Origin of the sequence: uncultured Spongiibacter sp. (genome assembly GCF_964011655.1) — a bacterium.
GTDB lineage: Bacteria > Pseudomonadota > Gammaproteobacteria > Pseudomonadales > Spongiibacteraceae > Spongiibacter > Spongiibacter marinus.
This window is the reverse complement of the sequence record NZ_CAXGPO010000024.1, coordinates 1-44,856: the sequence shown is the minus strand read 5'-3', so window position 1 is coordinate 44,856 and position 44,856 is coordinate 1. Positions and strand designations below refer to the sequence as shown.

Genomic DNA, 44,856 nt, shown 5'->3' with positions numbered 1-44,856 from the left:
TTGCCGCCGAATATGTGGTGAATGCGATTGATCAAATTGCCGACTCCGGGCGCAAGGTATCCATTGTTGGCCATAGTCAGGGCGGTATGGGGCCGCGCTGGGCAGTGCGTTGGTGGCCGAGCCTGCGCGACAAGATTGAGGACATGATTCTTCTGGCAACGCCTAACCACGGCCTGGAATTTGCGCAATTAACAGCGCTTGGCCTGCCTATGCCGGCAGTATTTTTTCAGTTCGGACAAGAGTCGAACTATATGCAGGCGCTGAATAGCGACGATGAAACGCCGGGTGATATTGATTACACCAATATCTACACCCAGTTTGACGAGCTGGTGCAGCCGGTGTCACCAGTGCCAACGGCGGCGTTGGATTGGCAGCAGGACAACCCCAGGGTTGCCAATATCCTGATTCAAGATGTTTGCCCGGGACGCATCGTCGAGCATGCGACGATCGGTTTGACCGACCGTGCGACCTACGAGCTGGTACTCGACGCGCTGGCCAACGGTGGGCCAGCCAGTCCAGAGCGGGCCGGCGGCGAGATATGTGGTTTACTGCCATTTTTGCCCGAGCCGGCGCTATCGCCAAGCCTGCTTACCGATTTTATCGATGTGTTTGCCAGCGAAGGCGGTCAGGGCTTCCCCGACCTATCACTGGTGACCGAAGAGCCGCCCTTGAAACCCTATGCGCAGTCGGCAGTGCAGCCTGAGTAGATGGCTGCAATCGCCCTAGCTGTTCCGCGCCACTCGGCGCTTCGCCAATTTGCGTTCGCCGATCATGTGCTTGGCGGCGCGGCGCAGCAGGCCGGTGTCTTCGACTGGCGGTTTGCCCTCGGCGAGGTTGATGATTTGTTGGTAGTACCACTGGGTCGCCAGGCCAAAATTCAGGGTGCGAAGGGTGCGGTTGGGGCTGTTGGGGCCGAGCCAACCGGGGCCGATGCGCAGCTCTTTTTCCCAGGCGCGAAAACCGAGTTTTTCGCCACGCAACAGGGGTTTTACATCGGGCTCCATGCACAGTGGCCGCGCAATGCCCACCACGTCCATCGCGCCACTATCCAGTGCGGCTTGCATGGCGTTATAGCTGCGGAAGCCGCCGGTCACTGCGAGAGGTATTGAGGTGACGTCGCGAATGCCTTTGGCGTAGTCCAAAAAATAGGCCTCCCGCGCTTGGCTGGCGGCGGCGCCTTCTTCCTGGTCGCCCATCAGTGCCAGTTTTTCGTAGGTGCCTCCGGAAATCTCCAGCAAGTCGATGCCGGCTTCCGACACCCAGGCCGCGACTTGCAGACTTTCGTCGTGGCTAAAGCCACCCTTGGAAAAATCGGCGGAGTTGAGTTTCAGGGCTATCGGGAAGTCGGGGCCGACCGCCTCGCGACTGCGGCGAATGACCTCCAGTAGGAAGTGAGCGCGATTCTCGAGACTACCGCCCCACTGATCCTGGCGGCGGTTTGCCAGCGGCGACAGAAATTGGCTGATCAAGTAGCCGTGGGCAGCGTGAATCTGCACGCCGCTAAAGCCGGTTTCCTTGGCGATGCCGGCAACGCGCGCATAGCCACTGATTGCACGCTCGATGTCGTCTTCGGTCATGGGGCGGGGTTTGCCGAACATGCCGGCCAGATCAATGCCCACATCTGAGGGGGCCAGTGGCTGGTGCGATACGACCTTTTGGCACTGTCGCCCCGGATGGTTGATTTGCATCCACAACTGGTTACCGGCGACCTGTCCGGCTTTTGCCCAGTGTTTCAGCTGCTCTTCGCCGCCGTTGTGGTCGATCACCACGTTGCCTGGGCGCTCTAAAAAACGGTGGTCGACCATCACGTTGCCGGTTACCAGGGTGCCTGTGCCGCCCTCTGACCATGCTTGGTAAAGTCTGGCGAGCCGAGGGGTGGCGTGATCGTGCTCGTCGGCGAGGCCCTCTGTCATCGCAGATTTCAGCAAGCGGTTGGGCAGTGTTGCGCCGCAGGGAAGCGTAAGGGGGTCGCTGAGTTTTGGCATAGCCGGGGTCCTGTGTTTATTGTTGTGGCGATCGATGGCGAGGCCCAGTGTAGTCGGCTGGCGGATAAAAATAAATTAACAAGTGTTCATTAGCGGCGATCCAAAGGACAGGCGCCATTTGCCCCCGTCAGCTGCAGTGCGATGAGGGTGAGCCAGCCCTAGTATTGCCACAAAAATGCGCTGCTGAGTTCGCCCATGACCTCGTCAAAAAATACCCGTTGAGCGGGGCCTCGGGCCATGCCTGCGCAGACCTGCAGTGGCATTAAATGCTCCGCGCGAGGGTGGCAGTGAAGTGCCCCCGGCGCGCGCTGCCAGTGGGCAAGCGCAGTTTGTCGGGTATCGTCGGAGAGCGTTTCGTCGCAGCACTGTTGCGCCAGCCAGTTTTCAAACTGGTGGTGGGCGTCGCGGTCCATCGTGCCGGCAAAATAGGCTTGCAGGTTGTGATAGGTGGCGCCGCTGCCTAACACCAATAGTCGGCGGTCACGCAATACCCGTAAGGCGCGTCCCATGGCGATATGCTCGGCGCCATCGAGGCTGCTCAACAGCGAAAGCTGCACAACGGGAATATCGGCATTGGGGTACATCAGCGTTAGCGGCACAAACATACCGTGGTCGAAGCCGCGCGTTGCATCAAGATGAGCGATTAGCCCTTCGTTGCTGAGGGCGCGCTGCAGCTCACAAGCCAGCGTCGCATGGCCTGAGGCGGGATACATCAGTTGATAAGATTCCGGCGGAAAGCCGCTGTAGTCGTAAATCAGCTCAGGGCGAGCGGCGCTGGTGATCCGGGCTTGCTCGGCCTTCCAGTGCGCGCTGATCAGTACAATCGCTTGCGGCCTTGGCAGGCTTTGCCCCATTTGCGTTAGAAAGGCGCACAGCCGGGCATGGCCGGGGTCGCCCAGCAGGGGCAGCGGGCCGCCGCCGTGGGGAATAAACAAAATGCTCGCGCCAGCTGTGGTACTCATTGACTGCTCCGTTACGGGTAATACCGCCATAGTACGGAATTCCCGTGGGGCTGTCTGGCGCAAAAAATCGTCTAAAAGGGGCAGAAAAGCCAATACATCGCTTGTGCAGTTGTATTGAATCGGGCGGTAAAATGGCGATAATGGGGCGCAAAAATGCAAAAGCATAGCCAAAAAAGTAGAAGCAACGCCGTTCCGCTGTGGCCTGTAACAGGCGTCAGTGACCACTCTAAATTTTGTCACGCTGGCAGAATGGCCTGTCCCGAATAAACTCGCTCATCGTGTTCGATGAGAACTCGCACTAGGATTCTATGCCCAAGGCCGCCGCGCACGCCCCGCCGACACCTTCGCGACTGGCCCATACCCTCAATGCCTTGGGTGTGGCGGCGAGTGCTGCGCCGCGCGCGGGTTTTGCCGACAAATTGGCCGAATTGATTGACCTCTCCGGAGCGATTGCCCTGTCGGAGTCACTGCGCGGCTTGCGACGCGTGAAAGCGACCGGCGAAGCCGCTGGCGATGATGCCCAAGCCCTTTTTATGGCGCGCCGCGCCGACATGATTGAGGCGATCTCCGCGAGTTTCACCCTCGACTCGGAGGCGATGGCGAGCAGTCCGGCGGGATTTATTCTACCCTCGCCAAACGCTGACACTTTTGGCAGCGATGCCGCTGGGTACGCGCCTTATCAACGCTTTTATGCCCTGCATCAAAGTGAAATTGACCATCGGGTCATCAGCTTGCGCGGCGAGTTACGCAAGCTGTTGGCGGGTCGCTCCGAGGCGCTGGCCCAGCTGGCCGCGCTGGATACCATGATGGAGGGCACGCTGGCGGTATACAGCCGTCGTGCACTTTCTGCCTTACCTAAATTACTGGCGCAGCATTTTTTCGCGCTGCGCAGTGAGCAACAAAACATCGATGCCGATACCGAGCAGCCAACTACCAGTGAGCAGTGGCTCGCGGAAGGGGGCTGGCTCTGGCAATTTCATACCGACATGCAGAGTTTGCTACTTGCTGAACTCGCGCTGCGCCTGCAGCCGCTACAGGGTCTATTGGAAGCCCTGGACTCCGAACACGAGGACACTCCATGACACGATTGCTTTCCCTGGCTGCCTTTATTCTTGGCGCGCTGGTTATTCTGTGGATGGGGGTGGCTGTTGCCGCCGGCCACTTGCTGGCATCGGTAGTGATGTTACTCATTGCGCTGGCCTACTTTACCGGCGGGGCTGAATTGCTGCGCTATCAGCAGGCCACTGGCGCGCTGCACGCGGCCCTAGAGCAGGGCGGCGATGTGGAGCTGAATAGTTGGTTGGATGCCTTGCCCGCGTCGCTGCGCAACCCGGTGCGTCAGCGTATCGAAGGGGAATGCGTAGGGCTGCCGGTACCTGTGCTCACGCCCTATCTGGTTGGCCTGCTGGTCATGCTGGGTTTGATGGGCACCTTCGTCGGTATGGTCGAAACCCTGAGCGGCGCCGTACAGGCGCTGGAGGGTAGCACCGAGCTAAGCGCTATTCGCGACGGCTTGACCACACCGATCAAGGGTCTGGGCATGGCCTTTGGTACCTCTGTGGCCGGTGTGGCGGCATCGGCGATGCTGGGTTTTATCGCTACGCTCAGCCGCCGGGAGCGTATTGACGTATCCCGCGAGTTGGATCAACAGCGCGACAGCCGCTTCCGTAATTACTCTCTCAGTCATCAGCGCCAACAAACCTATTCCGCCCTGCAACAACAAGCCGATGCGCTGCCCACCGTTGCCAGCCAGCTCACGGCACTGAGTGAGCGCCTCGGTGCGATGGGCGAGCAGCTCAGCCAGCAATTGCTCGACAACCAGCAGCAGTTTCAGCAGAGCGTGCAACAGGATTTTCAATCACTGGCCAATGCGGTGGCCGAGTCACTCAATCGCAGTTTGGCGGACAGCGGTCGTCAGGCTGGCGAAACTATCAAGCCGGTTGTAGAGGCGCTGCTGGCAGGGTTGGAGCGCGACCTACAGCAGCGCCACCAACAGTTTGACGAGGCCGCCAATGCGCGCCTTGAAGCGATGTCTAGCCAGCTTGAACAAAGCGCGGCCACCATTGATAGCACCTGGCAAAAGGGCCTGGAAAATCAGCAGCGCGCCAATCGCGAATTGGCCGATGCGGTGGGTCAAAGCCTCAGCAGTAGCGCCGAGCAGATGGCCCGCGACAGTCGCCAGCTGCTGGACGATGCCGCCCAGCGCAGTGCCGAGGCGCTGCAGGCCCAGCGCGATGCCGAAGCCGAGCGCTTACAGCAGTGGCAGGCGGCCTTTGCCAATGCCGAAACCATGTTGTCGGCGGTGGCCCGCTCCTTGGGCGAGGATGCCGAAACCCGCAATGCGGCGTTGAACAGCGTCAACCAACAGTTATTGGAGCAGCAGCGCCAGCAACTTGAAGAACAGCAAGCGGCTGAGCAGCGCTGGCAGGAAAGTGTGGCGGCGCGAAGCACGCAGCTGATCGATGCCCTGCAGGGCCAGTTGCAACAGCTGCGTGATGAAGAAGGGCAGCGCGGCGACGCTGCGGTGAGCCGTTTGGAAACGCTGCAGGCAGCCATTGCCGAGCAACTGAGCCAGCAACAGGCCGCGGAGCAGCGCTGGCAAGAAAATGTGGCAGAGCGCAGCAGTGCACTGATCGATGCCCTGCAAGGTCAATTGCAACAGCTACGCGACGAGGAAGCGCAGCGCGGCGATGCCGCCGTGAGCCGACTGGAAACCTTGCAAGCCGCCGTGGCGACGCAATTGGCTGAACTGGGCAATTCATTAGAGGCGCCGCTGGCCAATCTGATCGAATCCGCGTCGGAGGCGCCCCGCGTTGCGGCTGAGTTGATGGAGCAATTGCGCGGCGAAATTACCAAGAACATTGAACGCGATAACAGCCTGCTCGATGAGCGCCGTGAGTTAATGTCGGAGCTGGCCAGTTTGACCGATGGCCTGCGCGACAACAGTCAGGCGCAGCGCGAAGCGGTTGAGCAGTTGCTCGCTAACAGCGGCGATACTCTCAAGCAGTTGGGTGAGCGTTTGGGTGACAGCATTGAGCAGCGCGCCGGTCAGCTGGCCGAGCTTGGCGATCAACTGGCGGGTAGCGCGCTGGAATTGTCCGGCGTGGGCGACACCTTTGCCGCCGCGGTGCAGCAGTTTGGTGACAGTAACGGCGAACTGCTGGCGGCGCTGGCCAGTGTCGAACAAACCCTCAAGGAAAGCGGCGAGCGCAGCGATGAGCAAATGAGTTACTACGTTGCCCAGGCGCGGGAGATTATCGACCACAACCTGCTCACCCATCAGGATATTTTGGCGCGCCTGCAAGCCCTTACCGACAGTGCCGAGCAGCTTGAACTGAATATGAACGCCGAAGGGGCCGAGGCGTGAGTCGCGAACTTGATGACGGCTTGAGCCAGGAGCCGCCAATCTGGGCGATCTTTGGCGACCTGATGACCGGCATGGTGGGCGTGTTCGTGCTGCTGCTCATTTGGGCGCTGGGTTTTCAGCTGGAGCTGGCGAAAAGCCTGGAAAAAGAAGTCGCTCAACGGGAGGTGGAGCAACAGCGCCGCGCCGTGCTGGAAGAGGCGCTTGCTGCGCCCTTGGCCAGTGGTCGGGTGACCCTGCGCGATGGCCGCATTGGCATAAGCGGCAGTGTGTTGTTTTCGCTGAACTCGGCGGAACTCCAGCAAGAAGGCCGAGAACTGCTGCGCAGCCTGATCCCGCCGCTCAAATTGTTTGTGCAGGAAAATGATCAACTGCTGATGGTGAGCGGCTTCACCGACGACCTGCCCATTCAGCAGGGCAACTTACAGTTCTCTGACAACTGGGAGCTGTCTGCGCAGCGAGCGCTAACGGTTACCCGCGCGTTGATCGACGAAGGCATGCCCGCCGACAGCGTGTTTGCCGCCGCCTTTGGCGACCAGCAACCGGTGGCTGCCAATAATAGCGAAGATGGTCGCGCCCAAAACCGCCGCGTGGAAATGGCGCCCGTCCCCCGCGTGAAGCAGGAGGCGAAGTGACTCCCGCTCCCGGTACGCCACTGGCTGAATTGCAGGCAACGCTGGCGACGCTGCAAGGGCAGTGCCCTCAGTTCGACCCACCGCGCCTGCGCGGCGTGGAAAGTCTGTTGGAGAAGGCGCAACAGCAGCGACCGTCAGTGCAGGCGCCACTATTGCGCCGCGCGGCATCAATGCTTGCCGATTACCGGCGCGACTGTGAGCAATTCAGCGAGCAGCCGAGCCGACTGGCTGGTGTGCTGGCGACTCACCGCCAGCAATTGGCGACTCGTCGCAGTGGCGCTGCTTCAGCTCTGCGGGCTCTGCAAGCACAGCTAAACCGAGACACCCCGGATGACGCCGCCAGCGACGAAGCAAGTTCGCCGATCAGTGCCTTGCTCCGCCAGCAGGAATTTTCGCTGTTGGGCGCTTCCCAGAGCCATGCATCCGATAAGGCGACCAGCGAGCCACCAAAAGAGCTGCGCGCATTGCGCCAATTGCGCAGCCGCCAGCGCCATCAGGATATCGAGCAGCGCATCGATCAGGCCATTCAAAACGCCCCTCAAGACCCCGGCCCTCTCAACCCGCAAATGCTGGCTATTCGCTCGTTGACCAATATGCGCGAACGCTCGCCGGCCTACCTGAAGCAGTTTGTTGGCTACCTCGATACCTTATTGTGGTTAGAGGCGCAGTTGCCGGGTGAAGAAAGCGGTAAAGCCGGTAAGGGCAAGCGTCGCAAAGCGCGTTAGTTGTGTCGCCTTCCTGTAGGCATTCTGTGCTAGGGTAGCGGGCAAATTTTATGAGGAAGCCGTCATGAAAGCGCTCGATATCGCGACATCTGTTTTTGCCAGTTCCAGTCGTGCCTGGCGCGGCACCGCCGCCTTTGCATCGACCCCGGGCAAGCCGGAAAAATTACTTGAGCTCTACGATTATGAGGGCTGTCCATTCTGTCGGCTCGTTCGGGAAGTACTGTGTGAGCTGGACCTGGATGCGATGATCTACCCTTGCCCGAAAGGCGGCATGCGCTTTCGTGGCACCGCGATCGACTTGAGCGGTGCCAGCCAGTTCCCGCTGCTGGTCGACCCCAACAATGATGTGGTGCTACTGGAGTCTGCAGAGATCATCGACTATCTCTACCATCAGTATGGTGGTGGTCGCCGCCGCGCCTCGCGGGGAGTATTGCGTCAGGTGGATATGTTGTCGTCGCTGGCGGCAACGGCATTGCGATCATCGCCAAAACCACGCGGTATGTATGCGGCGGAGTCCACAGCGCCCGCTGAGCCGCTGGAGTTGTATAGCTTTGAGTCCAGCCCCTACGCGCGTTTGGTCAGGGAGCGTTTAAGCGAGTTGGAGATCCCTTACCGCCTGCGTAATTTCGCCAAGTCCCGTTGGCAGGAAATGGGGCCGCCGATCGTGCGCGAAAAATTCTTCCCCGATGCGCCAATAACCAGTGACAACCGGCTGCGTTTGCGGGGGCTAACCGGTCGCAGTCAGGTGCCGTACCTGGTTGACCCCAACACGGGGGTAGCGATGTTTGAGTCGGCAGACATTATCGACTATCTCAATGAGACCTACGCCGAGTAACCAGTTGGCTGGGAGTTGAAAAAGGCGGCTGCATCGCAGCCGCAAAGACCACAGCGGAGAGATCCGCGTGCATCGGGTGGGACTAAGACATTGGCCGGGGTTGTGTCTTTAGAATGACAGCGCCAAGCCCACGCTTACGGCTTGGTTTTCCATCTCTTCAGAGCGGTGGTTGTCTGCGGTGAGTTCGGAGTATTCACCAGCAAGCACCAGCCCCGGCAGCAGGGTGTGGTAAACGCCGAGAGTGAGTTTTGCCTGCGTGTCGAGCTGGGTGTCCGTGTCGGCGGGTGCCAGCTCTACACTGGATTCACCGTAGTTAATGCCGAGTTTGGTGTCGCCGATCTGGTGGCTGAGCTGCACAAACCAGCCCTGGGTATCTCGCGCTTCACCATTGATGTCCGCGGCGTCGATAAACAGCCCGTAGTAGCCCACGCCAGTCGCGTCGAATGCCGATGCCATGAGACGGGTATTCCCCAGGCTGATGGCGGCGGTGAGGTCGACGGCCAGTGCTTCGTAGTCGTTGCCATTTGCAACATCCACGCTTTGACGAAGGAAAGTGGTTGAGACAAAACCCCACTGGTGGTCAAAGCGCAGTTTGCCGTGCAGGCCTGGTTCCTGGCTGCCGGTATCGCCAACATAGCCATTGCCGCCGAAAGAAACTAAATCCAGTGGCTGGTATAAACCGATGGCGGTACTCACGCCGTTACTGGCTTTATAGTCATAGGTGATTTGCGAGAGGCGGTCGGCAAAAATATAGCCGTAACCGGCGCCGCCCAGGCTGGTATTAAGCGGGCTCTTTACGGCGAGTGGTGCCCCCACCGAGGCGAGAGACATGTCTTCTACCAGCACGTCTATGCCGTACACGCCATAGGCGCGGCCTACCGTTAATGTGCCAACTTCATCGTTACCAACGGTGAAAAAAGCGCGCCAGGCTTCACCGTCGCCGTTGCCATTGAAGGCGGCGTTGTCGGTGGTTCCCGGTTCAATGGCCACCGTCGCGCGAATGTCGAAGCCGTTGCGTTGGGTGCTGGCACTGAGTTGAAAGCTTGCCGGGCTGTAACCGTTGGAAACGGCGCTGGCGTCTTCGCCGGTGCACAGCAAGGCGTTACCCGCCACCGTTGGGGCGTTGTCGTCGCATTTGGCATACACCAGGTGGGTGTTGATATAGCCGCCGAAGCTTAGGGTCCAGTCGTCGGCGTTAATTTCCAGGGCCTGCGAGGCTGGCGCCGCTATCAGAAGGCTGCTGCCTAAGCAGCTGAGTAGGGTATGTTTGTTCATGTGAATGTCCTTGTTATTTTGCCGTTATTCGGCGGTTATCTCGATATCGTGCTGACCTTTCCCGCAGGCATTTTTCGGCCAAAAGCAAAATTCTGGCGCAGCCGTTCCCCAGAGCAGTGGCCGAGGCCATTGCCCGAAGGGGAGCCCGCACAGGCGGGCACTAGGGAAGGGTGGTGTTACTTAATAACGATGGGGTTAACGGGAGAGCCGGAGCCGCCTTTCATTTTCAGTGGCGCAGCATTGAAGAAGAAGCTGTAGCGACCGTCTTTCGCGCTGGACTCTGCCAGGTCGTCCAGCCAGTAGATTTCTGACAGCACAATACCCAGGTCGCGGATCAGCGCGCCGTGCAGGGGAATGACATAGTTGTCGCCATCGATGACTTGGTTGGCGCGTTCAATGGCCAGGTTGTCGGCGGCGATCACGGGGATCTCCATCTTGTCTAACCATTTGATCAAGGCGGTGCTGTAGCACAGGCCGGGTTCGGTTTGCGCATTCCAGTTTTGCTTGTCGTTTTCGTCGTAGAAGCGGCCCATAGAGCCAGTGCGGATCAACAGAATGTCACGCTTCTCAATATCGACCTTCTGGCGCTTGGCGGTTGCCTTGATATCGTCGAGATTAATGCAGGCATTGGGTGCCAGGCGGTGGTTCTTATCACCCATTGCGCGGCCAACATCGAGCAGTACACCGCGCCCGGCAATACCGGCTTCACCCAGCGTGCCAATATCCACAAAGCTGTGGCCGTGAGTGGTGGTGTCGGCAGACTTACCGTTGTACACCTTGTCGCCATACCACGCGTGGCCAAGGGCATCGACGTGAGTAGTGCCTTGCAGGTACATAAATACAGCGTCGTCAGAATACTTCACGCCGCCGGGCAGTTCGTTAATTTTATTGGATGAGTAGATGCTTTCATCCTGAGACATAAAGTGCATAACCGGTACGCGGCCGGGGAAGACCGGGCCAACACCGTGGGTCATGGGCAGCTGCAGGGTGAAGCGTTCGCCGGTTTTTATCTCGGCAACCCCGCGCAATACTTGTTTGCCATCGAGGTAGTTGAGGCCGCCGATCTGGTCTTCCTTGCCCCATTTGCCCCAGTTGTTGGGGGACTTTTTCTGCAGCGCTTCGATGTCGCCGGCCGCATGACTAGCGGCGGCGCCGAACAAACCGATACAACTCGCCAGTGCCATACCAGCGAAACGTTTGCGTGTGTTGTGCAGAGAGCTGATCATACTATGCTTCCTTTTGCTGTTTATTGTCGTCATTCAATGACCTATCTATGCGGTGCGGTGTGCACCGCCTTCCTCGTTGCAGGCGGCTTACCGCGCAGCAATGTGGTAACACCGGTATTTCAGTTCGGTGTAATCCTCGATACCAAAGTGCGAGCCCTCGCGGCCGAAACCGCTGGACTTAATGCCGCCGAAGGGGGCTACAGCGGTGGAGATCATGCCGGTGTTGATGCCGACCATGCCGTACTCCAGCTCTTCGGTGGTGCGCTCAATGGTGTGTATGTTGTTTGAAAATAGGTAGGCGGCCAGACCAAACTCGGTAGCGTTTGCCGCCGCGATCACCTCGGCCTCGTCGCTAAAGGGGAACAGGGGGATGAGTGGCCCGAAAGTTTCTTCGCGGGCGCAGAGCATGTCGCGATTGGCATTGCCGATAACGCTCGGTTGAAACCAGTTGTCTCCCCGCTCGTGACGTTGGCCGCCACAAAGCAGCTCTGCGCCTTTGCCAAGGGCATCGTCGATCTGCGCCTTCACTTTGTCGGCGGCGTCGCGACTGATTAACGGGCCGATATCGGTGTCGGGCTCCGAGCCCGGGCCAACACGCAGGTTGGCGACCTTCGCTTGCAGGCGTTCGCTGAATTCGGCGTAGACGCCGCGCTGCACATATACCCGGTTGGGGCAGACACAGGTTTGCCCAGCGTTGCGGAATTTACCCTTAATCAACTCGTCGGTGGCATGCTCGATGTCGGCGTCGTCAAATACGATGAACGGTGCATTGCCGCCAAGTTCGAGTGACAGTTTTTTCAGGTTGGCGGCGCTGTCGGCCATCAGTTTTGCGCCGACCGCCGTCGAGCCGGTAAAGCTGAGCTTGCGCACAACAGGGCTGGCGGTAAGGACATTGCCGATATCCGGCGCGTGGCCGCTAATCACGTTAAACACCCCTGCGGGCAGGCCGGCTTGCTCGGCCAGGGCCGCGAGAGCAAATGCCGACAACGGGGTTTCCAGAGCGGGCTTTACGATAATTGAACAACCCGCTGCCAATGCCGGAGCCACTTTGCGGGCGATCATTGCTGCGGGAAAATTCCACGGTGTGATGGCCGCGCAAACGCCGACGGCTTCGCGGGTGACCACAATGCGTTTGTCAGCCTGATGGCCGGGGATGGTTTCGCCATACAGGCGCCGCGCTTCCTCAGCGAACCATTCGATGTAGCTGGCGGCGTACAGGACTTCACCTTCGGCTTCCGCGACGGGTTTGCCCTGCTCCAGTGACATCAGTTCGCCAAGACCACGGCTGTTTTCCACCACAAGCTGGTGCCAGCGCTTTAGCAAGGTCGCTCGCTCGTCTGCACTGCGCTGACGCCATTCGCGCTGCGCGCGCTCGGCTGCCTGAATGGCGCGCTCAGTGTCTGCCGCACCCATCATTGGTACGTGAGTAATGACCTCGCCGTTTGCCGGGTTGTGAACAGCGGCGGTATCGCTGCTGGACAGCCATTGACCGTCGATAAAACACTGATTTTTGAAAAAGGGCGTATTGGCTAAATTCACGTTCACATCCTGAGTTATTGGTTCACGTCGGTCTTCCAGCGCTGGGATTTCTTCACCAGCGTGGATTGGTCTATACCCAAAGAGGCCGCTGCTGCACGGGTGGTGCGATGCTGTTGCAGTGCGGTGGTGATCAGGCGTTTTTCCAGTGCGGCAACTTGTTCTTTCAGAGTGCCGGCAATGCCTGGCTCGCCAGGTTGAAGCGTGGGTTGCACCTCAGCGGGCAGGTCGTTGGGGCCGATGGTCTCGCCCGTGGCACTGAGCAATAGCCGCTCGGTAAGGTTCATCAATTCGCGAACATTGCCGGGCCAGGAGTAATTGATCAGTCGCTCAACGGCTTCCGGGTCCAGTTGTTTGGTGACCTGGTATTGCTCGGCAAAAAATTGCAGGTAGTGGTTGAGCAGTGGAATGATCTCGTCTTTGCGCTGGCGCAGCGGCGGCAAGGTAATGGGCACAACACACAGGCGGTAATAGAGGTCTTCGCGGAATCGGCCGCGGGCAACGGCCTCTTTCAAGTCGTGATGCGTCGCGGTGATCAGCCGAATATTGGTATCTTTAAAGCGGGTGGCGCCCAGCGGCAGGAAGCGATTTTCCTCAACAACTTTCAGCAGCTTTGCCTGCAGTGCCAGCGGCAGGTCGCCAATCTCGTCGAGGAACAGCGTGCCGCCGTGGGCAACATCCAGCAGCCCGTCCTTGCCGCGATTACTGGCGCCGGTAAAGGCACCGGCCACATAGCCAAACAGCTCGGCTTCAATCAAACCTTCTGGCATGGCGGCGCAGTTCAATGAGATGAACGGCCCGTCGCTGCGTTCGCTGTGTTGATGGATAAACTGTGCCAGCAGTGTTTTGCCGGTACCGGTCTCACCTTGTATCAGCACTTTTACCAGCGTTGGTGCAATGCGTTCGGCAAGCTCATAGCACGCCTGGGAACGGTTGCTGAGAATAATGCTGCTATCCAAGGCCGTGTCCGGCGCTTTTAGGCTGTATTCCTGACGGGTGTTAATAATTTGCTCAAGCTGCTCCTGGGCATGCTTGGCATTCAGTAGTTCGGTGATATCGCGAACATTGGTAATCACATATTGCAGCTCGCCCTGTTCATTGAACATAGGGTTGCCACTCACCACAATTTTGCGGCTGTCGTGAATGGTTTGCACCAGCGTTACCGGCTCCTGCTCGCGGATTACTTCCAGCGAAACGGACTTGGAGATGTAGCCCGCTTTGACGAGCTCGGTCATATGTTTGCCAACGACTTTGTGCCGCTGGATGCCGGTAATTCGTTCGTAGGCGCGGTTTATGGTGAGCGTCAGGCCATTTTCGTCGGTGATGTACACGCCGTCTTGCAGGGTGTCGAGCACTGGCTGCAGCAGCGCTAACTCAAGCTTATCCATTGTTCACCTCGTTTTGGTCTTTGGTGAACGTGGTGTCGACGTCGCCTTTGAAAAAGTTGCGGCCGTAGATCAGCGCGGTGAGTAAGATGCCAGCGGCAAACGCCCAGGTGGCGCCTTTAATGGTTAAGATGGCGGCAATGACGCCGGCAATGCCGAGGTCGCGCTGGCTGCGTGCTTCCATCACACCAATGCGTACGCTGACAAAGCCCTGTATCAATAAGGTGAGCGCCAGTGCGATACCGAGAATGGGTTGCACAAGGCTGACAATTGGCAGCAGCAAAAGGCCGGTGTTGGTTCCCCAGCGGAAGGAGCCCGAACCGCCGAAGATGGAGTTCATTGACGCTTTGCCCTGTTTGTAGCGCTCAACAATAACCACGTGCATTGCCGCCCACAGCGGGCCGCACATCACCACATCGGGGCCGAGTATGCTCATAAGAAAATTGCGCCCGCCAAAAATCATGTGCGCCCGGTTGGGGTCGTAGTCGATTTTTTCGTCTTGGCGAACCGCATCGGCCTCGGCGAGAATTGCCTTGCTTTGCAGTACATCGCCGAACAACACGATATAGGCAGCGAGAACGGTGGGCAGGGCAGTGACGAACATGGCTAGCGGTGGCAGGCCAAGGCCAAACACGGTGTAGTCACTGAACATCAGTGCGAAGTTGGGTTGGGTAAAGCCCCAGGTGATATCGGGCCACGGCGCTTCGCCGGCCAGCGGCGCAACAACGACGGCCAGGGCAATGATGGGGAAAATCCCCAGCTTGGCGAGGTTGGCCCAGCCGCGGCTGCGTTGGCGAAGCGTGGCAAAGTGCTTGGAAAAAATCAGATAAAACGCAATGCCCACCGCAATGCTAATGGTGATGGGGTATTGGTCAAAACGGCCGCCTTCTTTAAAGACAATAGCGATGGCGGCAATGCCCGCCCCCATGATAATGCCCGACTTGATTGCCGCGGGGATCATGTGAACAACCTTTGCCGCTAGCCGGGTTCTTCCCAGCGTTAGTGCGAATATCCCCAGCATCATCTGAAAGGCGATCAAGGCGTGAACGCGGTCGCTGCCCGGCGCAAAGGTTTCCACATAGGCGATCAGCAAGGGAATGGCAGGCGTGATCCAGCCGGGGATTACTGGGTCGCCAAGCAGGTGGTGAAGCAGATAGAACAGGCCGTTGAGCATCACGATGGCGATTGCTGCTTCAAAGGGCATGCCCAGCAGCTCGACCATCAGCGGGATGGCCGCGAGGTCTACCGCGCACATCAGCAGGCCCTGCAGGTAGTCGGGCAGCTCAAAGCGGTAGTGGATAAATGGCAGCCTTAGCTTGAAAGGGCCAAGGGGAATGTACGGCGATTCATCGCCGTCGCGTCGTTGTTGCCATGCAGTCATGGTGAGTCCCTTTATTGTTTTATTGGATCGTGGTGAGGCGCTTAGTACGCGGCTTGGTAAATGCCGAGGATCTCACTGACGCTCAGGTCTCGGGGGTTGTTGCGCAGCAGGCGCTTTACGCCGAAGGCCTCCTCTGCCAGCTGGGGTAAGTCGGCTTCAGGAATGTTCAGGTCGCGCAGGCGGGCGGGAATGTTCACATCGCTGCACAGCGTGTAAAGACGCTCTAGCACATAGTCAGCGGCTTGCTGGTGGCTGAGTTGATGAACCGGCGCGCCGAAGGCTGCGGCGATATCGCTAAAGCGTTCAATGCAGGCCATTTTGTTCACCTCCATCACGTGGGGTAGCAGCAGGGCGTTACTGACGCCGTGGGAGATGTGGTAGCGGCCACCCAGGGGGTAGGCGAGGGCGTGTACTGCGCCCACACCCGCATTACCAAAGGCCAGGCCTGCCAGCAGACTGCCGGTGGCCATTGCTTCGCGGGCGCTGAGGTTATCGGCCTGGGCATAGGCCTTGGGCAGGGCGTTAATGATCAGCGTCATCGCTTTAATGGCGAGGGCGTCGGTGATATCGCTGGCAAAATTCGAAAGGTAGGCTTCCAGGGCATGCACCAGCGCATCAACGCCGCTGGCGGCGGTTACCGGTGGCGGGCAGCTCAGGGTCATTTCCGGGGAGACTATCGCCAAGTCGGGCAGTAGGTGGTCGCTGACAATGCCTTTTTTAAGTTGGGCTTCGGGGTCCGACAAAATAGCGATGTTGGTCACTTCTGATCCCGTGCCTGCGGTGGTGGGAATCGCGATCAAGGGAACACGGCGCTGGCGTACCTGGTCTTCGCCGAATAAGTCTTCCAGCTCACCGTCGTGGTCTACATACACCGCGGTGCACTTGGCAATGTCCATCGCGCTGCCGCCGCCCACTGCCAGGATGCCATCGTGCTGGCCGTGTTTAAAAGCGGCTGCACAGGCCTTCACAATGTCCACCTCTGGTTCTGGCGGCACTTGGTCAAAAATACTGAAGCTACCCTCGGCCAGGTGTTGGCTGATTAGTGTCAGGCTGCCGGAGTCGCGCACACCTTTGTCAGTCACCAGCAAGGGGGAGTGGATATTCAGCGCGCTGAGGTGTTGGGGTAATTGTTCGGTTGCGCCTTCGCCAGTGAGTAGTTGGCGGGCAGAGCGGAAGCGAGAAACCTTCATGGTACAAACCTTAGACTGAATTAATCTTATCGTTAGAGCGGTAATAGCAATAGCTATGCCAAACTCGTTATTTTCTTAACCTATTGATTTTTATGTTTATTTTTAATTCATGCTATCTGTCCTTTTGTTGTGTTGATTCTTTATTTCATCAATAGTGATGCTAATGATGAAAAAAGTCATCGGATTCTCGGTGTGGCCTGTTCGTTTCTTGCGCTAAGAATGGCGCGTCAGATGACGGAAGCGGGGGCGGGTGGATAGGGGGTGGAGGCTGCCGTTGGCGATGGGCGTAGGCGGCATGCCATCATCGTTAGTTGTCTTTGTGCTTCAGAGGCCTTGCGCCGACGGAAGCCGCTGGCATATAGTGATGGCGTTGCTAACGAATATAGTATGTAAATTATGTATCAGTGGTGTTTCGCCAAATTTCTCGCTGCCATGCGCCGTATTGTGCGTGTGGCGCGATGGTGTGCGGCGGAGAATTGATACAAGGTTAGAAAATACCCAATTCCAAAAGGCCGCAGACATTTCATCTGCGGCCTTTTTCGTTGTGGGCCTCGGGGACATGTCTCGGCAAATACGTGAGTAAAGCGCCATGCTTGTACGGTTTGTCTATCTACTGGTTATTCTTATCTGGGCGACGACGCCACTGTCGATAAAACTCGGTGGCGATTCGTTGGCCCCCATCGCAGCGTTGAGCCTGCGTATTCTTATCGCGTTTTTTGTCGGCAGTGCGCTGTGCACACTGTTTGGCGTGGCGGGTTTAAATATTCGCCGCCACTGGAAGCTTTACTTCGCCGCATCCATCAGCTTGTTTCCCAATATGGCGTTGGTGTACTTGGCTGCGCAATATATTCCTTCGGGACTGATCGCGCTGATGTTTGGCTTGTCGCCGTTTTTCACGGCGGCGCTGGCGTGGCCGGTGTTGGGGGAGCGTATGTTGGTGCCGCGCAAGCTGTTTGCCATTGCGCTGGCAGCGCTGGGCTTACTGTGTATTCTGGCCGACGATGTGGTGATCACCGGCGACAGCTACACCGGTATCGCGCTAATGCTGCTGTCTAATTTACTGTTCTCGGGCAGCGCGGTGTGGGTGAAAAAGCTCAACGCCACCATCGTTGTGTCGCCGGTGGAGCAGGCGCTGGGTGCAATGGCCTTCGCGTTGCCCGGTATGTTGTTGAGCTGGTGGCTTTGGGTTGGCTTTGAGCCACTGGTGTTCAGTGCTGTATCGCTGGCATCCCTGCTGTACCTTGCCCTGTTTGCGTCGCTGGTGGGCTTTGTTGCCTATTACTACATTCTGAAAGTCATGCCAGTGGAAACCGTGTCGTTGATCCCTCTGGTGTCGCCGGTGCTGGCGCTGGCCATTGGCAGTGTGGTTGTCGACGAGCCGATCACGCCAGCGATGCTACTGGGCGCGGGCATGATTATTACCGCCTTGGCCGTTCACCAGGGCTTGTGGCGTCAGCGCTCGCCGATGAACACGGTCATGGACACGCGGTCATAGCAGAAAGCCGGAGTACGAGAGATGTAACAAGCTATGTACTCTTGCATCTATTGTGGCAAGGTAGGATCACCGCGAGGTGCTGCGGTGAGCCATTACTACAACAACGTGGAGAATGTGTGTATGTCGGAATCCAAGCCCTATGTCCCCCCCAAAGTCTGGACATGGAACAGTGAAAGTGGCGGCAAGTTTGCCAATATTAACCGGCCGATCTCCGGTGCGACGCACGAAAAAGCCCTGCCCAGCGGCAACCACGATTTGCAGCTTTACTCGCTGGCAACCCCCAATGGCGTGAAAGTGACGGTGATGCTCGAAGAGCTACTTGAGCTGGGTATCAGTAAGGCTGAATACAACGCCTATCTGGTGAATATTATGGAGGGCGACCAGTTCTCCAGTGGCTTTGTCGACATCAATCCTAACTCAAAAATACCGGCTCTGTTGGACCGCGGCACAACGCCGCCAACGCGGGTGTTTGAATCCGGCGCGATTCTGCTTTACCTCGCTGAAAAGTTTGACGCTTTTTACCCGAAAGATGTGGCGACGCGCGCCGAGTGTCAGTCCTGGTTGATGTGGCAAATGGGCAGTGCGCCTTTCCTGGGGGGTGGCTTTGGTCACTTCTACGCCTATGCTCCGGAGAAACTGGAATACCCCATTGAACGCTACACCATGGAGGTGAAGCGCCAGTTGGATGTGCTGGATAAGCGCCTGGCTGAGAATACCTACCTGTGCGGCGACGAGTACACGATTGCTGATATTGCCACCTTCCCATGGTACGGCGCCCTGGTGCTGGGCCACCTCTACGATGCGGCAGAGTTTCTCGATGTCACCTCATATACCCATGTTGTGCGTTGGGCCGAGCAAATTTCTGAGCGCCCGGCGGTGCAGCGCGGTCGCCGCGTAAACCGCGTGTGGGGGCCGGAAGAGGAGCAAATGGCAGAACGTCACAGCGCCGTGGACTTTGACTAGCGCTTATCGCGCCCCGACAGCTGCCTTTGAATGAAGGCATCTACCGCGCTTGTGTAGGCGTTTGCCTGGCCCAGGCGCGCATTGATTCCCGTGTGTGTATATGGCTGAGGGCTGACCTCGGCGTGGCTGCCGGCCGCCTCTGCTGCGGTAGCGAAGCGCTGCGCGGCGGGGCAGGCATTGTCGCGACGCTGCGAACAGATCAGTAAAAAGTCGCTGGCGTTAGGCTGTAATTGGCGAAGCGGTGACAGACGCTGCCAATGCTTGGGCTCATCGCCAAAAGCGGCGTCGTAGAGTTTGGCATGCGGTGCGCCCATTAGCGTTTCCAGGTCGACGGCGGCACTGTCGAGGACGATGGTCGCTCGCCACGGCGTGGCGCCAGCGGCATAGGCAATATCGGGGCGCGCGGCGAGTAAAGCGGCAAGATGGCCGCCGGCAGAATGCCCCATCAATATCAGGCGTTCGGCGTCGCCGCCCAATTGACCAACGGTGGTTTGCAAGTGAGCGAGGGCGCGGGCGATATCGTCGCGCTGAACGCCTGGATCGGCATCCGGCAAAAGCCGGTAATTGATCGACGCAAAAATAAAGCCCTTTGATGACCAGTGAGCCAGCTTGTGCTTAACCACGGCGCGGTGACGTTTGTCGCCGAAACGCCACGCGCCGCCGTGCACCATTGCGATCACTGGTGCGCCCTGAGTCACACTGGGTAAATAGATATCCATGCGCTGACGAGGGTGGTCGCCGTAGGGTAGGTCTGGCAGCCAATACAAGCCATTGCGGTAGGCTTGCGGGCTTGGTGTTGGCGGTTCAGCGAGCGCGCTGAGTGCGGCCATCAGGGCGATTATGAAAGCGGCAAGGCCGCGCGATACATAGCGCATAGCAACTCCCTTGCTTACGTTTTGGCTGCGTTAGCTTCCTATGATCATCCTTGAATACCTGCCGAGCAAGCGTTTTAACATTGCGCTGGCGCCCAGGGTCAATGCCGTACTGCCCAACATGACCAATAGCCCCCCGGCGAACATCCAGCCGCTGTGCAGATGCGCTCGCAGTGGCTCGACGAGCAGTTGTGCCAGTAAAAAGATAAACACTAAGTGCAAAAAATAAATCGCGAACGCGTAGTCGCCCAGCGTGTGCAACAGCTTTGGTAGCCCACCCTCCAGGCAAAGGAAGGTATGCAGAATCAGCACGGTGATCGCCAGCTTTTGTATATAGAACAGGCTTTCGGTGTACGACAGCCAGCCACTGCTTTTATAGCCGTTGGCATAAAGAACGAATAGTGCCGCCGAGCTTGCCAATACCAGTAAGAATAGATTGAGAGTGTTGCGGGTGATAGCAGCCTGAACGGCCTCATAGTGTTGGCCCATCAACATGCCGCAGAGGTAGGCACCGCTAAAATAGATAATCGTCTGCACACTGACTGAATTCGCCATGCCCGTGCGCGAGATAAACAAAGGCAGAATAACCAGCGCTACGGCCAGCCAGCGACGTTGTGGGTGTTGGATAAGTGCGTCCAATACCGGCGTGATCACAAACAGCACTGCCAGCACCGGGATATACCAAAACTGGGGCAGTGTTTGCCCGAGCAGCAAGCCGCGTAGCAGGGCGGTGGCGTAGTCGGTGGGCAAGCCGTTGTCGGCAGCGTAGCCAACATACCAATCCCACAGTGCCGTTAAAAAGAACACGCTCAAAACGGCATACGGCAGGATGACGTTCTTAAGCTTGGCGCGGTAAAAACTTGCCCAGGGCCGGCCGCGCAACACTTTGGTAAACAGCAGGCCCGATATCACCGCAAAATACAGCGTGGCATCGTGGAAAACGGTCTGGATCAATGAATACAGTGGCCGCATGCTGTCGGCCATTTCGTAGCCCCCAACCCGGAACATTAGCGATGTCCAGGCATGGGCGCCGATCACATTCAAAATGGCGAAACCGCGAAACGCGTGCAGATGAGCGATATGGTGCTGAGATGTTGTTGGAGAAGTCACTGGGCCAGCCTGGAAAATGTAGGCGGCAATACTAAGAGTTGCCTCGCGCTGTGTAAGTGACCGAGTAGACAATTTAGTGCAGTAGCGGTGGGCGCTTGTCGTCGCGCTGGGCAAGTTGTGCGTTAGCACACGTTGTCAGTGGTGATCCAAAGGGGCGGATTTCGCATAAGAGTAGTTGCTTTTCATGATCCTGCTTCTTGCCCCTCCCCCAGGGGCTTTTTTTTGGGGTTAAATATCAATGCCTCGCCGCCGCCCCACCCAACAACCGTGTCAGCTTTGCGAAAGGCAGGTGGCGCTGACCTTTCACCACTTGATCCCTCGGAAACTCCACCGTCGGCCACGCTTTTATAAGCGTTTTAATCGCAGTGAATTAAACGCAGGGGTATGGCTGTGTCGCCCATGCCACAGCGGTATCCACCAGCTTTATGATGAGCTGACCCTAGGGCAACGGTTTTCAAGCATAGAGGCCTTGCGTGATGATGAAGCGATAGCCAGGCATGTGAGGTGGGTGGCCAAGCAGCGTGCCGGTTCGTGACACGCAGACGCCTTAGAAGCGGTAGCGCAGCGCCGCTCCGACCGTTTGAAAATCGAAGTCGTCGTCGCTGCCCTGTGCGTTGGTGCCCCCGGAGGCGGCATTGCCAAAGGCGTTGAAGGCGCCGTTATTCTGCCCCAACAAGTCCTGCTCGCCACTGAAGTTGGTGGAGAAGTCAGCATCGCCAAGGTCGACATATTGATATTCGAAGGTGAGCGACAGCGGCCCGTTCAGCTTCACTTCAACGCCAATACCAACGTGGTAACCAATATTGCGGTCATCCTTGCCGTTGTCACCACGAAAAGCGCCGGAGTTACCCTGCCAGCTGTAATCGACGTCGCCATAGGACGCGCCCAAGCGGAAGAAGGGCAGAATAGGCAGCTCGCTCGCATAGCCGATGTTGAACGAGACATGGGTGAGTAGGTCGATTTCCCGGCGCTCGACATACGTGGCGGGCGTGGCCGAGAAGGCGCTTTGATTCTGCGATAAATCGGCTGAGGAAAGGCTGAATTCGGCGCCATAGACCCAGCGATCTTGCTGGAATTTATAGCCGATCGCGGCGCCCAGTAAGCTGCCCGCGTTAAATTCTCCGTTGAAGTTATCGCCGAAAGCGCTGTCTATTGCGGCGCGGTTGTCGCTGCCATCTGCGCGGCGAAATTCCAACTCACCATTGTCGCCTGGATTAAAACCCGCGCCTGCGCGTAGGTCGGTGTAGAGTCCCTGCCAGTTTTCAACGGCAAGTACAGATCCGCTCGCCGCCATCATCGACAGCAGCGCAAATGTGGTTCTTTTCATAAAACCCCCAAACTATCTTGTTATTTACAGCACAAAATACTGTTACGTATGTCGTAGCAGGACGGATTTTGGGGCTGTTTTCCGTATTTTTTCTGCAAGTACTCGGGGGGGTAATTTTCGCCGCTTACCGTGCCTTGGGAGGCAGTGTTGGCTGGCAAAGGCGGCATGCCTGGTCCGCGTTGCCGCCACCGGATTCAACATAGCGCACGCGGTGGGTGGCGTTGCCGCGGTTACTGGAAAATTGGAAACGCCGCTCACGGGGGCGTTGCCCGGTGTCTTCGCTGCATGTAGGGGCCGGTGTGTGGGGTTTCATCGCGGCTATCGCTCCGTTGGTGTGAGATGCAGTTTATCAGTCCGAAACAGGGCGGTGCAGCCCAGGCGCATGGGGGCAAAGCTGTCGTCGTTGCGGGGTAGATTCGTCGTGGATACACATTGCGGGCAATTTTATGCGCCACGTATAGTGCGCTGGCATCGTTAACAATAGCTAAAAAAGGATGAGTCATGTCACCGGAATTCTGCAACGGCTGGCGTATTGCCCGCTATCTCGACAACACCCTGGCTGGCGACGAGCTGCGCTGGGTGAGCGAGCCGTTACCCGAATTGGGGGAGGGACAGCTTCTGCTGGAAACCTGCCTATTGTCGCTCGATGCATCCAATTTACTGTGGCTTAGCGAGAAGCGCGATTACCTGCCGCAGTTGCAGCTGGGCGAATTGATGCGCGGTAATGTGATCGCAAAAGTGGTCGCGTCGCGCCACCCCGACTTCGCGCTTGGTGATTATGTGATGAGTCTGCAGTCGTGGGCCGATTACAAGGTGGTAAGCGGTGATGAGCTGCTTAACGACGGCTTTACGCTGAGGTTTTCTCCCCACACTGATATTCCATTGGATGCCTACATGGGAACGCTGGGGCTCACTGCCTGGTCTGCGCATATTGGCTTGATGACGGTCGGCCGTTTGCAAGCGGGGCAGCGGGTGCTGATTAGCGGGGCGGCGGGTGCTACTGGGTTAATGGCTGCGCAATTGGCCAAGGCTGCCGGTGCTCAAGTGTTTGGTATCGCTGGTGGCAGCCGTAAATGTGAATTCCTCACCGAGCAGCTGGGCTTGGACGGCGCCGTTGATTATCGGGCAAGTCGCGATTTGACCGCCGGCATTCGCGAAATGATCCCCGACGGCGTGGAGCTGTTTTTCGACAATGTCGGTGGCGAAATCCTTGATGCCGTGCTGCCCACCATGACTATCGGCGGCTGTATTGTTGCCTCGGGTAGTGTGTCGCAATACGGCAAGCAGGACAGCTACGGCGTGAAGAATTTACCGCTGGTGACGCTGCACCGCTTGCGCATGGAAGGCTTTTTAATTCTGGACCACATGGCTGAGGTGCCTGCTATATTGCAGCAGCTTGAGCAGTGGTTTCTGGCTGGAAAACTGGTAAACCAAAATCAGCTTTTCCACGGTTTGGAAAATGCGCCCAAAGCTCTAGCGACGCTGGCAGAAGGCGGAAATACCGGCAAGCTGGCAGTCTACGTAGGTAAGTATTCACATACCCCTTAATTATTGGCATATGGGGATGTTAATACGAGCGTATTTCTCAATGCTCTGAGTTTGGTCAAATTACGTACAGCAGGCATTCACTGGCAAAGGAGTGTGACATGTTACGTATGGCCATCCTCGGACTTTCAATGACGATTCTTTCAGCTTGCACCACGGCGCGTGACGCGCTCCCGGCACCGTCTTCGCTCGATCTTCAGCGCTTTATGGGAGACTGGTATGTGATCGGTTTTATTCCGCTGTTCCCCGAGCGCGATGCTCACAACGGGATAGAGAGCTACCAGCTTAAGGACGACGGCGGTATCGCCGTGGCTTACCATTTTCGCGATGGCAGTTTCGATGCCCCGCTCAAAACGTATCGCCCTTCGGCAACCGTGGTGGAGGGAACGGCGAACACCCAGTGGAAGATGCAATTCCTTTGGCCGTTCAAGGCAGACTATCGGGTGGCCTATATCTCTGAGGATTACTCAGAAACCATTATCGGGCGAGAGAAGCGCGACTACGTGTGGCTGATGGCGCGCTCACCACAGCTGTCGGAGACGCGTTATCAGGAGCTGCTGGTGCGCATCGCCGAGATGGGCTACGACCTCAGCGAATTTAAGCGTCAGCCGCAACGCTGGCCAGAAGCGCAGCCGCGGCCGCCTGTTTTCCCGAAATAGTGCCGCACTCCACCCGCTATTGCGGAGCGGGCTGACTGGGGACGGGGTGACTGTGGTAGGGCTGAATGGCAACCGGCAGGGCGCTCATACGGGGAATGCCTGAGAAGCGGTCGTAGTCATCATCCGTGCTGATCAATGCCGAGGTGTTGCTGCCCTCACGGAACAAAATATCCTTCTGTTCAGTGTCAGTCGCGTTTTCAGAAAGCGCCCCGTCACCGTAGGCATGGGCCATCGATAGTACGCCGGGTTTCAGCGTTTTATCGGCGTTGGCAATGCCAACAATCGCCCCATGCGCCGAGCGAATCTCAATGTAATCGCCATCATCGAGGCCGAGTGCGGTGAGATCATCCGGGTGCAAGTAGGCTGGGTTGTACGGGCGTTTGGTTTTCACCAAGCGTGGCAGATCCCGCAGCGATGAGTTGTAGGCGTTTTTCATTCGGCGCGACACCAACGTAAACGGAAAGCGGTCATCGCGCGGCCTGGCCGCCACTGCGGCGTCAAGCTCGGCCATCATATCGGGGTTACCAATATCCAGCCGGGCTGTGCAGTCGGGGCGCTTGGCGACCGCGACAATTTTTTCAGGGAACAGCGCGCCGTTCGGGTGCTTTTTCACTTCATCCAAGGGAATGCGAGAGCGGTTGCACAACAGCTCCAGCATGTCGTCGCTGCTGGGTTTGTTGTCCATATCCAGCATCACAAAGTCGCGCTCCTCTCGCACCGTCGCCGTGCGCGATTGCATTGGGAAGCTGAATAGCCCAATGCCTAAACGCTGGGCCAGGCCGTAATAAAACTCCCACTCCTCGATTAAGTCGGAGCCCTCGGGTGTGTCCATCAACGCCGGGGCATACATGCCGAAGGGCTCGCATAGCCCCCAGTGGTAAGAGAAGTTTTCCAGGTGCTCGACGGCGAGCGAAATGGTCGGCACTTCGTAGCTGACTTTTGGGGCGATAATGTAGTCGGCCAGTTTGGCGGTGGCTGACATTTTGATATCCACGTGAACCAGCAGCTCGAGCTTTTTCATCGCCGCCACGGTTTTCTGCTGGTCGGGCCAGGCCGCCACGGGGTTGCCGCTGTTGACGATAAGCGCCTTCACCTGGCCTTCGCCTTCCAGCAAAATCTCGTCTGCTAATGCCGCGGTGGGCATGCCTGCCGCGCTCTGCGAAAGGCCGCGCACGCGCAATGCTTCGCCAACATTGTGATAGGGGGCGGGGTCGGCCGCTTCGGCAATGGGTGTTGCCCGCGGCAGCAGTACACCGGGGTTGGCGACGGGCTCGCCCTCGCGCACGAAGCGGCCGCACAGGGTGTTCAGGCACAGCAGTAAATATTCGGTCAGCGAGCTGTGGCCGGACATATTGGCGCCGGTTAGGCCCGTCGCTACCCCGCGCTTAGCCTTAGCAAATACCCGAGCAGCATTGGTAATTTGCTCAGCGGGAACGTCGGCGCGCGCAGCAGCATGTTCTGGGGTGTAGGGGGCAACGGCATTTTTCAGCTCGGTAAAGCCTTTCACGTTTTCGGTAATAAAGGCGTCGTCGTATAACTGCTCTTTAATGATGACATGCAGCATTGCCGCCAGCACCGCGACATCTTCGCCGGGCGTTGGGCGCAGGTGAATTTGTGCGCGCGCGGCGGTTTCGGTTTTGCGCGGGTCGATCACGATGAGCGTCATACCATCTTTGATCTTGTCGGTGAGGCGTCGCGCGGGGTTTTGACTGGGCACGCCGCCGGCAATCGTCACCATGGGGTTGCCGCCAAGCATCAGCCAAACATCGGAGTCGGCAAAGGCCTGGGGGCCGGCTTTCCAGTGGCCGAGCATGGCGTTGGCGATATCTTTGCCTGGCTGGTCAATGGTGGCGCTGGCAAAAATCATTGGTGACCCGAGCGAAGCCACCAGTGAGCCGAGCAACGTACCGGCGGCGGGGTAGGGGCCGGAGTAAGTGCCGAAGTAAGCGGCCAGTGCGCGAGGCCCGTGTTGGTCGACGATGGCCTGCAATTTTTCGGCAATTTCGTCCATTGCCTGTTCAATTGCGATGGGCTCAAAACGGCCATCGGGCATGCGTTTCAGCGAGTGCAGCAAGCGGTCGGGGTGGCGAATATGCTCCACCGAGGCCTGGCCGCGACTGCAGCAAAACCCGTGATAGGTCGGGCTGGCCTTGTTGCCAGTCACCTTAACAGGCAGGCCATCTTCCATTTCCACAATGACCGGACAGGCGGCGTGGCACATTCGGCAAATTGAGGCATGTTGGCTGCGCGAGGACATCGTCGACTCCCAAAAAGGCTAGAGGTGTGGAGCGTGGCTGGACTATAGAAATGCACATGGTATAAATCAAATTATTAAATTTTATAAAAGATATAAAAATGAACAATATCTTGAAGGCCGACTTGAATGCCCTGAAGGTGCTGGATGTGCTTCTGGATGAGTGCAGTGTTTCTCAGGCGGCAAAGCGGTTGCATGTCACCCAGCCGAGTGTCAGCTACACATTGCAAAAACTGCGCGATTTGTTCGACGACCCCTTGTTTGTGCGCAACCCCCGGGGGTTAACGCCAACCTCCCGTGCTGAATCACTGCGGCCTGCCATCAAACAATTACTCAGCGATGCTCAGCAGTTGATCGCGCCGCCGCTATTTGTCCCCGAGGAAGCTGAATTCACACTGTCGGTTTCCGCGAATGACTACCTGCAAATCGCCCTGTTAGTGCCGCTGGTTCAGCGAATTCGCACCCTCGCGCCAAAGGTAAAAGTTGCCCTGTTCGACCTGGACAGCAAGGCGGCTGCCGAGCGCGTTCGTGACGGCGACCTGGATCTGATGTTGAGTTTTCCGCAGGCCCTGCCGGCGGACTTTTCCAGCGAAGAGCTTTTTACCGACCCTTACATCGCAGCGGCAAGGCAGGGGCACCCGCTGGCAGACCAGCAAGCCTCCGCAGAGTCGTTTTTGGGTTATGACCATGTCATTGTTTCGCCCACGGGGTTTGCTTTTGAGGGAGGCCTATTCCGCGACCTGCATCACTCGCCGTTACTCGACAAAGTGGCGGTTACGCTGCCCAATTTTGCGGTGTTGCCGAGTTTGCTGTCGGGCAGCGATCTCATCGCGATGATCCCGCGCCGGCTGTTATCGGTAATGTCTGGCCCGCTGAGTGAGGTAAAGATTGCGGCGACGATGCCGTCGATCACCGTCGCCGCAGCGTGGCATCCGCGCCTGGACCATGATCTCGCCCACCGCTGGGTGCGTAAGCTGTTGCGTGCAGAGGCGCTGCTGGCCTGAGGGTCAGCCCGGAATGTTATCTCGCTGTCATATAACTATGCTAAAACCTATGGGGTTGTCATCTCGGTGTCACACGGTCGCCATTTTTCAGCGCTGGGCGCTGCGGCCTAGTAATAGAAAATACAAGTAGTAGAAAATAGTAGTTAGAAAACTAGAGGGGAAGGTTGGATGAATCCATTACTTAAAGAAGCGGAGCGCAAGGGCTGGTCGCGGCGACTATTTCTGCGCAACCTGTTGTTCTCGGCAGGCAGTGTTGCCACGGCAAGCTGGTTGACCGCCTGTGGTGGCAGTTCGTCCAGTTCCAGCAGCAATGGTAGTGCGACGTTCTCCAGTAAATTTCGCAACATAGGCCCTCTGCAAGAGCCCAATGACGACGGCATTCGCCTGCCTCTGGGGTTCACCTCCCGTCAGTTGGCGGTATTTGGCGAGCCGCCGGTGCCCAGTGTTGACCCGCTGTTCTTCTGGCATTCAGACCCCGATGGCGGCGGCACATTCAGAACCGACGACGGTGGCTGGATCTATGTTAGTAACTCCGAAGCGCGCGACCTGACAACGATCCGCGACCAGGACCCGACTGGTGAATTCCGACGCAATCTAGACCGCGATACCGCCGCGTTCTTGCCGCCATTTTTCGGCGGCGGGGTCAGTGCCTTGCGTTTTGATGCGGCGGGTAATCTTGTCGATGCCTACCCCTGCCAGCGCGGTACCACCACGAATTGCTCTGGCGGCGCCACCCCCTGGGGAACCTGGATTAACGGCGAGGAAATCTGGGACGGTAAGATGTTTGAGTGCAGCCCGCTTCGCGACGGCGGCGAGGCCGTTGAGCTGCCGTGCTTCGGCCGCAAAGCCCACGAAATGGTGGCGGTTGATGCCGAGCGCCGAGCGATTTACCACACCGAAGATATCGACACCGAAACCGACCGCTTTTACCGCACCGCCTGGACGAGCAGCAGCTGGCCGGTAGCCAATGAACGCCCCGACATGGCTGCCGGAAAACTGCAGGTGCTGTATGTGCCTGCCGGCATTGATGCCGCGCGTGCTGGCCCGACGCCGATTGTATGGAACGATGCCATTGACGACGGCCGCGCTCAGCCTGCTACGGTGGGTGAGGTCGACGCCACGATCTTTGGAGGCAATGAAGGGGTTTGGTACCTCAATGGCTTTATCTTCTTTTCCACGAAGAGTGACGACAATATCTGGGCCATTGATATTGACGGCGAAACCATCGAGAGCATCTACGCCCCTCGCGATGACGTGGCAGGCTCCCCCTTCGACAATGCCGAAGAGCCGCTGACGGGGGTGGACAATATTGCCATGACGCTGGACGGTGAAATGCTGGTGGTGGAAGACGGCGGTTTTATGCGCTGCATGGTGCTGTTGCCGGACCGAACCACCATTCCGCTGTTACAGCTTCCCGGCAACCCTAACCTTACCGAGGTGACCGGCATTGCCATTGCCCCCACTGGGGACCGCTTATACGTATCCGGGCAGCGCAGCCGTCCTTTAGGCTTGTTGCCGCCGGAATTGGAACCCGGTTCGCCCATTCCAACCCGCGTGGCAGGCGTTACCTATGAAATTCAAATGCCGTTCAAAGTGAGAGTGGATCGTCCGCTGGCGAAGGCATTGAGCTAACGACAATTGCTGATGTTCGATAGGCCGCATACAGCGGCCTTTTTTATGATTAAAACTGGTTTATATCGGCCTATTTAGAACTCAATTTGTACCGACTGGAAGGTGTCGAGAATGGGGCTTGCCACCTCTTTCATAAAGCGCTGGTGGCTGGGGTGAGTAACATAGGTTTTTAAGTCAGCCTCGCAGCGAAACTCAGCCACTAACGCGTAGTCGGCATTGCCGCGATACAGTTTTGCATCGGGGCCAAAGTGGTAGGAGACGATCTCTGGAATATCTTCTGGAAGTCGGGCTAGCCCCTGGCTAACGGCGTCTATTTCAGTTTTCGTGGTTTCGGGCTTCCACGTGAGGAGTACGATGTGTTTAATCATTTTAATCCCGTAAACATAGTGGATGTGCGTGCCTGGGCGTCTGTGTTGCTGCCGCAGACCCATTCGCGATGGTAGTTAAGTAATATTGTTGGACTCCGACCATATTCGCAGATCGTCCAAAATTTTCAGCGCACTGCGGCCGAAGTCTGTCAGCGCATAATTGACGGCGATCGGGCGCTCGCTGATCACGGTACGCGTCACCATGTTGCGCGCTTCAAGCTCTTTCAGGCGTTGATCTATCATCTTCTTACTTGCCCCGCCGAGCATTCGTACCAGGTCATTAAACCGTACTGGACCGTCTTTTAGGTGGTAAATAATTGAGCCAGTCCATTTTCCACCAATCACCCTCATGCCGCGCTCAATCGAGCAGGGCTCCAGGCAGGCATCACTGGCGGTTCGGCGGCCTCGTTCGTCAACGTTCACCCGTGCTTTCATTGTGTGCTTTCCCCGTTCTTCGCCCAACTGTACCCGTTGGGCTGATGCAAAGGTAACCAAAAGGTAACTGGTTGTTTTTGGTAACCACTGCCGATATCGTCCTCTCATTGCTTGGCTTAATCAAGTCCTGACCTGACTGGAGGGTTTCATGAGTAATATTCTGATTATCAATGGGCATCAGCCCTATGACTTCGCAAAGGGCGAGTTAAACGCAGCCTTCGTTGCCGCCGCTGCAGCCTACTTTGGCGAGCGCGGCGACGCCGTTCGCCAGACGGTTGTTGCCGATGGCTACAATGTTGACGAGGAGGTAGCTAACCATCAGTGGGCAGATGTTGTGCTGATGCAATTCCCCGCGAACTGGATGGGGGTACCCTGGTCTTTCAAAAAGTACATGGACGAGGTGTATACCGCAGGCATGGATGGGCGACTCTGCGAAGGGGACGGCCGCAGCGCCGCTGAGCCCAAGCGCAACTATGGCACTGGGGGAGTGTTGGCGAACACACGCTACATGTTGTCGGTGACGTTCAATGCCCCAAAAGAGGCCTTCGACGATCCCGCTGAGCCATTTTTTAGCGGCATGAGTGTTGATGATTTACTCGCACCAGTTCATTTAAATATGAAGTTTTTTGCCGCGACGCCGCTGCCGACTTTCTCTGCGCACGATGTGATGAAGGCGCCTGATATCGACAGTGACTTTACGCGTTTTCAACGCCACCTCGCCACTCACCTTTAATGGTTTTACCTGGGAGATGCCATTATGACAACGCCTAAGCTCGAAGCGGGTATGCCTTTTCCGAGCATACACGTTACCGCCGAAGATCAAACGACTCGCGATATTACTGCGCCACAGAATGGGTGTGACTGGATGATGATTGTCGTCTATCGCGGCAAGCATTGCCCTCTGTGTACGCGGTACTTGAACAGTCTGGAGGAGGTCAGAGAGACGCTCAAAAATAGTGGGGTAGATATGGCCGCGGTGTCCGCCGACAGCCCCGAGCAGCTGGCAGCGCACAAAGCCGAACTCAAGGTTAACTTCCCCCTGTACACTGGCTTGTCTGTCGAGCAAATGCAGGCCCTGGGCCTGTATATTTCTGACCCGCGATCAGCGCAGGAAACCGACCATCCCTTTGCGGAGCCCGGTATATTCGTTATCAATGCTGAGGGCCAGCTACATGTGGTGGATATCTCAAATAACCCCTTCGTTCGCCCAGAGATAAGCACCTTGGTTTCCGGTTTGCGCTGGATACGAGACCCGGACAACAACTATCCGGTAAGAGGTAAGCGAGCCTATCAGTGATACGGTTGAGCAAATGCTAACTGAAAAAGCGCCGGTCACCGTCGGCGCTTCTATCACCGAGTAAATTACGCCAGGCCCTCTAATAATCGCTTTGGATGCTTGCCATCGACCATGCCCATAAATGGGCCATAAATTGAGTAGCCCAGCATCCGTTTAATATCTTCTGAACATTGTGCCACGCGCTTCAGTGGTATAGATAAGCTGAAGTTTTCCTGAGTACGGCAGTAGCCCTCACAATACTGCGCAGTGATAGCCAGCCGTGAGGACGAGGAACGGTTCGCGCCGCCGCCATGCCACAGCGTTCCGAGAAAAAACACCACTGAGCCTGCGGGCATTTCGCAGTGAATTTGCCGGGACAGCTGCTCGTCGGTGGGGCCACCCTCTCCCCATTGGTGAGACCCCGGAATCACCACGGTGCCGCCATTTTCTGTCGTGAAGTCATCTATCGCCCACACAGTCGCGGCGCCTAGTGCCTGCCGTGGGCGCGGCAGAGCGTAAAAAGCATCGTCGGTGTGTATGGCCTGCTGGCTCTCTCCCGGCAAAATGTTGATGACTTGTAACTGTGACAAGAGATAGCCCGGCTGAAAGAGGCTGTCGAGTAACGCCAGAATAAGTGGATGCTCGACTAACGGGTTACAAACGAAAGTCTTCGCAATAACGGAATACAGTCGCTGGGTCAGCGCTCCCTCAAAGTCATTGCGGCCCGTGCTGTCCAGGAGGGGAGACACCTCTTGTCGAATTTCATGCAGTTGTTCAGCAGAAAGGACGTTGGGGATAATAACGTAGCCATCTCGCTGAACTGCGGCCAACTGCTTATCCAGCATGTGTCGATCTACTTTGCTCAATGCATCGGAGGCCGATTTTTTGTACTTACGAGCGGTCTCAGAAGACACATAGCTGTCAAAGTTTTTTTGCTTGGATGTCGTCATCGCCTTTTCCTCTGAATCGATATTTGTTGGCCCTTAGGTAAGCCTTCGATGCAGTGTAGGCGGCAGTCGCTGCGGGAAGAATGTTTAGGCGTTGCAAGAATTTAGCATTTCGTCGCATTTTGCTGCGCGATCTTTCTATAGTCGGCGGGGCTGATTCCCATCCAGCTTTTGAAAGAGCGGCTGAATGATCCGGTTTCTGTGTAGCCGAGCTGTTCGGCAATTGCTTCGATAGAGGCATCGCTATTTACCAGCTGATACAGCGCTTTGTCGCGGCGCACTTTAGCGAGGATGGTCGAGTAGCTCGTGCCTCTGGCTTTGAGGTGGCGGGCCAGGGTGTGTTTCGACACACCCAGTATCCCCGCTATTGCAATCACGTCTGCGTCATTGTTCCCCAGGCGGTGAGAGATTTCTGCGTACACCCGCCGGGTGAGGTCATCATCGTCAGACCAGTACAGGAAATGCTCCATAAATCGCTTGCTGTAGTCATCCGCATTCAGCGATGGGCGCACCGCAAAGGCCAGCGCCGCCGCTTGAAATTGCAAGCGTGTCGAGGCCGCACCAAAGCTCGGTACGGCGCCATAAAGATAGGCAAACTCGCGGTCGAAGGGCATTGCGTCAAACTGGAAGTGCAGCGAGCGGATGGGCAATTGTTGCCCCGCCAGCCAGCTGGGAATCTTCACCAGTGCCATCATTATGGTTTGTTGAAACATAGGACTGGTCGTACGACCGTTAATGCGCCTGAGCTCGATACAGTGCTGGCTGCGTAACTGCGACAAGTCCAACAGAGTTTGCTCGGCATCGAGAAACAGGCTGTAAAAGCGATTGTAGTTTTCCAGGGCGCTGTACAGGTCTGGACTGTGCACCAGCAGATGGCTCAGGGTATTCAGGCTTCCTCGCGGCACGGGTCGCGGCAGGAAGCCCAGCATTTCGTCATCTAATTGCTCGGCCAGACAGCGGTGCAAGCTGCGATATTCGTTGATGCTGACTCTTTTCTTACTCAGCAGGTCGGATACCAAGCCCTTCAGTGAGGAATTTGCCAGCTCCTGTGGCGGCAGGTGTTCGACCATCTGCGCGATAAACTCGCGGGGAATGGTCGGCATGTGCAAATAGCTACGAGCGCGTGTATTCATATCACCTCGGAAACAGAGGCTGCGTTCTTATCGCAACCCTGTGTTATCGCTATTCTGGCGAGAGTCGATCACTGATTTGCTGGTTGAATACCGCCAGTGCCCCTTCAAACCGGCCGAAGTTTAGCGCTTCGTTTGCGCCTGAACGCAGCCCCTGTTGTATGCTCTCGCCAATTTCAAAATCCTCGCTGAGCGTTTTCACGGTTATCGCATGATTTTTCGCCCAGTGCGCCAGGTCTTTGTCCGTTTCGACGCGGTTTGCCGGCACCAGTGTACACAGCCGCATGCGCGTAGACGACGCGCTGAGTGGCTCAAAGTGCACCCATCCAATATGGTCAGACTGCACCAGGAGCTGGGTGGTTGGGAACAAGGTGTAGACCACCTGAGCATGGTCGCGCAGCTGCCAGTCAGCTTCAGCTTGCGTGCGCAAATCGGCCATTGAGCGTTTGGCAAGTATGGAGCGCAGGTGCGGCCCGCTGCTTTCGTAGCTCGATAAGTTGTCAAAGAAGTAAGGCGCGATGGTGTTTCGGTGGGCCACGCGGAAGTGATAGGCCTCTATGCCGCCCTCCACCAACAACTTCCAATTCACCTCACGGGTTTGCTCCTCTACGTGGAGAAGCTGCAGCGACTCGCCGCCAAACCATGAAAAGTCCGGGGCATAGTCCTGCAAAAAGGCGGGGATATCCGGCGCTTCTTCGCCGGCCGGATTTACCCACAGCCAACCACCAAACTCGCTGCAACCAAGTCGTTTTAAGCCGTGCTGAGCGCGGTCCAGATCGGGGAAGCCCAGCTTTTGATGGGGTACACCAATAAGCTCGCCGCGGTTGTCCCAGGTCCAGGCGTGGTAGGGGCAGGTGAAGCGGTGTTTGCAGCCAGATTGTTCATCTACCAATCGCGTGCCCCGGTGGCGGCAAACATTTAAAAAAACATGCACGTGGCCATCGGCATCGCGGGTGATCAGCAGAGGTAAGCCGGCCAGTGTGCGGCGCAGAAAAGCGCCGGGTTCTTTCAGCTCGCTGCTGTGCACCAGAGGCTGGGGTAGTCGCCGGAAAATGGCGGCCTGTTCCCGCTCGAAAATCGACGCCGAATAGTAGTGCTCAACAGGGTTATGGCTAACGCTGTCGTCAAGAAAGGCGGACTTTTCTTCATTGAGTTTCAGCAACTCGTTAATGCGGTGGATTTCAGTTGTGTGTTTCACGCTGCGACCCCTTGCGATTTACGCGGCTTACCATGTGGTAAGTGAAACCATACTTACCACATGGTAAGCTGTCAAGCGGCAATAGAGTGTGGCAAACAGCCCGTTTGAAAAAAACAGTAGGAGCGCATGGCGATGAGTGAGGCAGCGGATACGCGACAGCAATTTTTGTCGGTGGCAACACGTCTGTTTGCCGAGCGCGGTTTCTATGGCACCAGCATTGCGGCCATTGCCGACGAGTTGCCCTATACAAAGCAGGCCCTGCTTCACCACTTTGGCAGCAAGGAAAAGCTATACGGCGAAGTGCTGAAAGGAATTTCTGACCAGTTGATGGCAGAACTAGAGGCAGCGGGCGATGCCACAAGCGGCGAGGGTAGCAGTGCCTTGGAAGACACGCTGATACGCTTTTACCGCCTGCTGGAAGGGCAGACCTACAAAACGCAGCTGCTAATGCGCGAACTCCTGGACAATAAACACCGCGCAACCTCTGCCAATGTTTGGTACCTGCGGCCATTTTTGGAGTCGCTTATCGCGTTGGCCAAGCAGGCCTCGCCTTCCACCTTTTCGTCCGATGCCCAGGCCTTAATTTCCGTGTATCAGCTGCTGGGAGCGATGAATTACTTTCTGGTTTCCGAGCCGACATTGAGCCAGATGTTTGGTGAGGAAATGTATCGCGAACTGCGCAGCGGCTACGAGGAAAAACTCAGAGTATTGATCTCGCAAGCCATTGGCTGACCCACACAAATTTCGCGCGATTAAATATCGCCTGGCGTCTGCTACCCGGTACTTAGTGCCCGCGCCTTTGTCTTGACCGAGTTAATTAAGTCGGTATGATCGCTCCCTGTTCCAGGTGCCCAATTGTTGTTTTACTTGGGTTAAACGGGAAACAGGTGCGCATACTGTGCTGATTCTGGCCATGCATGCTAGCCCTGTGCTGCCCCCGCAACGGTAATCAGAAGTAGTTTGGCACGGCCACTGTCTCACGACGGGAAGGCGTCAAACATTTGGAGAGATCCACTTCTGTAAGCCCGGAGACCGGCCTGAACACAGTGCGTAGTTGCGGTGGGCGACGTAGCAGGGTCAGTTTTCCCTTCTAAATTCCTCCCTTTTCGACAACCGCGTTTTATCAATCACATGCGGGTGGGCATGCGAGCGCAATAGCTGGTTATGCCAGTTGTCGAGACGTCCACTTGCACGCGGTATCACGGCCTTACTTTGGCTGCCGTACAGGAAGGGACTTCGGGTGAATCAGCATTTTAACAAATGGCACTGGACTAAGGCGTTACTGGTATTCCTCCTCGCACTGACAGCGAGTATGTTGTGCTCGGCGGCGCAGGCTAGCCTGGTGATCGTCTCCGACCGCTCTTCCTCGGTGCTGGTGGCGGGTGCTCACCGCTATCTTGATAAGAAGCCGCAGGCGGATATAGCGATTCGCACTGTTAGCCAAGTAGAGCGCCTGAACGACGCAGATTTACAACAGCTGCTGCTGAGTCATCATTCCTTACTTCTCGCCGGGGTGTTCGGCGAATCCGTCGAACGCCTGCTGGCAATGGCGTATCCGCGCGGTCAACGCCGCTTTGTATTGCACAGTGACAACCGGCTTATGGCGCTGCAGCGTGATGCCAATGGGCAGCCGTTTTCCAGCGCCGTTAGTCAGCAGTTTGTGGGCAGCGAGGGCTTAGCGCTGGATGCTGATTCACTGGCGGCCAGTCAGCAAAAATTTCCTGAGTACAGCGCGTGGTTGCAGGCACGGGCGTATTGGATTCACCGCTCGGCGGTGAATGCCGAGTCATTGATTGCGCTGCTGAATGACGGTGAGGCCGCAACACTGCGCGAACAGGCGCCGCTGCGTTTGGCCTTACACAGCAAACAAGGGGAGCGTTGGCTGATGAGTGACGAGCTGGATAAATCACTGTCTGCCGATAAACCCATTGTTTGGGTGCTCGACCACAACACCGGCGATCTCAACGGGGAATGGGCGTTGCATCGCGCCATTTGCGCAAACCCGCAGTGGCAGTGCGTCTCGTTATTGGCGGCATGGGGTGAGCCCAGCGTCGACGCTGTAGATACCATCGCAACGCTAATGGCTGGCAAGCGCGCGGCGACGCCCTCGGTCATTATTTCTCTGCAGGACTTTGTCGTCGGCGGCGGTGAAGGTCGCCAAGCGGTTCTCGATGCACTGCAAGCGCTTAATCTGCCTGTGTTGAAAGGCCTGCGGGTGCTGGACTGGGGCTATAGTGACTGGCAGCTTTCCGCTCAGGGTTTGCCCGCAGATTCGGTGCACTACCGGTTGGCCATGCCTGAACTACAGGGCATTGGACAGGCGCAAATTCTCTCGCTGGCGTCAGACTCCGGTATCGACCCGGCCACCGGTGCCAAGCTGCGTCGCAGCGAAGTGGTGGGCGCTGAGTTGGCCCGGCAACTGCGGCGGGTAGAGCGTTGGTTGGCGCTGCAAAACAAGCGCAACGTCGATAAACGGATCGCCATTGTCTACTACAACCATCCTCCCGGTCGCCACAATATCGGCGCAGATAATCTCAATGTGCCCGACAGTTTGCTGGAGATGCTGAAGGCATTGCAGTCTGCGGGCTATCACACCGGAAAGCTTCCAGAGAGTACCGAGGCCTTGCTGAGTTTGCTGCAGGAACGGGGGGTGAATTTACCCGAAGACCGTCAGGCATTGGCGGAGATGTCTGGCAAGGTCGCCAGCCTGAGTGCAGACGACTATCGGAAGTGGTTTGCCACGCTGCCCAAGGTTGTGCAGCAAGAAATGGTGGCTGGCCCGCTGGGAGAGTTACACCAGCGCATGGTGAGTCAGCTTGAGAGGCTCAGCGCACTTCAGGATTTTCGCCTGCGCCAGAAACGTTTAACGCTACTCACCGAGAGTATGCACAATACCGTCACGAATCTTCACCACGCCCTCGATGGTGTGCGTCAAAAAAGCCGCAATCGGGCGCTGGATTTATTGGAGCAGCTAGAGCGCGAATACCAGACGCAAATTGATGCCGTGGCCAGTGGTGGCCAGGCGTCATGGCAGGCCACCGAGGCGCGGGTGGCGGCGCTGGTTGCGCTGGGCATTGAAGGCATTCGCGGCTGGGGCGATGCCCCCGGCAAGGTAATGGTCTGGGACGAGCGTTTGCTGGTGCCCGGCGTTCGCTTTGGCAATGTCTTCGTCGGCCCGCAGCCACCGCGGGGCTGGGAACTGAACGAAGAGCTGTTGCACGCCAATTTGAGTTTTCCGCCGCCGCATCAGTACCTGGCGTTCTATCGCTACTTGCAGGATGACTTTGGCGCCGATGCGCTGGTGCATGTGGGTCGTCATTCCACCTACGAGTTTTTGCCGCGTAGGGGTGTGGGCCTGGGGGAAGACGACTACCCGAGCATTATCGCGGGTGATTTGCCGGGGGTGTATCCCTACATCGTCGATGGTGTTGGCGAGGGGATTCAAGCCAAACGCCGTGGCCTGGCGGTGATGGTGGATCACTTAACACCGCCTCTGGCAGTCACGGAGCTTTACGATGAGCTATTGGAAGTGCGGCAGTTAGTGGAGAGCGCAGAGGCCGCGAGTGACCCGTTCACCCGCAGCGGCGCACTGGCGCAGCTCAGGGCGAAAATCGATGAATATGGCCTGCGCGATGAGCTGGAAGCGTCTATGGACGAAGAGCTAAAAGTGCGAGGTATCGGTTTTGAAGAGATTGATGAAGAGCTCTTTCTCCACGAAGTCGGCCACTACCTGACCCATGTTCAGGAAGACTTTATGCCGCTGGGCCTGCATGTATTGGGTCGCGACTGGAGCACGGCCGGTGTTGATACCATGTTGGCTTCGATGGCGGACAGCGGCGCGACTGAGGCTGAAAAAACGACGTGGCGGCGAGACCTGACGCGTTCTCCCCAAGCCGAGATGACCGCGCTACTCAATGGCTTGAATGGGCGCTTTGTTGCGCCGGGTAAAGGCAACGACCCGATTCGAACCCCCGAGGCCTTGCCCACGGGACGTAACTTTCACGCCCTGGACGGCAGTCTTATTCCCAGCAAGCTCGGCTATCAGGTTGGACGCCAGCTGGCTGATCAGGTGCTTCGCGGCGAGCAAGGCGACGAGGTTCTGCTGCGTGAAAACGCCCAGCGCGTTGCCGCCAAATTCGGCGAAGCGGGCCCCGCTAATAAACAGGGCGTGATTCTTTGGGCCTCGGATGCGGTGCGGGACGAAGGGGCGATGGTGGCCTTTGGCCTAAAGCTGCTGGGTATGCGGCCGGTGTGGAACAGTCGCGGCATTGTAAAAGGGCTGGAGCGCATCGAGCTTGGCGAGGATCAGCCCCGGCGTATGGACGTGTTGTTTACCGCCTCTGGGCTGTTTCGCGATTTATACGGGCGACACATGAACTTGCTTGATCGCGCCGTGTTAATGGCGGTGGATGCCAGCCGCGACATCATCGCAGAGCGATACCCGAATTTACGGCCCGCCCTCAATGCCGCGCTGGCGCTGATCGAAGATACCGCAGCCGGTGGTCGCGAGCCGCTGGAGAAAAACCAAGTGGCGACTAACTGGGTGGTAGAGGCGCGCGCGATGCTCGCCGCGCAGCCGGGGATGGGTGCCAGTGAAGTGGGGCGGCAAGCCAGCCTGCGCGTCTTTGGTATTGCGCCGGGCGGTTACGGCGCAGGTATTAACCGACTGGTTGAGCGTTCAGGTGCCTGGCAAGACCGGAAGGAGCTGGGTGAGGTCTACCTCAAGCGCATGGGGCATGCCTTCGGCGTGGGTTTGCAGGGCGACGCGGCGCAGCAGGTGTTTCGCGACCAGCTGGCGGGTGTATCCAAAACCTTTCTCGGGCGCGCCAGTAACCTCTATGGTTTGATCGACAATAACGACGCCTTCGACTACCTCGGCGGTTTTAATTTGGCCGTGGAAACCGTCACCGGTCGACAGCCGGAAAGCGCCGTAATCAATCATGCCCGCAGCGATGCGCTGCGTATGGACAGCTTACAGAAAACGCTCGCCACCGAGTTGCGCGGTCGTTTCTTCAATCCACAGTGGATCAAACCCCTAATGGAAGAGGGCTACGCCGGTGCACGCACCATGGGCAGTGAATTCGTCGAGTACCTCTGGGGCTGGGAAGTCACCAGCCCGGAGTTAATCAGCGACGCGGTGTGGAGCGAACTAAAAGACGTTTACATCGACGACAGCCGCGACCTTGGGCTGGATACCTTCCTGAGCGAAGGTGATAAGCGCTATGTACAAACCAATATTTTGGCGGTGATGTTGGTGGCCATCGACAAAGGGTTTTGGCAGGCCGGTGAGCAAACCACCGCCCAGCTCGCCCAGCAGTTTGCCAGCAATATTATTGAGCACGGCAACCCTGGCAGCGGCCACACCCATGCTAATCACCCAATGTATGAGCTAGTAAAAGCCCAGCTCAGCGCCGAGCGCGCAGCGGAGCTTGAGGCCGTGTTGGCGCGCAGCCGCACGGTCGCCGAGCAACCGGCTGCTCAGCCCAGCACCATTCGTGAAGTGCAAGTGGCGCCGAGTGAGCTAGCGCCGGACCAGCATGCCGAGGAGTTGTCGGCAGCGAAGGGTGACGGTGAGCAGGCTGAGTCGGCGCGCAGTGGCATGTCGCCAACATGGTATTGGCTGCTGGCAATGGTCGTCGTGTTATTTGGTGTGGGTATTCGCCGCGGTTTGCGCGCTAATGCGTAACCGTTAGAAAAGGAAAGTCGCTATGTTTTCGAGTTTATCGCTGGATGCTTTACATACGTTATCTGGCCTGCTGTTAGAGCCTGTGGTGTGGGCACTGTTGCTTATGTTGGCTGTGGCCGTGTTTGAGTGTGGCCTGGCGCTGGGTGAGCGCTTTGGCGGCATTGCCCGCATGAGCCGCGCCGGGCTACTGGCAACGGGGCGGCGGCGCATTGAGAGGGCAGATTTTGTCACGCGACTCTCGCCCATGCTCGGCCTCATGGGCACACTGATTCCATTGGGGCCAGGGCTGGCCGCGTTGGGTGAGGGCGACTTGCAGGTGCTTACCACGGCGATGATCACGGCCTTTGATACGACGGTCATTGGCTTGTTGGCGGGCATGATCGGATTTGTACTTGGCCGCTTGCGCCGCCGCTGGTACGACCGAGCGCTGCTGGCACTAACGCCGTCGACAGACGCAGGGGAATAGCACAATGGATGATTGGCGGCGCAGTCACTTCTTTGAGCACGATGACGACCCACTGGGGCCCATGGCGAACCTGGTGGACATTATTCTGGTATTTGCCTGCGGTTTGATCGCCGCACTCGTGGCCTATAGCCCCGAGCTACAGCAGCACTTTGACAGCACACGCCAGCAACGGGATTTATCGCTGGGTGAAGAGCTGCCGCAGGCGCCGGACAGTATCCAGTCAAAGCTGCAAGACGGCAGCGGCTACGAATCTCTGGGCACTGTATATCGCGACCCGGAAACCGGGAAATTGATTCTGATCGGCGAGTGAAGCGGACTGCAACGGCCTATTTGTTGCCCCAGATTTTGGCCACCGCGCTATCTGAGCCTAAGGCGCCGACAAGCAGCGAAACAAAGCCGATACAGAAAAATACGACGACGGGAACCAGCGCGCCAAGCTGGTCACTGTTGAGTGCCGCTGCAGCGGAACCCAGCGATAACAATACAAACAATGACCCCACGATATTTAAAATCACCCGATGAGAGGGCTTATAGTTAGCTGGCTCCTCAGTCGTTTCAAAAACTTTAAGAATTGGCCAGAAAATTTTCTGCAATATTGATTTCACGCGTGCCCGCCTCAAACCCAAGGATACCCCTATGCTAGCAAATAAAGGCGGACTAAACGTGAACGCAGGCGTGAATTGGCACTGACCTACCGCCACCATCCTGCAAGGCCGCTATAGAACGTGTCGCGCTATTGCTGCGAGACGCTGTGGCTTCGCATCCTACTCATCATACCCTTTAATAATGTCTTCGTAGTTCCTTATCCGCTGTACATAGCGCACCGGCTCCAAGCCCCGTGCATAGCCATATTTCAGGTCTTTGTAATAGCGCTTATCCGACAGCAACGGCAGTACCTCTCTCATATCTGACCATCGCGCGGGGTCCTTGCCTAATTTGCGAGCCAGGGTTTGCGCATCATGCATATGAGCACGACCGATATTGTAAGCTGCCAATGCCATATACGTGCGATCTGGCTCTGGGATAGTGTCGTCAAAGCGCTCTCGCATCTTGTGCAGGTATAGCGCGCCAGCGGGAATGGCCTCTTTAGGGTTCAGGCGATCTTTAACACCCAACGACTTTGCGGTGTTTTGCGTCAGCATCATAATGCCACGCACCCCGGTGGGGCTTTTGGCTTGAGCGTCCCAATGAGATTCTTGATAGGCTTGCGCGGCGATAAGGGTTTCGTCGAGGTTGTGTTGTTTGGCGGCATTCGCAAAGATCGACTCATACTTGGGCAGGCGATCTTCAATGCGTTTGACTAGCGTGCGTATATCGACAAAGTCGAACTTTTCTATATAGCTGTAGTAACGGTCGTGGACTAACTGGGCAGTGGCCTTGCCGGTGTTGCTGTTCAGCCAGGTGTTCACTGCAGATTTGAGAGACGAGCTGCCTTTGGGCATCATCCAAGCCTGTGACTTGGCTTGGCTCACATCGAGCATTACAACCAGCTCCGGCATAAAACGGCGGTTCACATCGACGATATTGGAATCGGCAACCGTACAGTCAATTTTGCTGTCCCACACTTTTTGTAATAAGGCTTCGGTGCCTGTTTGGGTATTACTTTTCCAGCTCAATTGAGGGTTACTAAGCTTTAGGGATTGCAAAGTCTCTTCGTAGCTGCTGCCAGCAACCACTTCCAGCGAGACCTTATGAAGTTGATCTAGCGACTTCGCCACGTTCCCGCCGCGACGGCATACCAGTTGTTCGGTAACACTCTCTATCTGCTTGGAAAACAGGAACTGGGCTTCCCGTTGATCGGTTACCGTGAGCCCTGCGGCTGCCATATCGGCTTTTCCCGCTTTGAGAGCATTAAGGGTGTCGGTAATGGTTTCCTCAAGCACGACCACCAATTTTACCCCGAGGTGTTCCGCAAACGCCTCCGCCATCTGATATTCCGGCCCAGCGGCGTGGCTATCTTTATCCAGGTAGTAAATCGTAGGCGCGTTGCGCATCAGTACCCGCAGCTCCCCCGAGGTTTTAATGTCACTGAGTGTTCGGGGCTCGCTAGTGGTGGTCGATGTGCCGTCGTGACTACATGCGATTAAGCCGAGGCACGCAAGGGCTGCGAAAATCAAACGTGTGCTCATTAATAGGCCTTATGGAGTTATTTTCTAGCGCTACGGAATAGGACGCTGTTCCGATTCTGTGGGTTTCCTGGTGTACATAGTGCCGCCTGCGGGTTCTCTCCTGCTCATTCTTTATGTGGGGCCGTAAGCTATTGTAGAACAGGCTGGACTAGTCTGGACGTGATATTCTCCCCGCAACGGATAAACCCTAAGGAGCTGCATTTTGCTCAAATGTGAAGTAATAGAACCGCAAACGAAGGCCGATGCTGCCGTCATTTGGCTACATGGCCTGGGTGCCAGCGGCCACGACTTTGTGCCGGTGGTGCCTCATCTTGGCTTACCGGAAAATCACGGCGTGCGCTTTATCTTCCCCCACGCGCCGGAGATTCCCGTCACAATCAATGGCGGCATGGTCATGCCCGCCTGGTACGACATACTCGCCATGTCGCTGGAGCGCGAGATTGATACCGAGCAGATAGAAGCCTCCTCTGCGGCCGTGCGCGAGCTAATTCAGCGTGAACTGGATGCCGGTATTCCCAGCGAGCGCATCGTATTGGCAGGTTTTAGCCAGGGCGGGGCAGTGGTGTACCACACCGCGCTTTCCTACCCCAAACCGCTGGCGGGTTTGCTGACAATGTCTACCTACTTTGCCACCGCCAAAGAAGTCACCCTCTCGGAGGCAAACAAGGCCCTGCCTATCCACATTTTCCACGGCAGCCAAGACCCAATGGTGCCCGAAGTGATGGGCCATACCGCCGATCAAATCCTGCAAAGCATGGGCTTTAAACCCACCTACCGCAGCTACCCCATGCAGCATGAAGTCTGTATGGAGGAAATTGTCGACATCGGCAACAGTCTTAAAGCGTGGTTGGGGTTGGACTGAGGGGGTAGTCAGCGGGGATAGCCAGAGGGCGGCAATTAATCACGCTTGCTCCGTTGACGCCAAGTCTGGCGATTCAATCCGGCATTGGTACAATGCGTTTGGCCAACTGTGGCACACACGCAACCCCCGAGAGAGAAGCATGTCATACGAGCTCACCGGCAAAATTAAGCTGATTCAGGAAACACAAACCTTCAATAGCGGTTTTAGCAAGCGGGAAATGGTGGTCACCGTCGAAGACGGCAACTACCCGCAGGATATCAGCCTGGAATTCCTGAAAGAAAAGATCAGCCTGCTGGACAGCCTCAGTGTTGGGCAGATCGTTACCGTGAGCTTCGATATTCGTGGGCGCGAGTACAACGGGCGCTACTTCAATAATCTGGTGGGCTGGAAAATCCAGTCAGACGCCAGTGCCGCTGATAGTGAGCCTTACCCACCGGCAGACAACACGCCATACGACCAATCCTTTAGCAACACGGATGATGACATTCCGTTTTGATTCAGTGAGCCGCCGGAGTGCAGGAATAACCCCAGGGCGATAGGGACGCGGCAGTTATAGGTGGGTTAGAACCGGTATCGATGACTCTGACCCCTACAGATTCTCGTCGCGGTGCCTGCGCTTGTTAACGCTTTTTCTTATCAGGGCGCTGCGTTAATGCAGAACCAGATGACGTTTTGGCTGACTTGCTAGAACCTGAACTCCGCAGCGTTTTTGAGGCCGCACTGCCTGCCTTGGAGCTAGTTACCTTTTTTGGCGCCTTAGTTTGACTCAGGGCAGAGCCTGCTGCAGATTTTGCTGCCTTACTAGAGCTTTGACTCCGCAGTACTTTCGACGCTGCTGAGGCTGCTTTCTTGCTAGTTACTTCCTTTTTTGCCATTTTCACTCACCTCTGCCTGTTCTCGGAGACTTTTTCCAATCTCCACCGGGGAAGTATCATTAAGAACGAAAAATGCGAAAAGAGTTAATACAGCCGCGAATAGAAGAGCGCTGATGAATCCTCC

General features: G+C 57.1%; 39 protein-coding genes, 1 pseudogene and 1 riboswitch. Of the genes and pseudogenes, 20 read left to right on the top strand and 20 right to left on the bottom strand.

All coding sequences use genetic code 11. The annotated features are described in order from the left end of the window. Window positions 1-707 (top strand): annotated as a pseudogene (locus tag ABNS66_RS11240) (hypothetical protein); the annotation flags it as partial. 15 nt (window positions 708-722) lie between these two features. Here the strand turns inward: ABNS66_RS11240 and ABNS66_RS11235 are convergent. Continuing rightward, window positions 723-1,985: an NADH:flavin oxidoreductase/NADH oxidase family protein gene (locus ABNS66_RS11235; protein ID WP_286838950.1), complete on the bottom strand. Its 1,263-nt coding sequence runs from the start codon at window positions 1,983-1,985 to the stop codon at window positions 723-725. A gap of 158 nt (window positions 1,986-2,143) precedes the next feature. After that, the gene (locus ABNS66_RS11230) at window positions 2,144-2,947 is read right to left on the bottom strand and encodes a class III extradiol ring-cleavage dioxygenase (protein WP_286838948.1); all 804 of its coding nucleotides are present in this window, start codon (window positions 2,945-2,947) and stop codon (window positions 2,144-2,146) included. A gap of 308 nt (window positions 2,948-3,255) precedes the next feature. Between ABNS66_RS11230 and ABNS66_RS11225 the strand changes: the two genes are divergently transcribed. The 5 genes from ABNS66_RS11225 (at window position 3,256) to ABNS66_RS11205 (ending at window position 8,506) form a co-directional block, all read left to right on the top strand. Continuing rightward, a complete protein-coding gene (locus ABNS66_RS11225) occupies window positions 3,256-4,029 on the top strand; it encodes a DUF3348 family protein (RefSeq protein ID WP_286838947.1) in 774 nt (257 codons plus the stop codon). Further along, complete coding sequence (locus ABNS66_RS11220; protein ID WP_286838946.1) at window positions 4,026-6,314, top strand: DUF802 domain-containing protein; 2,289 nt, start codon at window positions 4,026-4,028, stop codon at window positions 6,312-6,314. Before ABNS66_RS11225 ends, ABNS66_RS11220 begins: the two co-directional genes overlap by 4 nt. Next, a complete protein-coding gene (locus ABNS66_RS11215; RefSeq protein ID WP_204995153.1) occupies window positions 6,311-6,946 on the top strand; it encodes an OmpA family protein in 636 nt (211 codons plus the stop codon). Before ABNS66_RS11220 ends, ABNS66_RS11215 begins: the two co-directional genes overlap by 4 nt. Beyond that, complete coding sequence (locus ABNS66_RS11210; RefSeq protein WP_286838944.1) at window positions 6,943-7,671, top strand: DUF2894 domain-containing protein; 729 nt, start codon at window positions 6,943-6,945, stop codon at window positions 7,669-7,671. Before ABNS66_RS11215 ends, ABNS66_RS11210 begins: the two co-directional genes overlap by 4 nt. 64 nt (window positions 7,672-7,735) lie before the next feature. Continuing rightward, window positions 7,736-8,506 (top strand): glutathione S-transferase N-terminal domain-containing protein, encoded by a 771-nt coding sequence (locus tag ABNS66_RS11205; RefSeq protein ID WP_286838943.1) that lies wholly within the window; start codon window positions 7,736-7,738, stop codon window positions 8,504-8,506. Window positions 8,507-8,614: 108 nt separating this feature from the next. Here the strand turns inward: ABNS66_RS11205 and ABNS66_RS11200 are convergent, their stop codons facing one another. The 6 genes from ABNS66_RS11200 to ABNS66_RS11175 form a co-directional block, all read right to left on the bottom strand. Further along, entirely contained in the window at window positions 8,615-9,781 is a 1,167-nt protein-coding gene (locus tag ABNS66_RS11200) for a hypothetical protein (protein WP_286694392.1), read from the bottom strand. 176 nt (window positions 9,782-9,957) lie between these two features. After that, window positions 9,958-11,007 carry a cyclase family protein gene (locus ABNS66_RS11195; RefSeq protein WP_204995157.1) on the bottom strand — a complete coding sequence of 350 codons (1,050 nt, stop codon included), beginning with the start codon at window positions 11,005-11,007 and terminating at the stop codon, window positions 9,958-9,960. An 87-nt stretch (window positions 11,008-11,094) separates the two neighbouring features. Then, window positions 11,095-12,546 (bottom strand): NAD-dependent succinate-semialdehyde dehydrogenase, encoded by a 1,452-nt coding sequence (locus tag ABNS66_RS11190; protein ID WP_348655326.1) that lies wholly within the window; start codon window positions 12,544-12,546, stop codon window positions 11,095-11,097. A gap of 14 nt (window positions 12,547-12,560) precedes the next feature. After that, window positions 12,561-13,931, bottom strand: a complete 1,371-nt coding sequence (locus ABNS66_RS11185; RefSeq protein ID WP_286838941.1) for a sigma 54-interacting transcriptional regulator — start codon at window positions 13,929-13,931, stop codon at window positions 12,561-12,563. Then, window positions 13,924-15,309, bottom strand: a complete 1,386-nt coding sequence (locus ABNS66_RS11180) for a hypothetical protein (protein WP_286838940.1) — start codon at window positions 15,307-15,309, stop codon at window positions 13,924-13,926. The genes ABNS66_RS11185 and ABNS66_RS11180 overlap by 8 nt, the downstream gene beginning before the upstream one ends. Window positions 15,310-15,350: 41 nt before the next feature. After that, entirely contained in the window at window positions 15,351-16,499 is a 1,149-nt protein-coding gene (locus ABNS66_RS11175; protein WP_286838938.1) for an iron-containing alcohol dehydrogenase, read from the bottom strand. 589 nt (window positions 16,500-17,088) lie between these two features. Between ABNS66_RS11175 and ABNS66_RS11170 the strand changes: the two genes are divergently transcribed. Together ABNS66_RS11170 and yghU are read left to right on the top strand one after the other, a co-directional pair. After that, window positions 17,089-17,994, top strand: a complete 906-nt coding sequence (locus ABNS66_RS11170) for a DMT family transporter (protein ID WP_286838937.1) — start codon at window positions 17,089-17,091, stop codon at window positions 17,992-17,994. A gap of 120 nt (window positions 17,995-18,114) precedes the next feature. Next, entirely contained in the window at window positions 18,115-18,957 is an 843-nt protein-coding gene (yghU, locus tag ABNS66_RS11165) for a glutathione-dependent disulfide-bond oxidoreductase (protein WP_204995361.1), read from the top strand. Here yghU and ABNS66_RS11160 read toward each other — a convergent pair. The 4 genes from ABNS66_RS11160 to ABNS66_RS11145 all read right to left on the bottom strand — a co-directional run bounded on the left by ABNS66_RS11160 (window position 18,954) and on the right by ABNS66_RS11145 (window position 22,579). Beyond that, window positions 18,954-19,832, bottom strand: coding sequence for an alpha/beta hydrolase (locus tag ABNS66_RS11160; RefSeq protein WP_286838935.1), 879 nt, complete (start codon window positions 19,830-19,832; stop codon window positions 18,954-18,956). The genes yghU and ABNS66_RS11160 overlap by 4 nt on opposite strands. Window positions 19,833-19,862: 30 nt before the next feature. Next, window positions 19,863-20,939, bottom strand: a complete 1,077-nt coding sequence (locus ABNS66_RS11155) for an acyltransferase (protein WP_286838934.1) — start codon at window positions 20,937-20,939, stop codon at window positions 19,863-19,865. Window positions 20,940-21,486: 547 nt separating this feature from the next. Further along, window positions 21,487-22,266: an outer membrane beta-barrel protein gene (locus tag ABNS66_RS11150; protein WP_286838933.1), complete on the bottom strand. Its 780-nt coding sequence runs from the start codon at window positions 22,264-22,266 to the stop codon at window positions 21,487-21,489. A 124-nt stretch (window positions 22,267-22,390) separates the two neighbouring features. Next, on the bottom strand, window positions 22,391-22,579 hold the full coding sequence (locus tag ABNS66_RS11145; RefSeq protein ID WP_348655325.1) for a hypothetical protein: 189 nt from the start codon (window positions 22,577-22,579) through the stop codon (window positions 22,391-22,393). Window positions 22,580-22,767: 188 nt separating this feature from the next. On the opposite strand from ABNS66_RS11145, the gene ABNS66_RS11140 reads away from it, so the two are divergent. Further along, window positions 22,768-23,814 carry an NADP-dependent oxidoreductase gene (locus ABNS66_RS11140; RefSeq protein WP_286838931.1) on the top strand — a complete coding sequence of 349 codons (1,047 nt, stop codon included), beginning with the start codon at window positions 22,768-22,770 and terminating at the stop codon, window positions 23,812-23,814. A 98-nt stretch (window positions 23,815-23,912) separates the two neighbouring features. After that, window positions 23,913-24,470, top strand: coding sequence for a lipocalin family protein (locus tag ABNS66_RS11135; protein ID WP_348655324.1), 558 nt, complete (start codon window positions 23,913-23,915; stop codon window positions 24,468-24,470). A gap of 16 nt (window positions 24,471-24,486) precedes the next feature. Here ABNS66_RS11135 and ABNS66_RS11130 read toward each other — a convergent pair whose 3' ends face one another. Next, a complete protein-coding gene (locus tag ABNS66_RS11130; protein WP_286838928.1) occupies window positions 24,487-26,727 on the bottom strand; it encodes a molybdopterin-dependent oxidoreductase in 2,241 nt (746 codons plus the stop codon). Between the two features lie 98 nt (window positions 26,728-26,825). Between ABNS66_RS11130 and ABNS66_RS11125 the strand changes: the two genes are divergently transcribed. Both ABNS66_RS11125 and ABNS66_RS11120 read left to right on the top strand, forming a co-directional pair. Further along, complete coding sequence (locus tag ABNS66_RS11125; RefSeq protein ID WP_286838925.1) at window positions 26,826-27,728, top strand: LysR family transcriptional regulator; 903 nt, start codon at window positions 26,826-26,828, stop codon at window positions 27,726-27,728. A gap of 168 nt (window positions 27,729-27,896) precedes the next feature. Beyond that, complete coding sequence (locus ABNS66_RS11120) at window positions 27,897-29,360, top strand: alkaline phosphatase PhoX (protein WP_286838922.1); 1,464 nt, start codon at window positions 27,897-27,899, stop codon at window positions 29,358-29,360. A gap of 74 nt (window positions 29,361-29,434) precedes the next feature. On the opposite strand, the gene ABNS66_RS11115 is transcribed toward ABNS66_RS11120, so the two are convergent. Continuing rightward, the gene (locus ABNS66_RS11115) at window positions 29,435-29,728 is read right to left on the bottom strand and encodes a Dabb family protein (RefSeq protein ID WP_286838921.1); all 294 of its coding nucleotides are present in this window, start codon (window positions 29,726-29,728) and stop codon (window positions 29,435-29,437) included. 75 nt (window positions 29,729-29,803) lie between these two features. Continuing rightward, window positions 29,804-30,163: a helix-turn-helix domain-containing protein gene (locus tag ABNS66_RS11110; protein ID WP_204995175.1), complete on the bottom strand. Its 360-nt coding sequence runs from the start codon at window positions 30,161-30,163 to the stop codon at window positions 29,804-29,806. 148 nt (window positions 30,164-30,311) lie between these two features. Here ABNS66_RS11110 and ABNS66_RS11105 point away from each other — a divergent pair, with 148 nt between their 5' ends. After that, window positions 30,312-30,896, top strand: coding sequence for an NAD(P)H-dependent oxidoreductase (locus ABNS66_RS11105; protein WP_286838919.1), 585 nt, complete (start codon window positions 30,312-30,314; stop codon window positions 30,894-30,896). A gap of 24 nt (window positions 30,897-30,920) precedes the next feature. Further along, window positions 30,921-31,460, top strand: coding sequence for a redoxin domain-containing protein (locus ABNS66_RS11100; RefSeq protein ID WP_286838916.1), 540 nt, complete (start codon window positions 30,921-30,923; stop codon window positions 31,458-31,460). Window positions 31,461-31,525: 65 nt separating this feature from the next. On the opposite strand, the gene ABNS66_RS11095 is transcribed toward ABNS66_RS11100, so the two are convergent. The 3 genes from ABNS66_RS11095 to ABNS66_RS11085 form a co-directional block, all read right to left on the bottom strand. Continuing rightward, the gene (locus tag ABNS66_RS11095) at window positions 31,526-32,389 is read right to left on the bottom strand and encodes a phytanoyl-CoA dioxygenase family protein (protein ID WP_286838914.1); all 864 of its coding nucleotides are present in this window, start codon (window positions 32,387-32,389) and stop codon (window positions 31,526-31,528) included. A 101-nt stretch (window positions 32,390-32,490) separates the two neighbouring features. Then, a complete protein-coding gene (locus ABNS66_RS11090) occupies window positions 32,491-33,519 on the bottom strand; it encodes an AraC family transcriptional regulator (protein ID WP_286838912.1) in 1,029 nt (342 codons plus the stop codon). A 49-nt stretch (window positions 33,520-33,568) separates the two neighbouring features. Next, complete coding sequence (locus tag ABNS66_RS11085; protein ID WP_286838909.1) at window positions 33,569-34,714, bottom strand: SRPBCC family protein; 1,146 nt, start codon at window positions 34,712-34,714, stop codon at window positions 33,569-33,571. Window positions 34,715-34,846: 132 nt separating this feature from the next. Between ABNS66_RS11085 and ABNS66_RS11080 the strand changes: the two genes are divergently transcribed. The 4 genes from ABNS66_RS11080 (at window position 34,847) to ABNS66_RS11065 (ending at window position 41,176) form a co-directional block, all read left to right on the top strand. After that, window positions 34,847-35,446 (top strand): TetR/AcrR family transcriptional regulator, encoded by a 600-nt coding sequence (locus ABNS66_RS11080; protein WP_286838907.1) that lies wholly within the window; start codon window positions 34,847-34,849, stop codon window positions 35,444-35,446. Window positions 35,447-35,542: 96 nt separating this feature from the next. Continuing rightward, window positions 35,543-35,770: riboswitch (cobalamin riboswitch) on the top strand. Between the two features lie 184 nt (window positions 35,771-35,954). Next, window positions 35,955-40,400, top strand: coding sequence for a cobaltochelatase subunit CobN (locus tag ABNS66_RS11075; RefSeq protein ID WP_286838905.1), 4,446 nt, complete (start codon window positions 35,955-35,957; stop codon window positions 40,398-40,400). 22 nt (window positions 40,401-40,422) lie between these two features. Further along, window positions 40,423-40,866, top strand: a complete 444-nt coding sequence (locus tag ABNS66_RS11070) for a MotA/TolQ/ExbB proton channel family protein (protein WP_286838903.1) — start codon at window positions 40,423-40,425, stop codon at window positions 40,864-40,866. A 4-nt stretch (window positions 40,867-40,870) separates the two neighbouring features. Continuing rightward, window positions 40,871-41,176 carry a DUF2149 domain-containing protein gene (locus ABNS66_RS11065; protein WP_286838901.1) on the top strand — a complete coding sequence of 102 codons (306 nt, stop codon included), beginning with the start codon at window positions 40,871-40,873 and terminating at the stop codon, window positions 41,174-41,176. Window positions 41,177-41,192: 16 nt separating this feature from the next. Here ABNS66_RS11065 and ABNS66_RS11060 read toward each other — a convergent pair whose 3' ends face one another. Together ABNS66_RS11060 and mltF are read right to left on the bottom strand one after the other, a co-directional pair. Continuing rightward, complete coding sequence (locus ABNS66_RS11060; RefSeq protein ID WP_348655323.1) at window positions 41,193-41,471, bottom strand: hypothetical protein; 279 nt, start codon at window positions 41,469-41,471, stop codon at window positions 41,193-41,195. Window positions 41,472-41,630: 159 nt separating this feature from the next. Beyond that, a complete protein-coding gene (gene mltF, locus ABNS66_RS11055; RefSeq protein ID WP_286838896.1) occupies window positions 41,631-42,995 on the bottom strand; it encodes a membrane-bound lytic murein transglycosylase MltF in 1,365 nt (454 codons plus the stop codon). A gap of 202 nt (window positions 42,996-43,197) precedes the next feature. Here mltF and ABNS66_RS11050 point away from each other — a divergent pair, with 202 nt between their 5' ends. Then, complete coding sequence (locus tag ABNS66_RS11050) at window positions 43,198-43,857, top strand: carboxylesterase (RefSeq protein ID WP_286838893.1); 660 nt, start codon at window positions 43,198-43,200, stop codon at window positions 43,855-43,857. A 139-nt stretch (window positions 43,858-43,996) separates the two neighbouring features. Next, a complete protein-coding gene (locus ABNS66_RS11045; RefSeq protein WP_286838890.1) occupies window positions 43,997-44,353 on the top strand; it encodes a DUF3127 domain-containing protein in 357 nt (118 codons plus the stop codon). Window positions 44,354-44,856: the final 503 nt, after the last annotated feature.

Coding starts and splice junctions, on each gene's coding strand:
- ABNS66_RS11235 (WP_286838950.1), bottom strand. CDS start 1,985: ATGCCAAAACTCAGCGACCCCCTTACGCTTCCCTGCGGCGCAACACTG.
- ABNS66_RS11230 (WP_286838948.1), bottom strand. CDS start 2,947: ATGAGTACCACAGCTGGCGCGAGCATTTTGTTTATTCCCCACGGCGGC.
- ABNS66_RS11225 (WP_286838947.1), top strand. CDS start 3,256: ATGCCCAAGGCCGCCGCGCACGCCCCGCCGACACCTTCGCGACTGGCC.
- ABNS66_RS11220 (WP_286838946.1), top strand. CDS start 4,026: ATGACACGATTGCTTTCCCTGGCTGCCTTTATTCTTGGCGCGCTGGTT.
- ABNS66_RS11205 (WP_286838943.1), top strand. CDS start 7,736: ATGAAAGCGCTCGATATCGCGACATCTGTTTTTGCCAGTTCCAGTCGT.
- ABNS66_RS11200 (WP_286694392.1), bottom strand. CDS start 9,781: ATGAACAAACATACCCTACTCAGCTGCTTAGGCAGCAGCCTTCTGATA.
- ABNS66_RS11195 (WP_204995157.1), bottom strand. CDS start 11,007: ATGATCAGCTCTCTGCACAACACACGCAAACGTTTCGCTGGTATGGCA.
- ABNS66_RS11185 (WP_286838941.1), bottom strand. CDS start 13,931: ATGGATAAGCTTGAGTTAGCGCTGCTGCAGCCAGTGCTCGACACCCTG.
- ABNS66_RS11180 (WP_286838940.1), bottom strand. CDS start 15,309: ATGACTGCATGGCAACAACGACGCGACGGCGATGAATCGCCGTACATT.
- ABNS66_RS11175 (WP_286838938.1), bottom strand. CDS start 16,499: ATGAAGGTTTCTCGCTTCCGCTCTGCCCGCCAACTACTCACTGGCGAA.
- ABNS66_RS11170 (WP_286838937.1), top strand. CDS start 17,089: ATGCTTGTACGGTTTGTCTATCTACTGGTTATTCTTATCTGGGCGACG.
- yghU (WP_204995361.1), top strand. CDS start 18,115: ATGTCGGAATCCAAGCCCTATGTCCCCCCCAAAGTCTGGACATGGAAC.
- ABNS66_RS11160 (WP_286838935.1), bottom strand. CDS start 19,832: ATGCGCTATGTATCGCGCGGCCTTGCCGCTTTCATAATCGCCCTGATG.
- ABNS66_RS11150 (WP_286838933.1), bottom strand. CDS start 22,266: ATGAAAAGAACCACATTTGCGCTGCTGTCGATGATGGCGGCGAGCGGA.
- ABNS66_RS11145 (WP_348655325.1), bottom strand. CDS start 22,579: ATGAAACCCCACACACCGGCCCCTACATGCAGCGAAGACACCGGGCAA.
- ABNS66_RS11140 (WP_286838931.1), top strand. CDS start 22,768: ATGTCACCGGAATTCTGCAACGGCTGGCGTATTGCCCGCTATCTCGAC.
- ABNS66_RS11135 (WP_348655324.1), top strand. CDS start 23,913: ATGTTACGTATGGCCATCCTCGGACTTTCAATGACGATTCTTTCAGCT.
- ABNS66_RS11130 (WP_286838928.1), bottom strand. CDS start 26,727: ATGTCCTCGCGCAGCCAACATGCCTCAATTTGCCGAATGTGCCACGCC.
- ABNS66_RS11125 (WP_286838925.1), top strand. CDS start 26,826: ATGAACAATATCTTGAAGGCCGACTTGAATGCCCTGAAGGTGCTGGAT.
- ABNS66_RS11120 (WP_286838922.1), top strand. CDS start 27,897: ATGAATCCATTACTTAAAGAAGCGGAGCGCAAGGGCTGGTCGCGGCGA.
- ABNS66_RS11115 (WP_286838921.1), bottom strand. CDS start 29,728: ATGATTAAACACATCGTACTCCTCACGTGGAAGCCCGAAACCACGAAA.
- ABNS66_RS11110 (WP_204995175.1), bottom strand. CDS start 30,163: ATGAAAGCACGGGTGAACGTTGACGAACGAGGCCGCCGAACCGCCAGT.
- ABNS66_RS11105 (WP_286838919.1), top strand. CDS start 30,312: ATGAGTAATATTCTGATTATCAATGGGCATCAGCCCTATGACTTCGCA.
- ABNS66_RS11100 (WP_286838916.1), top strand. CDS start 30,921: ATGACAACGCCTAAGCTCGAAGCGGGTATGCCTTTTCCGAGCATACAC.
- ABNS66_RS11095 (WP_286838914.1), bottom strand. CDS start 32,389: ATGACGACATCCAAGCAAAAAAACTTTGACAGCTATGTGTCTTCTGAG.
- ABNS66_RS11090 (WP_286838912.1), bottom strand. CDS start 33,519: ATGAATACACGCGCTCGTAGCTATTTGCACATGCCGACCATTCCCCGC.
- ABNS66_RS11080 (WP_286838907.1), top strand. CDS start 34,847: ATGAGTGAGGCAGCGGATACGCGACAGCAATTTTTGTCGGTGGCAACA.
- ABNS66_RS11070 (WP_286838903.1), top strand. CDS start 40,423: ATGTTTTCGAGTTTATCGCTGGATGCTTTACATACGTTATCTGGCCTG.
- ABNS66_RS11065 (WP_286838901.1), top strand. CDS start 40,871: ATGGATGATTGGCGGCGCAGTCACTTCTTTGAGCACGATGACGACCCA.
- mltF (WP_286838896.1), bottom strand. CDS start 42,995: ATGAGCACACGTTTGATTTTCGCAGCCCTTGCGTGCCTCGGCTTAATC.
- ABNS66_RS11045 (WP_286838890.1), top strand. CDS start 43,997: ATGTCATACGAGCTCACCGGCAAAATTAAGCTGATTCAGGAAACACAA.